Origin of the sequence: Streptomyces sp. TRM64462, from assembly GCF_013362995.1 — a bacterium.
Taxonomy (GTDB): domain Bacteria; phylum Actinomycetota; class Actinomycetes; order Streptomycetales; family Streptomycetaceae; genus Streptomyces.
Genome location: NZ_JABWDV010000445.1, coordinates 1 through 50,134 on the forward strand (window position 1 = coordinate 1; position 50,134 = coordinate 50,134).

The following is a 50,134-nucleotide window of genomic DNA, read 5'->3' on the forward strand; positions in this document are numbered from 1 at the left end:
GTCGATGATCGGGTCGGCTGAGATGAAGCGGCCGGTCGATGCGTCGTATTCGCGGGCGCCGATGTGGGTGAGGCCGGTGGCCGGGTCGTCGATGCCGGTGCCGAGGAACGTGCGGCGGTCGGCCCAGTTGGCCGGCTCCGTGCCGCGCGGGGTGCCGTACGGGTCGAACTTGCGGCGGATGATGGCCTGGCCGGCCGTCTGCTCGATCGCGTTCGTCGCCGTGTTGTGGTGGTCCGCCTGAAGGACCGTGATCTTGTGGTCCGTCGTCTTGCCGCCCGTCGAGCGCACCGTCGTCGGTGCGCCCGGGTGGGTGTAGTAGCGGCGGGCGTCCAGGGCCTGGCCCGACGTGTTGACGACGATCTCCGCCTCGCCCAGGTACAGCGTGCGCGTCGTGCCGTCGTCCTCCAACAGGCGGTTGCCGCCCGCGTCGTACAGGTACTTCACGTCCGGCGTGCCGTCGTTGTTCGCGTCGACCGACGTCAGCTTGTTGCGGCGGTCCCAGTTCAGCGCCTGGGTGTCGCCGTTCAGGACGCGCTGCGTCGTGTTGCCGGACCCGTCGTAGGTGTACTTGGACTGAGGAGTGACCGTTGTGGTCCCTTCCTTCACCACGGAGTCCACCTGGGTAAGGGTGTGCGGCTGGACCCCCGGGGCCTTGCCGTACGTGTAGGTGTGGACGTCGTCCAGCGCCGGGTCGGTCAGGTCGTGGACCGTCATCCGCGTCCGGTTGCCGATCTCGTCGAACTCGTACGACTGCCAGTAGCCGTAGCCGGCTCCGGTGATGCCCGTAGACAGGTCGCTGCGGAGCGGGCCCGCTCCCTGTGCGGCCGAGGACTTCGGGCACGTGGCGCTGTTCGCCGTCCAGGCGTGCGCCAGGCGGCCCATCGGGTCGTAGGAGAAGCACTGGTGATCGATCTTGGAAGATGACTGCGTGTCCGTGATGGACGTGATGTTGCCGACCGTGTCGTAGGCGTACGTCAGCGCCGAGATCCGTGTCGGGTTGGCCGTCTGGCGGTCAGTGACGGACAGGTTGATGCGACCCGTGTTCTCGTCGTAGATGTTCGTCGTCCACACCCGTCGCGGCGCCTCGCCCGACGCGGTGCGCAGGACCTCCCCGAACGGGCTGAGAACCACTTCGGCCGTGTACCAGAGCAGGCCGGACGTCGTGGTCGGGGAGCCCTCGCCGTCGTAGCGCGTGATGACCTTCTCCGCCGCCAAGCCACCAGGTGTGGCCGGGAGGCCGGTCGACTGGAGCCTGCCCGTCTGCGTGTACGCGTAGGTGTACGCGTACGTGCCGGCGAGGCCCGTTGTAGCCGGCGTGCTTGGAATCGTGACCTTGGCGCCAGTCGGGCGGTACTCGACGTCGTAGCCCGTGACCTCGTTCGTGTAGGCGGCACCATCGTTGTAGCGCGTCGACGCCACCGGCTGGCCCTTGGCACCGGGCAGCGTGTCATAGGTCCACTTCGCGACCAACGGACCGGTCGACGAGTCCTCGCGCAGTTCCGTCGATCGTCCCAGCACGTCGTAGGTCGTGTACTGGGCGCGGTCCTGGGCGTCACGGGACCAGACCTGCTGGTCGAGCTCGTTGTAGCCGAAGTAGGCCGCTCCCATGTCGGGGTCGGTGGAAGCTGTCAGACGCCCGCGTACGTCATAGGTGTACGTCCACCTGTTGTCCTTGGCGTCGGCGACCTGGGCCAGGTTTCCACGAGGGTCGTAGACGTACGTAGTGTCAATGCTCGTCGTCAAGTCAGTTGCCGTGAAGCGCTGGATACGGGACGTACGCCCCAGTGTGTCCGTCCAGATCTTCGTGGCTTGGCTGCCCGACAGCGGAGTCAGACCGTCGGTCGACATGCCCATGCGGGTCAGCGTCCAGTCGCCTTCATAGCGCCTCGTCGCCGAGTCCTGAGGCACGTCCTCATACAGTGTCGTCGTCTTGACCGGGCGGCCGAGGCCGTCGTAGGCGACTTCCGTCGAATTGGGCACCTGGAAAACGGACTCCGGAAAGAACAGCTCCGCCTCAGGCTCACCCTCGGCGAGGTAGCCGTTGTTGGACTGCCGCACGGTGCCGCTGGAGTTGTAGAGGGAGTCCGTCACGATGCGGCCACCGCCCAGGGCCTCAGCCTGCATCTGGCGCAGACGGAGCAGCCCGTCGTAGATGGCGACGGAGTCCTCGTAGGTGCCGTTGTCCCTCAAAGTGCGGGTCCGCACCGCGGGCACCTTCTGGTCCTCGATCTGGTACTCGAAGCGCACCGATGGTGTGTCGGTGCCCTGCGTACGGGATGGGGTCCAGACCGCGATGATGCGTCCCAGCTCGTCGTAGTCGGTGGTCGTCTTCCGGAGGTTCGCATCTGTTACCGACAGGACCGCGCTGCGTGCCGGATCCATCACGGAGGTGGAGGCGTGGCCTGCCGCGTTCGTTGCAGTGACCTGGAAAGCCGGCCCCGTGGTCGGGCTGTAGACCGTGGTGGTGGAGTTGTTCCGCGCATCGGTGATCTTCGTGGCCCGGCCGAGCGCGTCGTACGTCGTGCGCTGCGACGTGACCCACCCGGTCCCCTCGCCGTCGACGGTGTCCACTTGGAACGGCAGTCCCTTGACCGGAGCCGTGCCGAAAGCGGCGAGTGCGTCGTACGACGTGCGGGTGTCGGAGATGACCTGAGTGCCAGTCGCGGTTCCCGCTTGCGCGCACGTCCCAACGGTCGTGCGAACGCGCGCGGGCAGGCCGATCACATGCGTAGCGGTGTTGTGAACGTACGAGGTAGTGGTGCACTGCTGATCGCCGGTCGTGACACCGCCCGCGTCGTTCGGAGTGAGGCTGAGCGTGTGCGTCTGAACCGGGAGACCGTGGTTTTCCTCGTAGGTCGTAAGACCCCGGGCTGTCCGAGTTCTGCCGCCGCTGATGGTCTGGATGCTGTCCGTGCGCACGGTGCCGGTGCGGTAAGCCTCCAAAGCCGGAAGGCCCGTACGGGACCGCGAGGCGATGACCTTGCTGTAGGGCCATGCCAGCTCACGCGAGACGACGCTGCCGCCTGCCTTGCTGTACGTGATGCTCTCGGCGACCAACCCCTGGAAGGGAAGAACGTCCTCGCCCAGCGTCTCCGTGCCCGTCGAGTCCTTGACCGTGATCGTGGCGCGGCCGGCGTCACCCGACATGCCGCGGAAGTAGCGGGTGCGGGTCTGGGACTGTTCGGTGGCGTCCGTGGCGGTGGGGTCGGCGCTCGTGGTGCCCTTCTTGGTGAGCACGCTCGCGTAGCCGCGCCACTGGTCGTACGTGCGCAGGGCCGGCTTCGTGAACTCGTCCGTGTTTTTGGCCCAGGCGGCGCCGTCCTCGTACGTGTACGTGGTGATGACGTCGGGCTGGCGGGCGGCCGTGTCCTTCTCCGTCACGCGCTCGACGACGTACTTGTTGAACCACTCCACCGGCGGCGTGTAGCCGGTCTTGGCGAGGTTCTCGTCCGTGAACGCCTCCGGGTCCGCCGACCAGTGCACCGGGAAGCAGCGGGTCGTGTTCGACGCCGGGGCGGGGTGCGTGCCGCCCACAGGGCACGGGGCGGAGTAGTCGACGTGGATCTCGCCGCCCGTCTCCGTGCGGATCTTCTCCACGCGGAGGCGGTCGAAGTCCGGAGTCTGGTCCGTGCTGCTCGTCGCCACGCGGTTCGGCATGTCGACGGCGTTCGCCAGGAACGTGACCGGCGGGACGGCCTTGCTGGGCTGGCCGCCCGAGGCACCGGCCTGGCCGAAGCCGGTGCGGGTGATGGACTCCAGCCACAGCGGCGGGTGCGTGTCGGTGCGCTGCTTCGGGAACGACTGCTTCAGCGTCCAGCGGTCGACCCACGACATGCTGGTGGTGCCGGGGGTGCGCTGGCCGAGCGTCTCGATCGCCGTCAGACGGATCCGGCTCCAGAACGTCGGAGACGTGATGTAGCAGTTCTCCGCGCCCACCGTGCAGTGGAGCGTGGAGGGGGTGTCCCACCAGGGCTGCTTGTCCGCGTAGTTCTTGGACTCGAACTCGGTGTCCGAGCATGTGGTGGTGCTGTCGACGATGCAGCGCTGCGCGACCCTGAAGAGGACCTTGCCGGCCGGGACGCCCGTCAGGTTGTCGGAGCGCAGGCCGTAGAGGATCTGCGTGGGGTAGCCCGCACGGTCGTAGGTGACGGCCTGCTTGAACTTCTCGTTCTTGGCGTAGCGGTTCGTCTCCTTCTTCCAGTCGACGATCATCGCGTTGCCGTGGACGTCCTCGACGTAGTCGAGGTTCCAGCGCCAGGCCTGCGTGCAGAACGACGCCGCGTAGGTGGCGGCGTGGCAGGGCTCGCCGGTGTGGTTGCCGACGACCGGGACGGTCAGGGCCGAGTTCGTGGTGGCGGTGCGGCCGGGGAGGGCGTTGCGGCCGAACCAGTACTTCGTGCCGTCGCGGGTCGTGACGACCCAGTGCTCGCCGTCGTACGCGCCGGTCTGGGCGGCCTTCGTGCTGCCGTCCGCCGCCTTGTACTCGATCCGGGCGCCGGTGTCGTTCTGGGCGACCCACTTGCCGGTCGTGTCGTCGTGGACGAGTTCGGTGGAGGAGCCTCCCAGCGACATGACGATGCTGTCGGTGGCCCAGCACAGGTCGGACTTCTTCTTGTCCGTGCTGTTGTCGTTGTTGGGCGTGCCGTCGCGGTCGTCGTTGCAGGAGCGGTAGCGGCGTTCGACGAAGCCGGGGTGGTAGTCCCAGCCGTCGCCGATCCAGGAGGCCTGGCCGTTGGAGACGGCCGTGCGGCCGTCGACCGACTGGGAGGAGTAGGAGAGGGAGATCTTCGGCGCCGGGCCTGCTGCCGGCTCCGGCACGGTGAGGGGGTACGACCAGGAGAAGCCGCCGCCACTGCCGCCCGCTGTCCAGGTGCCCGTCGCGGAGAGCGGGGTCGCCTTGTACGTGCCGCCCGCGCCGGACGCCGAGTCCGTGGCGGCCAGGACGACGGGGCCGCCGCCCGCCTGCGTGGTGAGGCCCTGGGTCTGGCTCGCGGCCGGGTCGATGGTGGCGCGGACCTTGTCCGTGGACGGGTCGTTGGTGCTGGGCACGTCGACCGGGGTGGCGCACTCCTCCAGCTCGGGGGTGGTGAGGAAGCACTCGGGGAGCTGGGTCAGCTTGAGACGGGTCGACCACTCGTTGCCGAAGAGGTCCTCGAACTGGCCGTAGTCGAGCTCGATGTCGACGGGCGTGGAACCGGTCTCGGGCGGGGTGACCTTGATGACCGCGCCGTCGACGTCGACGGCCTCGGTGCTGGTGCGGGGTTCGACCGTGATGTCCCAGGTGCCGCTGGGGGCGGGCGGGTTGGGTTCGGCCTCGGTGGGGGACGCCTGGCCGATGGCGATGGGAAGACCGGTGACGGGGACGAGTTCCTCGCCCGCGCCGTCGAGGGTGACGGGGGCGGTGCCGCCGGCCGGGGGCGTGGTGTCGGTGGGGTTGTAGTCGATGGGGGGCTCGACGGGGCCGCTTGACCAGCTGCTCAGCTCGTCGATCTTCAGCTGGTCCGGGTCGGCCGGGTCCTCCTGCTGGAGGTCCAGGAGCGTCGGTCCTGTCCGGGGCGCCGGGGGCGCGATGGCCCATGCCTCGGCCGGGAGCAGCGTCGCCGCGAGCACGGCGGAGAGCGTCACGCCGAGGCTGCGGGCACGGCTGCGGGCGCGGCGCCGGGACGCCGCTCCGGAGCGTCGCGCCGACCCCGGACTCCGCGCCTCCATAAGCCAGTTGAGCTTTCCGGGCAGGCGGAAAGGGCGCCCAGAAACGGACGAGGACATGAGACCCCCCACTTCCACTGCGCACCGGAAGTACAGGGCGGCAGGGAAAACGATAAATAGCGCGCCGATTGTGCAGGTGGCGTGAACCCAATATCCACAAGGCTCACGAATGTGTGACATCAATCACGGGATGAGCTATGCGATTCCGGTGGGAAGGGGAATTGACGGCTGATCAGGGGGCAGCGGCTTCCGCATGACCGCCAAGAGGCAGGACATCGGCAATTACTGCGTGATTCACCCAAAGCGCTCGACAGGCTCTTCCGTTTCGCCTGGGGATGACACCTTTGCCACTAAGAGGCAGGGCCTGGAAGCGCATGAGTCGCAAGCTCGCCACCCGTGGGACGCGTTCGTCACCGCCGGCGGTTCCCTCACGCCCGAGACTGCGGTGGCGGGTGACGAAACCGTGAAAGTGGTTCATGCTCTGCTGGCACACATCTGCGTGCAGCAGAAATTCCGAGGGCCGCTCAGCATCCAGGCGCCCGCGGGGGGAAAGGAAGTCATGGACGCCTCGAAGGCTGCGGGGAACGCTGCGGACAAGACGGGTTCCGGATTGCTCGGCACTGAACAGTCCGTACCCGCAAGGGAATTGAAGCGATCGCGCAAGCGCCGTCGGTACACCGCCGTCGCCGCCCTCCTGGCGGTCGCCCTCGCCGTCCCCGTCGGTGTGCACCTCACGTCGGACCCCGCGCCCGCGCCCGCCCCGCATACGGAGGCGAAGGCCCCGGACGACGGGCCCCTAACCGCCGACAAGGCGATGCGCGAGGCGCGCCGTACCGGTAAGGACGTCGAGGTCACCGCGCGGCACACCGCCAACTCCACGACCTGGGCGCAGCCGGACGGGCTCCTGCGCACGCGCACGTACAGCGACACCATCCGCGCCATGGCCGGCGGCGAGTGGAAGCCCGTCGACACCACCCTCCAGCGAGTGGACGGCGGCTACGCCCCCAAGGCGGTCAACGGCACGCTGCTGTTCAGCGCCGGTACGCAGCCCACGTCGCCCACCCGCGCCTCGCGTGCCTCGCGCGCCGTCGTACGCGCCGCCCTCACCACCGGCCCATCCGACGACGCCGGCACCTGGAGCCGGCTGGTACGGCTCACCATCGCCGGTCACGACATCGACGTGAGCTGGCCCGGGCCGCTCCCGGCCCCCGTCGTCGACGGGCCGCGCGCGCTGTACGAGGAGGTGCGCCCCGGCATCGACCTGCTCATGACCGCTCGCGACGGCGGCTACTCGCACGTTCTGATCGTCAAGAACCGCGACGCCGCGCATGACCCGGTCCTCGCGCGGCTCCCGTACCGCATGACCTCCCCCAGCCTCACGTTCGTCCTCGACCCGAAGTCGAAGGCCCTGAGCGCCCGCGACAGCGCCGGCGAGGAGATCGCCGCCGCACCCACGCCGTACATGTGGGACTCCGCCGGGACCGTGCGGGCCACCGTCGGCGAGCCGGCCGCGAGCCCGGCGCCCGCGGTGCGCGACACGTCCCTCGCGCTCCCCGGGCTCGCCGGCCCGCAGCCGGGTACGCACGACGCGGTGCTCGACGCGTCGCTCTCCCAGGACAGCGGGACGCTCGACGTCGCCGTCGACCAGAAGCTGCTGACCGACGCCGACACCGTCTACCCGGTCTTCATCGACCCGTCCTTCAAGGGGCGCAAGCTGAACTGGACCGTCCTCTACAAGAAGCACTCGACGGCCAGCTTCTGGAACGGTCAGAACTTCAACGACGGCGCGGACGAGGCCCGCGTGGGCTACGAGTCGGACTCGGGCGGTCTCTCCCGCTCGGTGTTCACGTTCGAGTACGGCAGCGCGCTGCACGGCAAGAAGGTCAAGTCCGCGGTGTTCCGCGGCCTGCAGACGTACTCCTGGGGGTGCGAGTCCCGGCAGTACAACCTCTACCTGACCGGGCCGATCTCCAGCTCCAGCACGTGGAACAACCAGCCCGCCTGGATCAAATCGCTGGGCAGCCAGACGAACGGGCACGGCTACAACACCACCGACTGTCCCGACAAGTGGGTCGCCATGGACATCAGGTCCGCGGCCCAGGAGGCGTCCACCAACAAGTGGTCGACGATGACCCTCGGGCTACGCGCCGCCAACGAGAGCGACACCAACGCCTGGAAGAAGTTCCTCGCGAACGGTGAGAACGCGCCGTACATCGAGGTCGTCTACAACGCCCCGCCGAACGAGCCCGTCGCCCTCAACATGAAGACGTCGCCGGGCACCACCTGCGACACCACGTCGCCGTACCCGGGCATCGGGAAGCAGGACATCACCATCACCGTCACCGGGTCGGACCCGGACGGTGTCGCGAACCTGAAGTACATCAACGTGTACGCCTACCCCGCCGACAACCCCGCCGCCCCGGTCATCAACCAGAACCTCACGCCCGACACCAGCGGCAAGGCCACCTCGCAGCTCTACCCCTGGTCGATGTTCACCAGCGGCAAGACCTACATCTGGACCGCCCGCACCATCGACCACGACGGCGAGATGTCCGCCTGGGGCCCGGCCGGCACCACCGCCCAGTGCCGCTTCACCGTCGACCACTCCGCGCCCAGCAGCCCCACCGTCGAGTCCACGGCGTTCCCGCCCGCCGATCTCGACGGGGCGGTCTGGTCCGCGGAGGCGTTCGGCGCGACCGGTACGTTCTCGTTCTCCGTGCCCGGCGCGACCGACATCGCGCGGTACGAGTACAGCTTCAACACCGCGTTCAACATGAGCAAGGCGGCGGGGACGACGACGGGCGGCCAGGCCGTCACCGACGCGCTCAAGCCGCCGCACGCCGGCCCGAACGCGCTGTTCGTCCGTGCCGTCGACAAGACCGGCAACTACTCGCCGGTCAGCAAGTACCTCTTCAACGTCAAGCCGGCGCCCGTCATGGACAGCCCCATGGACGTCACCGGCGACGCCGTCCCGGACGTGTACACGATCACGCCGGACGGGGAACTGCGCTTCTACGCCAAGCCGCCGGGCATCGACCGTCTCCACCACTGGATCCCGGCCGCCTACACGACCGAGCAGGGCGAGCCCGCGGTGGTCGCGTCCGGCTACTGGTCCGGCGCGCTGATCACCCACAACGGCGACTGGCTGCCCGGAGACGGCATCCAGGACCTGGTGGCGCGGATGCCCGACGGGAAGCTGTACGTGTATCCCGGTGACGGCTACAGCGGCTTCGACGTCAGCAGGCGCGTCGAGGTGCTGCTGCCCTCCGGGGCGCCCGCGCCGGGCTCGCTGCGGCAGATCCTGGCGGTCGGCGACGTGACGGGCGACGGCCGCCCGGACCTGCTCGCCCTCGCGGGCGGCGACCTGTGGGCGTTCACCGGCTACACCGGGGTCAGCTTCGCCAAGGCGACCAAGCTCAGCGGCGAGGACTGGACGGACCGCGACCTGGTCCAGGTCGGCCACATCGCCGGCGACACGGCGCCCGACCTCGTCTACCGCGTCAACGCGAGCGGACAGCTCCACCTCCGCTACGGCAGGAACGCGGCGTCGGGCGGTCTCGACTTCGGCTCGCTCGCCACGAAGACCGCGTCCGCCGGCCAGCTCGACACGTACGGCGGCTCGACGGTCCGGACCCGCGCCGCGGCGCCCGTCGTCACGGGCACCCCGGACGTCACGGGCGACGGTCTGCCGGAGGTCTGGACGATGTACGCCAACGGCGACGTCTACGTCCACCCCGGCAACGCCACGGGCCTCGTGCACGCCGGCTCCTTCTGGGTGATCAAGGAAACCCTCGGCACCACCTGGGCCGGCCACACCGCCATCGGCTGACGCCACGGCACACGAACGCCTGTGCCCCCTGCCGCCGGACGGGCGACAGGGGGCACAGAGAGTGCTGCTGGTACCGGCTGAGCGTCAGACGGCCACCGGCGGTGGCGAGACCTTCTGCTCGGCCTCCGCCGCCTCCGCCGCCTCCAGGGCGTCCAGGGCGTCCGGTCCGTCGACCGGCGAGGCCGACGCCGTGTTGTACGCGTCGAGGTCGAGGATCTTCTCGCGCGCGGCGACGATCACGGGGACCAGCGCCTGCCCGGCCACGTTGGTGGCGGTGCGCATCATGTCGAGGACCGGGTCGATGGCCATGAGGAGTCCGACGCCCTCCAGGGGCAGGCCCAGCGTGGACAGGGTCAGGGTCAGCATGACCGTGGCGCCCGTCAGACCCGCCGTCGCCGCCGAGCCGATCACCGAGACGAAGGCGATCAGGACGTACTCCTTGATGCCAAGCTGCACATCGAAGATCTGCGCGATGAAGATCGCGGCGAGCGCCGGGTAGATCGCGGCGCATCCGTCCATCTTCGTCGTCGCGCCGAACGGCACCGCGAAGCTCGTGTACTCCTTCGGCACGCCGAGGCGCTCGGTGACCCGGACCGTCACCGGCATGGTGCCGACGGAGGAGCGGGAGACGAAGGCGAGCTGGATCGCCGGCCACGCGCCCTTGAAGAACTGCAGCGGGTTCACCTTGGCGACCGTCGCCAGGAGCAGCGGGTACACACCGAAGATCACGAGCGCGCAGCCGATGTAGACGTCGGCCGTGAACGTGGCGTACTTGCCGATGAGGTCCCAGCCGTACTCGGCGATGGCGTAGCCGATGAGGCCGACGGTGCCGATCGGGGCGAGGCGGATGACCCACCACAGGGCCTTCTGGAGCAGGTCGAGCACGGCCTGGCTCAGGGTCAGGATCGGCTGGGCCTTGTCGCCCAGCTTCAGCGCGGCGACACCGGCGACGGCGGCCATGAACACGATCTGCAGGACGTTCAGCTCGGTGAACGGCGTGATGACGTCCGTCGGGATGATGCCGGTCAGGAAGTCCAGCCAGGAGCCGGCGTTCTCGGGCTTCTTGCCGTCCTTCGGGGTGAGGCCGGTACCGGCGCCCGGGTTGGTGAGGAGGCCGATGACCAGGCCGATGCTCACCGCGATCAGCGACGTGATCATGAACCAGAGCAGGGTGCGGGTGGCCAGCCGTGCGGCGTTGTTGACCTTCCGCAGGTTGGTGATGGACACCAGGATCGCGAAGAAGACGAGCGGGGCCACGGCCAGCTTCAGGAGCTGGACGAAGATGTGGCCGACCTGGTCGAGCGTGGTGTGGAGCCACTGGACGTCGTTGCTGCGGGTGATCCAGCCGAGGATCACACCGAGGGCGAGACCGGCGGCTATCTGGACCCAGAAGGGGATCTTGGCCAGGGCGGCCAGGGGGCGCGCGGACACGGACACACTCCAGAAGTGCGCGAGGGGGCGGTACGGGGACGGGGTGCGGCGCCCGCGCGAGGGGCGGCGCCGCGGCAGGATGCCGGGTCGGGTCGGGGGTACGGGCCTCAGGCCCTCAGACCGCGCGGCAACAGACCGCGGACATGCATCGGCAGAGGTCGACGTGCAGGCGCGCGACGAGCGCGAGCGGGGTGCTCGCGGCTCCGTGACGGGGGCGCACTGCGGTCTTCATGCCGGGAACGTTAACACCTGAACTTTGAGGACCTCAAAGCCATTCTTTGAGGGGGTGGGCATGCCGTATCGCCTGGGAAACACAACACCCCAGGTCGGAACGAGCGTTCCAGGCCTGGGGTGCGTGAGGCGTCCGTACGGTGTGACGAACCTTATACGGCGTCCTCCTGGGAGCGGTTGGCCTCAAGGCGCGCCTTGGCGCTGCCGACCTTCGCCACGATCTGCTCCGACATCGCGTCGCGCTGCCTGCGCAGCAGCACGAAGCTGAGCGGCGCCGACACGACGATGGACAGCAGCAGCACCCACAGCACGTTGGAGTCGCCGAGGCCGCGCGGGATCACACCGAAGTACACCAGCGCGTACAGGACGACGAAACAGCCGGCGAAGACGCCGAAGCGCATGAGCGTGTACTTGAGAGCGGCGCTCGACCTGGTGGTGGCGGACACTGCGGGCCTTCTTCCTTCTCCGTACTGCGGTCGTTCCTGTCCGACTAGTGAAGCACGCGGCGAATGGATCACTTCAGGCGGCCGAGCAGAGCGGCAGCAGCATGAAAACGTCGTCCCGGTCGTCGCCCTCCGCGATCCGGATGCCGCCGGGGACGCGGCCGACTTCCTGGTAGCCGCATGACGCGTAGAACCGCTCCAGGCCCGCGCCGCCGCGGCAGGTCAGGCGTATCGCCTCGATGCCGGGCAGGCCCGTGACGGCCTTCTCGGTGGCGGCGAGCAGCTCGCGGCCGTACCCCTTGCCCTGGTGCCGCGGGTGCACCATGACGGTGTACAGCCACACCCAGTGGGTCATCAGGCGGTGGCTGTTGAAGGCGATGAAGGAGGTCGCGGCGACGGCGCCGTCCTCGTCGTACCCGGCCAGCAGCCGCATCCGGCCGTCGTTCAGCGCGGCGAGGTGCTGCACCCACTGGGGGCGGATGTCGTCGGGGGTCACGGGCGGGACGAAGCCGACGGCGCCGCCGGCGTTGGTGACGTCCGTCCACAGGCTGAGGACACCGTCCCGGAGGTGCCGGTCGACGGGCGGGTCGAGTACGAAGCTGAGCGGCATGCCCCCGACGATAGTGCGGCTCAGCCGAGCGCCCGCGCGGCGATCCGCAGGTCGGACACCAGGCCCGCGTAAACCTCCTCGCGGTCGGCGTCGCCGTCGGCGCGCAGGACGGCCGAGGGGTGGATGGTGGCCACGAGGCACTCGCCGCGCTCCTCGTACGGGAGGAGGATCCCGCGCTGCTTCGTGACCCGGAACGACGAGCCGAGCAGCGCCTTGCCGGCGGTGGCGCCGAGCGTGACGAGGATGTCCGGGTCGACGAGCCGCACCTCGGCGTCGAGCCAGGGCTTGCAGGCGGTCATCTCGCGCAGGCTCGGCGCCTTGTGGATGCGGCGCTTGCCGCGCTCGGGGACGTAGGTGAACTTGAAGTGCTTGACGGCGTTGGTGATGTACGTGTCGTCCGGGTCGATCCCGGCCTCCTCCAGCGCCCGGTTCAGGACGCGGCCGGCCGGGCCGACGAAGGGCTTGCCCTGCCGGTCCTCCTGGTCGCCGGGCTGTTCACCGATGAGGAGAACGCCGGCGTGCGGGTTTCCCTCGCCGAAGACGGTCTGCGTGGCGGCTTCGTGCAGCGGGCAGCCGCGGCAGCCGGCCGCGGCCTTCCGTACGGCGCTCAGGCCGCCGCGCTCCGGGACGAACGGCGTCGCCGAGTACGCCTCCTCCGGCGAGGCTGCCGCGCTCTTGGTGGCCATGCGCCCCGGGTACCCCGCCGGGGGCGGGCGTCACGCCGGGGCACGACGAACCCACGGCGTCACACGCGCATCGGCTGCGGCGACTCGCGGCGGTCGGCGTCCGGGCCCGGGTACTCGCGGATGATCTCGTAGCGGGTGTTGCGCTCCACCGGCCGGAAGCCCGCGTCGCGGATGAGTTCCAGCAGGTCGTCGCGGGTCAGCTTGTTCGGCGTGCCGTAGTTGTCCGCGTCGTGCGTGATCTTGTACTCGACGACCGAGCCGTCCATGTCGTCCGCGCCGTGCTGGAGGGCGAGCTGGGCGGTCTGGACGCCGTGCATCACCCAGAAGACCTTGACGTGCGGGACGTTGTCGAACAGCAGCCGCGACACCGCGAAGGTCTTCAGGGCCTCGGCGCCCGTCGCCATCGTCGTACGGGCCTGGAGGCGGTTGCGGACCTTGCCGTCCTGCATGTCCACGAAGTCGTGCTGGTAGCGCAGCGGGATGAAGACCTGGAAGCCGCCGGTCTCGTCCTGGAGCTCACGCAGCCGCAGCACGTGGTCCACGCGGTGGCGGGGCTCCTCGATGTGGCCGTACAGCATGGTGCACGGGGTCTTCAGACCCTTCTCGTGCGCCAGCCTGTGGATGCGCGACCAGTCCTCCCAGTGGGTGCGGTGGTCGACGATGTGCTGCCGCACCTCCCAGTCGAAGATCTCCGCGCCGCCGCCGGTCAGCGACTCCAGACCGGCGTCGATCAGCTCGTCGAGGATCTCCGACGCCGTCAGGCCGGAGATCGTCTCGAAGTGGTGGATCTCCGTCGCCGTGAACGCCTTCAGCGAGACGTCCGGCAGCGCCTTCTTCAGCTCGCGCAGGGACCGCGGGTAGTAGCGCCACGGCAGGTTGGGGTGGAGCCCGTTGACGATGTGCAGCTCGGTGAGGTTCTCGCGCTCCATCGTCTTGGCGAGGCGGACGGCCTCCTCGATGCGCATGGTGTACGCGTCCTTCTCGCCCGGCTTCCGCTGGAACGAGCAGTACGCGCACGACGCCGTGCACACGTTCGTCATGTTGAGGTGCCGGTTCACGTTGAAGTGGACCACGTCACCGTTCTTGCGGGTGCGCACCTCGTGGGCGAGGCCGCCGAGCCACGCGAGGTCGTCCGACGCGTACAGGGCGATGCCGTCCTCGCGGGTCAGCCGCTCCCCGGACCGGACCTTCTCCTCCAGCTCGCGCTTGAGCCCAGCGTCCACGTGGCCGCCTCCCATACGTCTACCAATCGGGCCCCACCACCGTACGCCTATGACTCGTCGGGCAGTTCCCCGACCCGGTTCTCCCACTTCGTGGAGAGAACGATGGTCGTACGGGTCCGCGAGACGCCCTTCGTGCCGGAGAGGCGGCGGATGATCTTCTCCAGGCCGTCCACGTCGCTGGCCCGGACCTTGAGCATGTACGAGTCGTCGCCCGCGATGAACCAGCAGTCCTCGATCTCCCGCAGGTCCTTGAGGCGGCGCGCCACGTCCTCGTGGTCGGCGGCGTCGGAGAGCGAGATGCCGATGAGCGCGGTCACGCCCAGGCCGAGGGACGCGGCGTCGACCGTCGCGCGGTAGCCGGTGATGACGCCGGCCGCCTCCAGGCGGTTGATGCGGTCGGTGACGGAGGGCCCGGAGAGCCCGACGAGCCGGCCGAGCTCGGCGTACGAGGCCCTGCCGTTCTCCCGCAGGGCCTGGATGAGCTGCCTATCCACGGCGTCCATATACCTGAGCCTTCCATTGTTCAGCGATCTAGCAGGTTCGGGTGTAGAATCTAAGGTATGCAGGGGCGAAATCCCTGCGATTCATTCAGTTGATCAACGACGATCCCTCAGGAGATGACACTCACCGTGTACACGATCGAGATGGCCCTCGCCCATATGCGTGCGATGCAGCAGGAGGCCAGCCGCTCGCGTGTTCGCAAGGCCGCCGTCGCAGCGCGGCACCAGGCCGGGGAGGGCGGCGGAGTCCTCCGTCTGCCGTTCCGCGGCAAGAAGCGCTGACCGGCGGGCCGTCAGTCCTTACGGGAGCCACCGAGCTCTCCCTCCCAGCGGCGGTACAGCCGGTGCGGCACCCCTGCCGCGTCCAGCACCCGCCCGGCGACGAAGTCCACCAGGTCCTGGATGTGCGTCGCCCCCGCGTAGAACGCCGGAGAGGCGGGCAGCACCACGGCGCCCGCCTCGTCCAGCGCCACCAGAGCCTTCAGCGTCTGCCCGTTCAGGGGCGTCTCGCGCACCGCGACCACCAGCGGACGCCGCTCCTTGAGCACCACGCTCGCCGCCCGCTGCAGCAGGTCCTTCGACAGGCCCAGCGCCACTCCGGCCACACAGGCCGTGGACGCGGGCACGATCAGCATCCCCTTCGCCGGGTACGAGCCCGACGACGGTCCCGCGGCCAGGTCGCCCGCCGCCCAGTGCCGTATGTCCGCGCCCGCGCCCGCCACGTCCACGTCGAACGTCCGCGGCTTGCCGTCCGCGCCGCGCGCCAGCCACTCCGCGAGGTCCTCGCGCCAGTGCGCGTCCCGGAAGGCGATGCCCGTCTCGTCGAGCAGCGTCAGCCGCGCGGCCCGCGACACCACCAGGTCGACGCTCTCGCCCGCTGCGAGCAGCCCCCGCAGCACGGCTGCCGCGTAGGGCGTCCCGGACGCCCCCGATACCCCGACGACCCACGGACGACGACGCTGCTGTTCTACCGGCTCCACGCCGCTGAGCCTATCCGGCCACCGGCGCGAGGGGCTCGGCCCGGTCCGCGGGCCGGAACTCCACGGGGTGCGCCGTACGTTTCCAGACACAGGCAGGAGACGCGCGACAGCACGGGGGGCGCGATGGCGTACGGCGGCACGGGACGTACCAGCGGTACGGGAAGAGAGTGGAGCGGGGCCGACCGGGTGAAGGCCGCCGCGGGCCTCATGGCGGGCTGGATCGCCCTGCTGTGGATCCTGGAGGCCGTCGACCTGGCGACGGGGCACGCCCTCGACCCGTACGGGATCTCGCCGCGCGAGGCCGCCGAGCTGCGCGACCTCGTCCCGGCCGCGTTCCTGCACTTCGGCTTCGGCCATGTCGCGGCCAACACGGTCCCGCTGCTGGTCTTCGGCTTCCTCGCCGCGCTGGGCGGCATACGCCGGTTCCTGGCGGTGGCGGCGCTGATCGTGGTCGTGGACGGGCTCGGCGTCTGGCTCGTCGCGCCCGCGTACAGCAACACGGCCGGCGCGTCCGGCCTGATCTTCGGCCTGTTCGGCTACCTGCTGGTGCGCGGCTTCGTGGACCGCGTACCGCTGGACATCGGCGTCGGCGTGGCCATCGGCGTGATCTGGGGCTCGACGATCCTGCTCGGCATATCCCCCACCCGGTCCGACGTGAGCTGGCAAGGCCACCTGTTCGGCCTGGCGGCGGGCGTGCTGGCGGCGTTCGTCTTCCGGCGCCGCCCCAGGCGCGGCGACGCGGCGGCACTCATACGGTGAGGCCGCGCACCACCAGGTCGAGCAGCGCGCACACGAAGAGCGCGATCCCGATGAAACCGTTGACGGTGAAGAACGCCCGGTTCAGGCGGGACAGGTCGCCGGGCTTCACGATGGTGTGCTCGTAGAGGAACGCCACGGCGACGATGACGAGGCCGGTCCAGAACCAGAGGCCGGCACCGGTCGCCAGGGCGTACCAGACGAGGAGCGCCGCCGTCACCGCGTGGCTTCCCCGCGCCCCGTACAGGGCGGCCGGGATGCCGAAGCGTGCCGGTACGGACAGGACGCCGTGCGCGCGGTCGGCGTCGACGTCCTGGCAGGCGAAGATCAGGTCGAAGCCGCCGATCCACACGCCGACGGCGAGGCCGAGGATCACGGCGTCCCACGACCACGCCCCGGTGACCGCGAGCCACGCCCCGACCGGCCCGATGGCCTGGGCCAGCCCGAGGATGGCGTGCGGGAAGTTCGTGAACCGCTTCCCGTACGGGTACACCACCATCGGTACGACGGCGACCGGGGCGAGGGCCAGGCACAGCGGGTTCAGCAGGGCCGCCGCGCCCAGGAAGACCACCAGGGCGATCAGCGCGCCGGTCCACGCGGACCGTACGGACACGGCGCCGGTGACCAGTTCACGGCCCGCCGTACGCGGGTTGCGGGCGTCGATCTCCCGGTCGATGATCCGGTTCGCGGCCATCGCGAAGGTGCGCAGCCCCACCATGGCCACGGTGACGAGGAGGAGCGTCCACCAGTCGACGCGGCCCGACACCTGGAACATCGCGGTGAGCGCCGCGATGTAGGCGAAGGGCAGCGCGAAGACCGAGTGCTCGATCATCACCAGCCGGAGGAACGCCCGCACCCTGCCGGGGCGGCGCGGGGCCGCGGCGGGTGCGACGGCCTCGTCGGCGGCGGTCACAGGCCGTACTCCTTCCAGCGCCGCGTCACCCGTTCGGCGACCGCCGGGTCGGACTCGACCATGTCGGGCCAGCCGCCGTCGCGGGTGTAGCCCTCCTCGGGCAGCTTCCTGGTGGCGTCGATACCGGCCTTGCCGCCCCAGAACTGCTGGTACGACGCGTGGTCCAGATGGTCCACGGGCCCCTCGACGACCGTGAGGTCACGGGAGTAGTCGGTGTTGCCCAGCGCCCGCCAGGAGACCTCGTGCAGGTCGTGGACGTCGCAGTCCTTGTCCACCACGACGATCAGCTTGGTCAGCGACATCATGTGCGCGCCCCAGATGGCGTGCATGACCTTCTGCGCGTGCTTGGGGTACTTCTTGTCGATCGAGACGATCGCGCAGTTGTGGAAGCCGCCGGACTCCGGCAGGTGGTAGTCCACGATGTCCGGGACGATGATCTTGAGCAGCGGCAGGAAGAAGCGTTCCGTCGCGCGGCCCAGCGGGCCGTCCTCGGTCGGCGGGCGGCCGACCACGATCGACTGGAGCAGCGGCCGCCGCCGCATCGTGACGCAGTCGATCCTGAGCGCGGGGAACGGCTCCTGCGGGGTGTAGAAGCCGGTGTGGTCGCCGAAGGGGCCCTCCGGGAGCATCTCGCCCGGCTCCAGCCACCCTTCGAGCACGACCTCCGCGTTCGCCGGGACCTGGAGCGGGACGGTCTTGCAGTCGACCATCTCGATCCGCTTGCCCGCCACGAAGCCGGCGAAGAGGTACTCGTCGATGTCCCCCGGCAGCGGCGCCGTCGAGGCGTACGTGACGGCGGGCGGGCAGCCGAAGGCGATCGCCACGGGCAGCCGCTCGCCGCGCGCGGCGGCGACCGCGTAGTGGTTGCGGCTGTCCTTGTGGATCTGCCAGTGCATGCCGATGGTGCGCTTGTCGTGGCGCTGGAGGCGGTAGAGGCCGAGGTTCCGTACGCCGGTCTCGGGGTGCTTGGTGTGCGTGAGGCCCAGGTTGAAGAAGGACCCGCCGTCCTTGGGCCAGGTGAACAGGGCAGGCAGCCGGTCCAGGTCCACGTCGTCGCCGGTCAGGACGGTCTCCTGGACGGGCGCGGAGTTCACCTTCCTCGGCGGGACGTGGACCATCGAGCCGAGCTTGCCAAAGGCCTCGCGGACGCCGACGAAGCCGTGCGGCAGCTCCGGCTTGAGCAGGCCGCCGATCTTCTCGCCGATCTCGCCGTACGACGTCAGACCCAGGGCCTTGAGCAGCCGGCGGTCGGTGCCGAAGACGTTCATGGCCAGCGGCATGGCCGAGCCCTTGACGTTCTCGAACAGCAGGGCGGGGCCGCCCGCCTTGTTGACTCTGTCGACGATCTCCCCGACTTCGAGGTACGGGTCCACTTCGGCCTTGATGCGCTTGAGGTCGCCCTCCCGCTCCAGGGCCCGGAGCAGCGAGCGGAGATCGTCGTAAGCCATGCGCCCCAGTATCCGCGATGCCCCGCGCGGGCCCGCGCGGGGCCCGTCCCGTGCCGCGCCCGCGCGGCGTGCGCACCGGTGCGCACAGCTGTCCACAGGCCGTGAGGCGTACGGAGGCCACCGGCTACCCTGGGCGTGTCACAGGGCCTCCAAGCACGGCCCGCCGTCGCATCCAGGGGGCTGTCCCGCATGCTCAGGGCATTGATGTACATCCTGCCGATCGCACTGACGATCTACGCGTTCATCGACTGCCTGAACACCCCCGAGGACGAGGCCAAGCACCTGCCCAAGGTGGCGTGGGTCTTCATCATCCTGCTGTTCTGGATCGTCGGCCCGATCGTGTGGCTCGCCGCCGGCAAGACGCGGCACGCCCCCGCGAAGGGCCGCACGCCCAGCGAGTGGCACCGCAACCACCGCACCGAGTGGGTCGCCCCCGACGACAACCCCGAGTTCCTCAAGTCCCTCCGCGAGGAGAACAAGAAGGACGAGTCCGTCCTCAAGGACTGGGAGGCGGACCTGCGCCGCCGCGAGGAGGAGCTGAAGCGCCGCGAGCAGGACGACAGCAACAACAAGGGCGACGACGAACCCAAGCAGTCATAACGCATCAGAAACTCTCCGCGACACGTCAACCACTCTTGGCTATCCTGCACCTGAAAGTGTGACAGGACGTGTCTTGTGGCGCTGGCGCTGCGCGGGGGGTGGCGGGTGGACAGAGAGCTGTACGGCCGTGAGGCGGTCCTGGACCCGACGGGCCTCGCCGCCCGGCTGACCGGCCTCGCCCCGTACGGTTTCGGCGGCGTCGGCTTCGAGCACGGCGACGACCCGCCGGTCACGGTCTTCGCCGGCGGCCGCGGCATGGGCAAGACGGCGCTGCTCAAGCAGATCCGCAACGCCTACCGCGGCGGCACCCCGCTGGCCCTGCTCGACTGCGCCCGCGTCGAGGAGCCCGCCGCGCACGGCCCCGGCTGGACCCCGCTCACCGGCGCGCTCGCCGAACTCGCCGTACAGCTCTCGCCGCGCGTCCTGTCGGCGAAGCCGGTGTCGTTCCCGCGCCTCTCGCTGGGCCTGGCTGCGGTGGCGAGCATCAGCTGGTCGCAGGAGGACGACGAGCGGGCCCGCCGCGACCTCCAGCGGCTCGGCCCGGTCCTGTCGACGGTCGACGAGGCGAAGGGCACCGCCACCACCTGGGTCACCAAGGTCCTCGCCAAGCTCGCCGCGACCGCAGCCGACGGCGCCGCCCCGCTGGCCGGGGTGCTGGCCGAGGCGACCGTGGAGACCGTCCTGGAGGAGGTGTTCGGCCGCTACCTGCGCCGCACCCAGGGCTGGTACGGCAGTTACCGCAACGCGGGCGGCAACGGCAAGCTGGGCCTGCACCAACTCGCCGTGGACTTCTCGCAGGGCGGCACGCGCCGCACCGACGCCGAGGGGTTCCTCGTCGCCGCCCTCGTCGAGGACCTGCGCCGCGCCTACGTGGGGCTGCGCCGCGGCACCCGGCGCGGCCGCCCGGTCGTGCTGCTCGACAACGCGCACCTGCCGCTGGGCCGCCGGCTCGTCGAGCCGATCCTGCGCGACCGCAGCGACGGCCGCCGCGACCAGCTCGTCGTCATCGCCGCGTCCCGCGACCTGGGCCACCAGGGCCTGCGGCACGCCACACGCGTGCGGCTGCCGGAGGTCGCCCACCGGGCGCCCTGCCCGCGCGGGCCCGACATCACGTCGGGCGTCCTCGCCGTGGAGCTCACGCCGCTGAGCGCCGCGCAGACCCGCAGCCTGTTCGACCGGTACGACCCGGCGGGCCGCACCCCCGCCGACCTCCCCGGCGCCGTGCAGCGGCTGACCGGCGGCCGCCCGCTGGGCGTCGCGTTCCTGGGCCGCGCCGCGGGCGAGGCACCCGCCGGAGTGCGCGGCGCGCTCACGCCCGGGGCGCTGCTGGACCTGACGGTCGAGCTGCGGGAGGACGCGGCCGCCGTGCCGGTCGCCGAGACGCTGCTGGACGAGCTGATACCGGACCTCAGGCCCGACGAGCCCGCCGTCCTCGCGGTGCTGGCCGCCGCGCACGACGAGGACTCGGCGCGGGTCCTGGCCCGCACCCGGCTGCGCGCCGCGTCCGCGGAGGGCGACGTGGCGCTGCGCATCCGCGACGCGCTGCGCGCGGACGGCTGGCCCGCGGGGCCCGCCCGCCCCGGCGAGCCCGCGCACTTCGTGGCCGACCCGCTGCTGCGCGCCCTGCTGCTGCACCGGCTGCGCTTCCACGACGACGACGCGCCCGCGTACGCCGCGTGGCGGGCCGTCCACGAGACGCTGCACCGCCACTACGGCCCGGACCCCACCCCGTACCGGCTGCGCCAGGAACTGGCCCTGGGCCGCACCGAGCCGACCGTGGACCTGCTCCGCGCGACGTTCCCCGACCCGGACGTGCACGGCTGGCTGGACCGGCTGCGGTTCGTCGCCTCCGCGCCGTACCCGCGCGACCGGCACCGCCCCGGGCCCGATCCGCGGCGGGCGCTGGCCCTGGGGCAGGACCCGGGCGGCCCGCCGCCCGACGGCCTGGACGCGGAGGGCGCCGCCCTCCACCTGTCCGTACGGCGCCTGCTGCACGCCGTGTGGCTGCTCACCGACCCGCTCACCCTGCCGGACGACGACGTCATCGACCGGATGGCGCACGAGCTGCGCCAGCTTTCCGGCCGGCACCTGACCGGCAGCAGCCCGCTCTGGGACGCGGCCACCCACTGGCCGAGGGACATCCGAGCCTGGCGGAGCCTGTCGTCGCCGCCCGGGCACGAGGACGGAGCCTGACGAACATGGGGCAGTTCATCGGAAACCTGCTGCGCTTCCTGCGCTACCGCGTCTTCTTCACACCGCGCCAGCGCATCATCACCAGTACGGTGGTGCTCGCCCTGCTGGCCTGGGGCACCGTCACCGTCGTGCAGCGCGTCACCACACCGGAGGACCGTTCCTGCGCGCCGGGCGTGGCACGCCCCGAGGACAGCGACGAATGCGTGGGCGTCGCCGTCGAGGGCCGGGGCTACGCGTTCGGGCAGGAGCACCTCGCGCAGGTGGCGGCGGCCATCGGCCGCGAGAACGCGGGCCTGAAGGACGGCCAGTACGCGACGGTCGCCGTGCTGCTGCCGCTCACCTCCACCAGCGCGGGCCTGCGCGAGAAGGTCCTGCACGAGCTGCAGGGCGCCTTCGCCCAGCAGTACCGCGCGAACCGGCAGAACAACGAGTCGCCGAAGATCCGGCTCGTCCTCGCCAACTCCGGCAAGGACAACGTCCACTGGAAGGCCGCCGTCGACCAGTTGAAGACCCTGACCGGCGCCCCGCACCATCTGCGCGCGGTCTCCGGCATCGCCACCAGCAGCACCGCCGTCCGCGAGGCCGTCGCGGAGCTGACGGGCGCGGGCATCGCCGTCGTCGGCACCACCATCACCGCCGACGACATCGCCAACGCGCCCAACCGCAACCGGTTTCCCGGCCTCGCCCGCGTCTCCCCCACGAACGGCGACGAGGCGCGCGCCCTCGCCCACTTCGGCGAGGTCGACGCGGCCAAGGCGCTCCTCGTCCACGACACGCGGACCGGCGACCACTACACGGACACGCTGAAGGACGCGTTCTCGGACCTGCTCGCCAAGTCGCCGTACGAGCCGCAGCTCTTCACGTCGGCCGACGACCCGAACGCCGAGGGGACGACGGCCAACACGTTCCGGCAGATCACGCACCTGGTGTGCGACACGCGCGCGGAGACCGTGTTCTTCGCCGGACGCCACACGCAACTGCGGCAGTTCATCAACGCGCTGGGGGCGCGCGGCTGCAAGGACCGCTCGTTCAGGGTGCTGACCGGCGACGAGGGCTCGTACCTGGGCGCGGACCCGCAGCTCGACCGGGACGCCCTGTCGGCGGGCCTCACGGTCCTGTACGCGGCCCTCGCCCACCCCGACGCGTGGCAGAAGACGGCGACGTACACGCCGCCCGCCACGGGCGGATCAACGGCCGCGTACGGGGAGTTCGTACGGGCCCTGGGCGAGGTGGCGAAGGCGCCGGCGGGTCCGGTCGGGCCGACCGCGCTCGCGGACGGGCAGACGATCGTCGCGTACGACGCGATGGCCGCGGCCGTACGGGCCGTACGGGAGGCGACACCGAGGGGCGAGCGCCTGCCGCCGCTCGCGGACGTGGCGCGGCAGTGGCCGCAGGTGAAGGGCTCCTTGAAGGTCGAGGGCGCGAGCGGCTGGATCTGCCTCGACAACTTCGGCAACCCGTACAACAAGGCGGTGCCGGTGGTGCAGCTCACCGCGGACGCGCCGCGGTTCGTCGAGATGGCGTGGCCGGAGGGCAAGCCGCCGGCGGACGACTGCCTGCCGCCGCGGCGGCCGTAGCGGCCGGCGACGTCAGCGACGCCGGCGACGCCGGTGACGCGCGCGACGTCAGCAGGCGGCGTACGGGCGCGGCTACAGCGCCCTGGCCAGGTGGTGGAAACGGGCGGGCCACACGGCGAGGCGGGCGCGGCGCAGGTGGTCGGGCCCCTCGAAGGTGTGCGTGAAGCGCAGCACGGTCGCCCCGCGGTCGCCGTGCTCGCCCGGCTCCAGGTGGAACCGCAGCCGGCCCGCGTCGCCCGCGAGCGAGTACTCGACGACCCGCTCCACGTCCCACGCGGTGACCGTCCCGGCGACCGCCGCGGCCCCCGGCTCGTCCAGCCAGCGCAGCGTGACGGCCCCGCCGAGGTGGCGCTCCAGCACATCGGCGGCGGCCAGCCAGGTCCCGAGGCCCTCGCGGGTCGAGACGGCCGGCCACACCTCCTCCTCGGGGCGCCCGAGCGGCACCACGAACCGCAGGACGTGCGTGTCGCCGTGGGTCTCGCTGTGCGTCTCGCTGTGCGCGGCCCCGGTGTCCATGACGGCGTCGGCGTCCGTGTCCATACCTCCAGCGTCACGCCGCCGCGCCGGACCCGCTACCCCGGCGGGCGGCGGCCCGGGCCGTGGGTCAGTCGACGCCCGCGTACGAGTGGAGCCCGTCGACCCAGATGTTCACGCCGTAGTAGTTGAACAGCCAGCACGCGAACGCGACCAGCGCCAGGTAGGCGGCCTTGCGGCCCTTCCAGCCGACCGTGGCCCTGGCGTGCAGGTAGCACGCGTACGCGACCCAGGTGATGAAGGACCAGACCTCCTTGGGGTCCCAGCCCCAGTAGCGGCCCCAGGCGTCGCCCGCCCAGATGGCGCCCGCGATGATCGTGAACGTCCACAGCGGGAACACGGCCGCGTTGACGCGGTACGCGAGCTTGTCGAAGGACGCCGCGGACGGCAGCCGCTCCATCACGGACCGCGCGAAGGCGCCCGGCTTCTCGCCGCGCTCGACCTTCACCTCGTACGCGTCGCGGAACAGGTACAGCAGCGTGGCCACGGCGCCGATGTAGAAGACGGCGCCGCAGAAGATCGCCGTGGAGACATGGATCCACAGCCAGTACGAGTCCAGGGCGGGGACGAGCTGGTCGCTCTCGGTGTACAGCCACTTCGTGGCGATGCCCAGGTCCAGCAGGACGGTCGTGACGAGGGGCAGGCCGAGCCAGCGGATGCTCTTCTTGGCGAGGAGGAAGCCGAGGTACGCGCCGGTCGCGACGGTCGAGAACGTCAGCGAGAACTCGTACATGTTGCCCCACGGCGCCCGCTGCACCGACAGGGCGCGGGCCACGACACCGGCGGCCTCCAGCAGGAACGCCAGTGTCGTGAGCGATACGGCGATCCGCCCGTACAGGTCGCCCTGCTCGTCGCCGCCGGCCGCGCCGGGCCCGTCCGGGACGTCCCGGGCTGCGGTGGCGGAGCGGGTGACGACCTCCGGCCTGTCGGCGACCTCCGGCTTGTCGAGCACGGCGGTACCGCCGCCCGCGGTGCGGACCTGCACGGCGGGCGCGGGCGCCGCGGCCTTCCGCGCCGCGGTGAGGGCGGCGGCGGTGCGGCCGACCTTGCTGCGGCTGCCGAGCACCCACTCGGCGATGTGCGCCAGGAACGCCAGCGTGTACACGGCCATCGCCGAGTAGACGAGGACGTTGCTGATCTGCGCCAGATTCTCGTTCGTCGCGGCGGCGATGGTCACTGTGTTGCCCCTTGGCTTGCTTCGTGCGACGTCTCTCCGTCGGACCTACTGCTGGGGGTCCGGGGGTCGTCCCCCGGAGAAGCACAGCACTTCTCAGCCCCTTCGGCAGGAACAGCGGGAACAGCCTGTTCAGTATCGGGATCCGGCTCCGGATCGTTCCTCGGCGGCGCGCTCGGCGCCACGGAATGGAGCGCGGCCGCGAGCCCGGCCAGCTCCTCGGGGAGCTTCGGGGACTCGCTCCGCCCCAGCCCCGCCATCTCGACGACGGTCACGCCGTCCGCACCCTCCACGGCCCGGACCCAGATCCGGCGCCGCTGCACGAACAGCGACCCGACCAGGCCGAGCAGCGCGGCCACGGCACCGCCCAGGGCCCAGCCGTTGCCGGGCTGCTGGGAGATCTGGAAGCTCGCCCACTCCTTGATCTCCTTCTCGAAGGTGATCGACCCGGCGCCGTCCGGCAGCGTCATGGTCTCGCCGGGCAGCAGCGTCTTCTTGAAGATCTCGCCGTTCGCGTCCTCGTACGGCTTCATCTTGCTGGTGTCGAGCTGGTAGACGTTCTGCGGCACACCGCTGTCGACGCGCAGGTCGCCGTGGTAGGCGGACAGGTTCAGCGCCGGGAAGACGAGCCCCGGGAACTGCGAGAACATCTCGCCCTGGCCCTTGCCCGCGAACGTCGGGACGAAGAACGCGGGGAAGCCGAGCTGCTCCTTCTCGCCCTTCGCGTTGCGGTAGCCGTCCATCACCTTGATGACGCCCTGCGAGCTGACGTTGGCGTCGGTGGGCAGCAGCGGTACGGCCTCTTTGAAGACGACCTTGCCGCGGGCGTCGCGAACGGTGACGACGGGGGCGTACCCGTGCTGGATCAGGTAGACCTTGGCGTCCCCGACCTTCAGCGGCTCGTTGACGCGGATGACGGCCTTCTTGTCGGGGCCGCCGGCCTCGGCGTACGTCACGTCGGCTTCGAAGGTGCGGGGTGTACCGCGCTGCGGGCCGCTCGTCTCGTACGTACCGGTGAACTGCTTCAGCTCGAAACTGAACGGCTCCAGGTCGTGCGTGCTGAACATCGTGCCGGAGCGGAAGTCGTCGTACTGGATGAGGGTGTTGGAGAACCCGTCGCCCTCGACGACCAGCTTGCCGCCCTCGGACCTGTAGAGCTGGCCCCAGGCGAACGCCACGAGCATCACGATCAGCGCGACGTGGAAGAGGAGGTTGCCTGCCTCGCGCAGATAGCCCTTCTCGGCGGCCACGGCGTCGCCCGCCGTGTGCGTGCGGAAGCGGTGCTTGCGCAGCAGCCGCAGGGCGGCCTCGCGCGCCTCGTCGGGCGACGCGGTGGTGCGCCAGGTCGTGTACGCGGGGAGGCGTGTGAGCCGCTTGGGCGCGCCCGGCGGGCGGCTGCGCAGCTGGCCGGTGAACTGCCAGGTGCGCGGCAGGATGCAGCCGATGAGCGAGACGAACAGCAGGATGTAGACGGCCGAGAACCACACCGAGCTGTAGACGTCGAAGAGCTGGAGCTTCTCGTAGATCGGCGCCAGCGTGGTGTGGGCCTTCTTGAAGGCCTCCACCTTGGTCGCGTCCACGCCGTTCTGCGGGATGAGCGAGCCGGGGACGGCGCCGAGGGAGAGCAGGAAGAGCAGGATCAGCGCGACGCGCATGGACGTCAGCTGCCGCCAGAACCAGCGGATCCAGCCGACGAACCCGAGGGAGGGGAGGGTGACGGTGCCGTCGTCGTCCTGACGGGGCGCGGTGGACAGCCGCTGCTCAGCCTGTTCAGCCTGCTCGGGCTGTTCGGCCCGCTCAGCCTGCTCGCGCTGTTCGGGCTGTTCGGTCTGTTCGGTCTGTTCGGTGTTGCTCATGGTGACCTCAGATCCCCACCTCGAAGCCGGCGGACCAGCTCTGCATCTCCTGCACCATGACGTCCCACGCTCCGGTGAGCAGGAGCAGCCCGGTGGCGATCATCATGCCGCCGCCGACGCGCATGACCCAGGCGTAGTGCCGCTTGACCCACCCGAACGCCCCGAGCGCCTTGCGGAACGCCACGGCGGCCAGGATGAACGGCAGGCCGAGCCCGAGGCAGTACACGAAGGTCAGCAGCGCGCCGCGCCCCGCGCTGGCCTCGTTGGCGGCCAGCGCGGTGACGGACGCCAGCGTGGGTCCGATGCACGGGGTCCAGCCGATGCCGAACAGGGCGCCGAGCACGGGCGCGCCGACGAGCCCGGTGGACGGCCGCTTGTGGAAGCGGAACTCGCGCTGCGTGAACCAGGGCATGAGCCCCATGAAGAACACACCCATGACGATCATCAGCACGCCGAGGACCGTGGTGAGGATCTCCCGGTGCTGCTGAAGCGTCCAGCCGAAGAACCCGAAGAGCGCGCCGCCCGAGACGAAGACGGCCGAGAAGCCGAGCACGAAGAGCGAGGCACCCGCGACCATCCGGCCCCGCCGCGCCTCGGCCAGGTCGGTGCCGGTGACCCCGGTGACGTACGAGAGGTAGCCGGGGACGAGGGGCAGCACGCACGGCGAGAAGAAGGAGATCAGGCCCGCGAGCAGGGCGATGGGGAGGGCCAGCAGGAGCGCGCCGCCGGCGACCGTCTCGTTCAGGGACATCGGCTACTGCCCCGAGGCCTTCTCGTCGAGTACCGGCTGGATCATTTCGCGGAGCTGCTTCTCGTCGACCGCCTTCAGGGAGCGGGCGGCGATCTTGCCGTCGCGGTCGAGGACGATGGTCGACGGGATGCCCTGGGGCAGGAGGGTGCCCTTGGGGAAGCCGTTGAGGACGAGCTTGCCGTACGGGTCGTACAGGCTGGGGTACGTGATCCCGAAGTCCTGCTCGAAGGCGAGGGCCTTGGTCTTCTGCGGGTCCCGGGTGTTGATGCCGACGAACTCCACGCCCTTGGGCTTCAGCTCCTCCGACACCTTCTTGAAGTGCGGCGCCTCGGCACGGCAGGGCGCGCACCACGAGCCCCACACGTTGAGGACGACGACCTTGCCCTTGAGGTCGGCGACGTCGAGCTTCTCGCCGTCCAGAGTCTCGCCCGAGAGGCCCTTCGGGCCGGTGCGCTCACCCTTGGCGACGGTGTCGATGCCGCCGGTGTTGGTGACGAAGTTGGTGTTCCCGCCACCGCCGGACTTGCCTGTGGAGTCGTCGCTGCACGCCGTGAGCGTGAGCGCGGCCGCCATGGCACCGGCGGTGAGCAGGAACCCTCGGGGGGCGCGGCTGAGGCTCATGTGAAAAGTTTCGCATGCGCCTTTGGGGGATCTTGGGCACCCCCCTGAGTGCCCGAAAGGCCCATGGAAGCCCGTTGTGAAGCGGACCTAAGTGCGGACCTGAGTAAGGCCGCCCGGCCTAAGCGAGGTACGCCTTCCAGCCACCCGCCGGGGATTCTCCCACGGGCAGGCCGCGCAGCTTCTCCAGGATCTTGGGGTCCTGCACGTCGAGCCAGTCGACGAACTGCCGGAACGACACGAGCCGTACGTCCTTCTTGCCGGCCATCCCCTTGAGCGCCTCTTCGACGGCGTCCATGTAAATGCCGCCGTTCCACTGCTCGAAGTGGTTTCCGATGAAGAACGGCGCGCGGTTCGTCTCGTACGCGCGGTTGAATCCGGCGAGATACGCCTCGGTGGCCTGCTTGCGCCAGCCGGGATAGCGCGAGGGAACACCCTGGGTGGTGTTCTTGGACTGGTTGGCGAGGATGTTGTAGTCCATCGAGAGGACCTCGAAGGAGTGGCCGGGGAACGGGATGGCCTGGAGGGGCAGGTCCCAGACGCCCTGGCGCCTGGCGGGCCACACCTGGCGGCCGCCCGGCGAGGACGCGTCGTAGCGCCAGCCGAGTTTCCTGGCCGTCGGCAGCAGATTGTCCTGGCCGAGCAGGCAGGGCGTGCGGCCGCCGACGAGTTCCTTGCGGTAGTCGAAAGGCAGCGGGTCGAGATCGGTCCAGCCGCTGTGCGTCTTCCATTCGGTGACGAACTTCACCGCCTGGTCTATCTCACTGCGCCACTGTTCGGGCGTCCAATTCCCGACGGATCCGGAGCCGCCGCAGAAATGACCGTTGAAGTGCGTGCCGATCTCGTGGCCTTCGAGCCAGGCGCGGCGGACGTTCTTGAGGGTGTCCTTGATGTGTTCGTCGGTGAGGTAACCGATGTCGGACGCGCCGGGGCGGTTGTTCGGCGGGCGGTAGAGCGTCTTCTTCGACTCGGGGAGCAGATAGATCCCGGAGAGGAAGAAGGTCATGGCCGCGCCGTGGTCCTTGGCGAGGTCGAGGAAGCGCGGGAAGAGGCCGTTCCCGACCTCGCCCGCCCCGTCCCAGGAGAAGATCACGAACTGCGGCGGAGTCTGTCCTGCCTCCAGGGGGACGGGGCGTTCGGGCTGGTGGGGCTGCTTTCCGGTGTCGGAGGTGGAGCCGTCGCCTATGAGGCGGCCCTGCGGCTTCCCGTTCGGTTCCTTGCCCCCGCCGCCGCTTCCGTTGTTCCCGCTGTTCCCGCCGTTCGCGCTGTTCCCGCCGTTCCCGTTGTTCCCGTTGTTTTCGCCGACGAGGCCGCAGCCCGTCACCCCGACCGCGGTCGCGGTCCCAACTCCCGCTCCCAGCAATGCCCTTCGACTGATCCCGCGCATATCGTTCCCCATCCGCGCTTGCGTTTGCCGGACAAAAGTCCGAGTCGGCATACGCAGAGATGGCGGAAAAGGAGCGGGGGTTCCCGCGGTGACACAACGGTTACGGGACGGGGATCCGGGGGCGGAACCAGCCCCCAGACCTCCCCAACTACGCGCCGAAAGCCTTCGACTTCCCCTTCACCGGCTTCGCACCGGCCAGCAGATGCGCCGGAACGAGATCGCGGGCCGGTTCGCTGTACCCCACAGAGACGATCTTGTCGCCGTGGTACGTGAACGTGGTCAGCGACGCGAGCGTGCACTGCCGCCGCCGCGGGTCGTGCCACAGCCTGCGCCGCTCGATGAAGCTCCGCACGATCCAGATCGGCAGCTGGTGGCTCACGCACACCGCCTCGTGCCCGCGCGCCGCGTCACGCGCCGCGTTCAGGGCGCCCATCATCCGTACGACCTGGTCGATGTACGGCTCGCCCCACGACGGCCGGAACGGGTTGGTCAGGTGCCGCCAGTTCCCGGGCTTGCGCAGCGCGCCGTCGCCGACGCCGAACGTCTTGCCCTCGAAGACGTTGGCGGCCTCGATCAGCCGCTCGTCCGTGGCCGGATCCAGACCGTGCGTCTTGGCGATCGGCGCCGCCGTCTCCTGGGCCCGCTCCAGCGGCGACGCCACGACGTACGTGACGTCCCGGCCCGCCAGGTGCTCCGCGACCCGGTCGGCCATCTGCCGGCCCAGCTCGGACAGGTGGTAGCCGGCCCGGCGCCCGTACAGGATCCCGTCCGGGTTGTGCACCTCGCCGTGCCGCATCAGATGGACGATGGTGACGTCCTCGCCCGTGCCGGTGTCGCCCGTGCCGCTCATGCCGCTCATGCCGCGGCCTCCGGTGTCGCCTCCGCCGCCGCGCGCGCCGCGACCGGCAGCGCGGCCGCGATCCGCTCGACCGCGCGCTCGTCGTGCGCCGTCGACACGAACCACGACTCGAACGCCGACGGCGGCAGGTAGACGCCCTCCGCCAGCATCGCGTGGAAGAACGCCGTGAACCGGAACGACTCCTGGCCCTTCGCGTCCTCGTAGTCCCGCACCTCACGGTCCGTGAAGAACACCGAGAACATGTTGGACGCCGTCTGCAGCCGGTGCGCGACACCCTCCTTGGCCAGCGCGTCCGTCACAAGGCCCTGGATCTCCGCCGACACCGCGTCGACCTTCTCGTACGCGCCGTCGTCCAGCAGCCGCAGCTGCGCGAGCCCCGCCGCCGTGGCGATCGGGTTACCGGACAGCGTGCCCGCCTGGTAGACCGGGCCGGCCGGCGCCAGGTGCGCCATGACGTCGGCGCGGCCGCCGAACGCCGCCGCCGGGAAGCCGCCGCCCATGACCTTGCCGAACGTCAGCAGATCGGGCGTCACCCCGTCGACCCCGTACCAGCCGGCCTTCGACGTGCGGAACCCCGTCATGACCTCGTCGGAGATGTACAGGGCGCCGTTCTTCGCGCAGGCGTCCTTCAGACCCTGGTTGAAGCCGGGCCGCGGCGGCACCACGCCCATGTTGCCGGGCGACGCCTCCGTGATCACACAGGCGATCTCGCCCGGGTGGCGGTGGAACGCCTCCTGGACCGCCTCCAGGTCGTTGTACGGCAGCACGATCGTGTCGCCCGCCTGCGCGCCCGTGACACCGGGCGTGTCGGGCAGCCCGAACGTCGCGACACCGGAGCCCGCCGCCGCCAGCAGCGCGTCGACGTGCCCGTGGTAGCAGCCCGCGAACTTGATCACCTTGGCGCGGCCGGTGAAACCCCTGGCCAGGCGGATCGCCGACATGGTCGCCTCGGTGCCGCTCGACACGAGCCGTACCTGCTCGACCGGCGCGACGCGCGCCACGATCTCCTCCGCGAGCGCCACCTCGCCCTCACCCGGCGTACCGAACGACGTACCGCGCGCCACGGCCTCCTGCACGGCGGCGATCACCTCGGGGTGGGCGTGCCCGAGGATCATCGGCCCCCACGAGCACACGAGGTCGACGTACTCGCGCCCGTCCGCGTCCGTGAGGTACGGCCCCGTACCGGACACCATGAACCGGGGCGTGCCGCCGACGGCGCGGAAGGCCCGGACGGGAGAGTTCACGCCGCCGGGCGTCACCTGGGACGCGCGGTCGAAGAGCGACTGTGAGACTGGGGCTTCGTATGAATACGACACTTGGGTCCTGACCTGCGAGAACGAGTGGACGATCGACTAACCGCGGGCACAGACGGCCCACGCCCTTGCTTTCGCATGACGCCGTGCTTCACGATCTGCTTCATGATCTTGCTTCAGCGGAGGTTTCCGGACCTTGTTTTCGGCAAGGCGCCAGTCCTCCGCGTCTGCGAAACTGGGGCGTCATAGGGAGAGCTCACGGAAACCATGGTGTCAGAGGCCCGGACGTTGTTGCGGAACAGGTGTTTCACCACACGCTCGCGGGGGAGGTCAACTGACACGATGATCGGGTTGCGCGGCGGGGGCCGTGATACCCAGCAAGCAGTCGGGTGGAGATATGCATCGCGGTGGCGGACGGGGCGAGGGGACCGGCGATCTGGGGCCCGAGCGTGCCCGGCGGGGAAGGCACCGGCGAGAACGGGACAACGGTCCCGTGGAGGGCGAGCCCATGGGAGCTGATCCCCTGGAGAACAGGGGCGGCGGCCGGGGCATGGGCGTCACGTACAAATACTTCGGCGCACCCAACGGCGCCACCGCCGCGCGCGTGCCGATCTCGATGCGCCCCGAGGAACTCGGGGGCGACGAGCTGGGCATGGGCGGCATGTTCACCAAGATCAAGCCGGAGACCATAGCCGCCATGGTCCTCACCGGCCTCCAGGGCATGCCCCTGCACAAGGTCCCCCCGCTGGAACTGGTCGTGCTCCACCCCGACTACGCCGTGGTCAAGCTCCCGATGACGGTCGTCGACCCGCTGCGCGGCGTCGGCGAGGAGTCGGTGGGCGCGGCCGCGTTCATCTGGTCCACGGTCCCCGACCGCGGGGGCCCGCGCGACGCGTTCAACGTGTACCAGCTCCTCCACGAGTGGCAGGACTTCTCCGTACGACTCCACGAGGCGGGCCACCAGCCGTACTGCCTGGTCTGGCCGTGACGCGGCAGGACACCGTCCCGGCGGGCCCCGCTGTGCGGCTCGACGCCTGGTCGCCCCTGGACTACGACCTGCTGCGGGCCGCCAACGTCCCCGCGATGACCGTGCACCTCGGCGGCCCCGAGACCCCCGCGCGGCTCGCCGACCGGCACCGGCGGTACACGGCGATGAGCGCCGGCCGCCCCGAGGCGGGCCGCATGTACCGGATCCTGCTGCCGCCGGGCGACGTACCGGTCGGCACGGTCGGCTTCTGGGAGCTGACCTGGGACGGCGAGCCGGTGTACGAGACCGGGTGGAGCGTCCTGCCCCCGTACCAGGGCCGCGGCGTGGCGACGGCGGCCACGCTCGCGCTGATCGACCGGATCCGCGCGGTACGCACCGAGCAGAGCCCCCGCCACCTGCACGCCTTCCCGTCCGTCGAGAACGCCGCGTCCAACGGCGTGTGCCGCAGGGCCGGCTTCACGCTGCGCGGCGTACGCCTCTTCGAGTACCCGCCCGGCCACCTGGCCCGCAGTCACGACTGGCGCTTCGACCTCACGCCCGCACCGAACGGCCAGGCCCGGGACGGCCAGGCCCCGGACGGCCAGGCCCCGGATGTCCGGGCCCCGGACGGCCGGGCCCAGGACGGGCAGGACCCCGACCGGCAGGACCCGGGGGACGACCGGGCCCCCGCCCCGCCGAAATGATCTGGCCCGGCTCACGCCCCGGTGGCATCCTGGCGGCGTGAACGGACCGGAGATCCACATACGCTTCGCGCCCGCCCTCGGCCTGTTCGTGCCCGCCGCGCGCCGCGCGGGCCGCACGCCGCTCACCACCGACGGCGCGTCCACGCTCGGCCATGTCGTCGAGTCGCTGGGCGTGCCGCTCACCGAGGTCGGCGCCCTCCTCGTGGGCGGCCACCCGGTCACGCCCGCGCACGTCCCCGCCGACGGCGAGGAGGTCGAGGTACGGGGCGTCGAACGCCCCCAGCGGGTGCCGGGCGCCCCGCTCCGATTCCTGCTGGACGTCCACCTGGGCACGCTGGCGCGGCGGCTGCGGCTGCTGGGCGTGGACGCGGCGTACGAGAGCGAGGACATCGGCGACGCCGCGCTGGCCGCCCAGTCGGCGCGGGAGCGGCGCGTGATGCTGTCGCGCGACCGGGGGCTGCTGCGCCGCCGCGAGCTGTGGGCGGGCGCGTACGTGTACAGCCACCGGCCGGACGACCAGCTCCGGGACGTGCTCGAGCGGTTCGCCCCGCGGCTCGCGCCGTGGACGCGCTGCACGGCCTGCAACGGGGAGCTGACACAGGCCCACAAGGACGAGGTGCGCGAGCACCTGGAACAGGGCACGCAGCGGACGTACGACGTGTTCGCGCGCTGCACGGCCTGCGGGCGCGTCTACTGGCGCGGCGCCCACCACGCCCGCCTGGAGACCATCGTCCAGAACGCCCTGCGCGACTTCGGCGGCGACGCGGCGGCGTGACCGCCCCGGCCGTCAGGCGCGGCCGTCAGGCGCGGCCGTCAGGCGCGGCCGTCAGGCGCGGCCGTCAGAACACGTACGGGTCACCGGTGGCCGGCACGAGAACGCGATGGTCGTTGTTCTGCGGGTTCTTGTCCGTCGCGCCGCCGTTCCAGGCGGTGTCGACGTGGAGGGTCACCTCGTGCGGCGTGCCCACGGTCCGCAGCTCCAGGGCCTTCTCGCGCCGGGTCCCGTCGGAGGGCAGGGCGCCCGTCGAGCACAGCACGACGCGGTCGCCGCCCCACACGCAGTCCGGGGGCAGCTTGCCGGGAACGACCGGCACCGAGAAGGCCAGCCGGACCGTCGCCTCCTCCAGCGACGACGGCCCGCTGTTCCGGCTCAGTACGAGAACGTCGAGCCGGCCTTCCGAGAGGGACGCGAACCCGTGATACGCCACATCCGCCTCAGGCGCGACAGGCGCGGGCGCGGCGCCCGCCACGCCACCACCGACGCCCGGGCCCACCACGGTCGCCGCCGCCAGGGAAACCGCCAGAGCGGCCTTGCGCAGAGCAAACATGTCCCGAAGATACCGATTTCATACCGCCCCCGACGCAGCCACGCGGCCGAGCGGCCCGGCGTTCCCCCATTCCGCCGCGTCACCGCCGCCGACCTATGCTGACAACGCCTCACCCGACCACTTGTACGAGGAGCCCCGCCATGACCGCCGCCGCCCTCCCCGTCGCCGTCGTCACCGGAGCCAGCAGCGGCATCGGCGCGGCCACCGCACGCCGCCTCGCGGAGGCCGGCCACCACGTGATCCTCACGGCCCGCCGCAAGGACCGCGTCGAGACCCTGGCCGCCGAGCTCACCGCGGCCGGCCACCAGGCCACGGCCCACCCCCTGGACGTCACCGACCGCGCGGCGGTCGACGCCTTCGCCGCGGGGCTCGCCCGCTGCGACGTCCTGGTCAACAACGCGGGCGGCGCACTCGGCGCCGACCCCGTCGCCACCGGCGACCCCGAGGAGTGGCGCCGCATGTACGAGGTCAACGTCCTCGGCACCCTCCACATGACCCAGGCCCTGCTCCCCGCCCTCACGGCGAGCGGCGCGGGCACGGTCGTCGTGATCTCCTCCACGGCGGCCCACTCCACCTACGAGGGCGGCGCCGGCTACGTCGCCGCCAAGCACGGCGCCCACGTCCTGGCCGAGACCCTCCGCCTGGAGATCGTCGGCACCCCGGTCCGCGTCATCGAGATCGCCCCCGGCATGGTCAGGACGGAGGAGTTCGCGACCACCCGCTTCCACGGCGACACGGAGAAGGCCGCGAAGGTCTACGAGGGCGTGGCCGACCCCCTGACGGCCGACGACGTCGCCGACACGGTCACCTGGGCGGTCACCCGCCCACCCCACGTCAACATCGACCTCCTGGTCGTCCGCCCCCGAGCCCAGGCCTCCAACACCAAGATCCACCGCGAACGCTGATCCAATCGGGTGAACACACCCCATCGTCCGTACGACACCCGAACCTTCGCCCTACGCTCGCGCACAACCACAAAGAAGCAGCCTGTGGCCGGGATAGCCGTCCCGACCACAGGCCTCACCACAGGAAGCAGAGACCTTCCCATGGCTGAACGCGAGCCTAACGGGCCCTTCATGGACCTCGAAAACCCCGACTACGCGTACATGTTCGGCTTCATACAGGCCGACGGGCACCTGGGCTAAGGGGCGGGCCGGAAGGGCCGCCTGACGGTTGAGATCAACGCGCGGGACCTCCACATACTGGAGGAGTTCCAGCGCCTCACGCCGTACTACACGTCCATCACAGAGCGCACGCGCCAGACCAACTTCAGCGGTTCCCACCACTCCGCCACATGGAGCCTGTGCTCCCTGGAGGCCCGAACGCGACTGAACAAGCTGGGCCTGCCCTACGGCAAGAAGTCAGTCAAGATCACGCCGCCCCGTGTGCCGTTCTCACGCCCGGACTACCTACGCGGCGTGATCGATGCGGATGGCTCGGTCGGCTACACCGAACAGGGCTTCCCATTTGTCTCCCTGACCACGGCGAGTACGGCGGTGGGAGCCTACCTCTGCCACTACGCGAAGAAGGTGACGGGTGCACAGCGCACCATCAAGCGCAACGCCCGCGACAGCATCTACAACATCCTCTACACAAAGGAAGCAGCGCAGGAGCTGAGTGCGCACCTCTACTACCCCGGCTGCCTGAGCCTGGAGCGCAAACGCACAGCGGCCGCGACGCTCTCCGACTGGGTGCGCCCTGCGGACATGAAGATCGCACCACCCCGGCGCCGATGGAAGGCGTGGGAGGACCGAGTCCTGCTCAAGCTCGACAGCCCCGCTGCCTCCGCTGAGGAACTCGGGCGTACAGAGCAGAGCTGCAGCCTTCGCCTGTGGCGCCTGAAGACCGGGCGGGTGCCCATGCCGCCCGAGGAGAACGCCGTCGGCTGACAGCCGGCACTGGGCCCCCGGAGCATCGGCTCCGGGGGCCCAGTGCTGTCTCAGCCCTTCACACAGATGAACTGCTTGAGCTTCGCGACGACCTCTACCAGGTCCCGCTGCTGAGCCATCACCTGATCGATCTGCTTGTAGGCGGCCGGAATCTCGTCGAGGACGCCAGAGTCCTTACGGCACTCCACACCACGCGTCTGCTCCTCCAGGTCCCGGACCGTGAAGCGCCGCTTCGCCGCGTTCCGGCTCATCCGCCGGCCCGCTCCGTGCGAGGCCGAGTTGAACGCCTTCTCGTTCCCGAGGCCCTTCACGATGTACGAGCTGGTGCCCATGGACCCCGGGATGATCCCGAAATCGCCGCTGCCCGCGCGGATCGCGCCCTTCCTGGTGACCAACAGATCCATGCCGTCGTAACGCTCCTCCGCCACGTAGTTGTGGTGGCAGGAGATCTCCTGGTCGAAGGTCACCTTGGCCTTCTTGAACTCCTTGCTGATCACGCCCTTGAGCAGCGCCATCATGATCGCGCGGTTGTGCTTCGCATACTCCTGCGCCCAGTACAGATCGTTCCTGTAGGCAGCCATCTCCGGAGTGTCCGCCACGAAGACCGCCAGGTCACGGTCGACCAGATCCTGGTTGTGGGGCAGCTTCTGAGCAACGCCGATGTGATGCTCGGCCAGTTCCTTGCCGATGTTGCGGGAGCCGGAGTGCAGCATCAACCAGACCGAATCCGACTGATCGAGACAAACCTCGATCATATGATTTCCCGATCCGAGCGTTCCCATCTGCTTCGTGGCCCGTTCCTGACGGAACTTGACCGCCTCCGCGACCCCGTCGAACCGTGCCCACAGGTCGTCGAAGCCCGTCAGCGAGAAGCCGTGGAAGCGGCTCGGGTCCACCGCCTCGTCGTGCATCCCGCGGCCGACCGGGATCGCCTGCTCGATCCTCGAGCGGAGCCCGGACAGGTCGCCCGGCAGGTCATTGGCCGTCAGGGACGTCTTGACGGCGGACATCCCGCAGCCGATGTCGACCCCGACCGCCGCCGGACAGACCGCGCCGCGCATGGCGATGACCGAACCGACCGTCGCGCCCTTGCCGTAATGGACGTCCGGCATGACCGCGAGGCCCTTGATCCACGGCAGTGTCGTGACGTTGCGGAGCTGCTGCATCGCGCCGTCCTCCACCGTCGTGGGGTCGGTCCACATCCGGATCGGGACCTTCGCCCCGGGTACTTCTACGTACGACATACTTCCTCGATCCCCCACCAAAAGACTGAAAGCGCAAAAACCGGTGCCAGCATCCGCAAAGGCCGCAGCGGAACGGCAGCGACGGCTGCGCGTGCGATACACATTGTGTTCACCGGCCGACGACGACCGGCAAGCTGTTTTCACCGTGACCGTCAGGGAAAGGAGCCCGGGACCGTGCAGCGAAGGGCGTACGCACCCGGCCTGGCCGCGCTTCTCGCGGCGCTCGCCGTCGTCACCGGGCTCGGCGGATGCAGTGCGGGTGCGGGAACGGACGGCGCGGACGCCGACGCCAAGTCCGGTACCACCACCGGCCCGGTCGCGGCCCCCGGCAGGTACCGCACCCTGTACGAGCCGTGCGGCTCCGTCAGCGCGTCGCTTCTCCAGGAGCTTCTGCCCGGCGTGGCCGATCTGCCGGCCGAGCAGCGCGAGCGCGTCCTGCGCGGCACCGCCGCCGTCTCGTACGACACCGACCGGCGTGCCGGGTGCAGTTGGAAGGCGGACGGGGTGGACGCCGTGCACCACCTCACGCTCGACTTCGAGCGGGTGGTGTCGTACGACCCGACGGTCAGCGACGACAGCAGGGCGCAGGAGGTGTTCGAGCGCAAGGAGACGGCTGCTGGGCTCCCCGCCCGTACGCCGGAGCCCGGCAGCGCGTCGCCTTCCGGCGCGTCCGCTCCCGGCGCGTCCGCTCCCGGTGCCTCCGCTTCCGGTGGCTCGCCCTCCGGTTCCTCCGCCGCGACGCCCCCGGCCGGCGGCCAGCAGGCGCAGACCGGCACGCCGAGCCCGGGCGCCTCGGGCTCCCCCGCCGCCCCTCCGGCCTCGCCCGACGCGTCCGTCTCCGCGACCCCCGACGGCCTCCAGCCCCGCGTCCTGGACGACCTCGCCGACGCGGCGTTCATCGACGACGTCCTCGCCCCGGCCGGCCCGGCCGCCCAGCAGCGCACCGTCAGCGTGGTGTTCCGCACATCGAACGTCATCGTGACCGTGCGGTACGCGGCCCAGCCCGCCCGTGTCGGTGAGGTTCCGGACAGTGAGGAACTGCAGGACAGGGCCCGCGCGCTGGCCCGCAGCCTGGCCGACCGGTTCGACGACTGACCGCCGCCGGGCTTCCCGTACGGGCTCCGCCGCCGGTCCGAGTCGGGCTAACGTGGCCGGGCCGGACCGCTGCCCGGACGTGTGACAACACGCGACAGAGCGACTGACTGAAGGAACCATGCACCGATCAGCCCCGCGCCTCACCCGCATACTCGCCTGCGCCGCCGTCCCGGCGCTGCTCGTCGTCACCGGCTGCTCGTCGGACGACTCCGGCGGCGGCTCCGCGGGCTCCGGCGGCGGCAAGGCCGCGGAGTCGTCCGCGGCCGCCTCGGCCGCGCCGTCGAAGCCCGCCGCGCCGAAGCCGACCGTCGCACCCGCGAAGTACGCGAAGCTGCCGGACGCCTGCAAGGCCGTCACGGTGAAGACGCTGGAGGAACTGATCCCGGAGCTGAAGCAGAAGGGCGGCGTGCCGGGCAAGACCTCCGACCTGGCCAGCCGTGGGAGCTGCTCCTGGAACGCCCTTGAGGACAAGGGCACGAAGGGCTCGAACTACCGCTGGCTCGACGTCTCGCTGCTGCGCTTCGACTCGGAGCAGACGCTCGGCAGCGGTGAGGAGCGGGCGCAGCAGAAGTACATGGAGAAGGTCGCCGAGGTGAAGGCGACCGAGGGCGCGACGGACATCCGTACGTCGCCCGCCGCGGGCGTCGGCAACGAGTCGACGGCCATCAGCTACGCCCTGAAGAAGACGGGCGAGACCTTCCGCTACGCGGTGATCGTGGCCCGTACGGAGAACGCGCTGATCACCGTCTCCTACAACGGCACCGGCTACGCGGGCGCCGAGCCGCCGGCCGCCGCCGACATGATGGAGGGCACGGTGAAGGCCGTGAAGGAGACCGTCAAGGCCGTCGCTGACGCCAACAAGTAGCCGCCGCAGCGGCCTTCGCCCGCGGCTCGGGGGTCTCGTGTGGAGCTTCCGGCCTCCCCCCGGGGGCCGGTATCCGTACGCGTGTGCCAGGCTGTGCCCCGCGAGAGGGATATCGCGTCAGAGATATCGACGTCGGGAGGGGACCGCGGGTGGCCGCGATGCAGCTGACACGGATGCACCGCGTTTTGATCGGTGTCGTCGTCGCCGGTGCTTTGGTCATCGCCGGGATCGGCTTCGCGGGGTCGTACGCCGCGGTGCGGGAGCTCGCCGAGAAGAAAGGATTCGGCGACTTCTCCCTGGTCTTCCCCATCGGCATCGACGCGGGCATCTGTGTGCTGCTCGCTCTGGACCTGCTGCTGACGTGGATGCGGATCCCGTTCCCGCTGCTGCGCCAGACGGCGTGGCTGCTGACGGCCGCGACCATCGCGTTCAACGGCGCTGCGGCGTGGCCGGATCCGCTCGGTGTGGGCATGCACGCGGTGATTCCCGTGCTGTTCGTCGTCGCCGTGGAGGCGGCCCGGCACGCGGTGGGCCGGATCGCGGACATCACGGCCGACAAGCACATGGAGGGCGTACGGCTGACGCGGTGGCTGCTGTCGCCGGTGCCGACGTTCCGGCTGTGGCGGCGGATGAAGCTGTGGGAGCTGCGCTCGTACGAGCAGGTGATCAAGCTGGAGCAGGACCGGCTGATCTACCAGGCGCGGCTCCAGGCCCGCTTCGGGCGCGCGTGGCGGCGCAAGGCGCCGGTGGAGGCGCTGATGCCGCTGCGTCTCGCGCGGTACGGGGTGCCGCTCGCCGAGACGGCACCGGCGGGGCTTGCGGCGGCGGGCATCGAGCCGGTGCTGCTGCCGCCGAACCCGACGGCGGTGCTGGTCAAGGAGGAGCCGGAGGCCCCGGCGGTGGCCGCTGTGGCCGTCCCGGCCGCGGCACAGGCACCGGAACTCCCGCAGACGGCGACCCCGGACCAGCCCCGGCAGCAGCCCGAGCACACGCCCCAGCCCCAGGCCCAGCCCCAGGCCCAGCAGCCGCAGCCGCAGCCGCAGCCGCAGCAGGCCGCACCCCCGGAAGCCGCCGTACCGCAGCAGGGCCCGGCGCAGCACGCGCAGGCCCCGCAGCCCCAGCAGCAGCCGGCGTACGAGCACCCCGCCCAGAACCAGCACCAGTCGGCCCCCGAGCCTGAGCCCGAGTACCCGGTGCCGCCCACGCACGTGAGCCCCTGGTTCGCCGCGCCCAAGCTGCCGAACGACGCCGCGTACGCGGGCACCTACGACCCGGCGGCGTACCCGCAGGACCCGGAGGCCCCGGAGACCCCGGAGCAGGCCGAGGCCCAGGCGCAGGCCCAGGCGCAGGCGCAGGCCGAGGCGGACGAGTTCGCCCGCATCGCGTACGACGTGTTCCGCACGTACGTCGGTGAGCACGGCGACTGGCCGAGCGCGGACGTCCTCGACATACACCTCGCCGACACGCACGGCATCCAGCACCCGCGCAGCGCCGCGCTTCTGCGCCGCCTCCTGCCCGACTTCAAGAACCGCTACCAGGCGGAGCTGGAGGCCGAACACATCGCGTAGCGCCCAGCCCGCATCTCTCCTCAAGCGCCGGAGGGGCTCGAATTGAGCCCCTCCGGCGCTTGAGGAGCGGGGGTTCGGGGGCGGAGCCCCCGATTCGGGAAGGGGCGGGGTAGGGGGCTCAGGCGCCGAGCAGCTTGCGCACCCGGTCCGCGCCGACGGCGAGAAGCAGCGTGGGCAGGCGCGGCCCCGTGTCGCGGCTGACGAGCAGCCGGTACAGCAGGGCGAAGAAGGTGCGCTGGGCGACCTTCAGCTCGGGCGTCGGCTTGGCCTCCGGGTCCAGTCCTGCCATCACCTTCGGGACGCCGTAGACGAGCGTGGTGAGCCCGTCCAGCGACCAGTGGCTGTCCAGGCCTTCCAGGAGGAGCCGCAGCGATTCGCGGCCCTCGTCGTCCAGCGAGGCGAGGAGCTCGGTGTCGGGCTCGTCGCGCACGATCGTGCGGGCCTCGGCCGGGACCTGGGTGGTGATCCAGTTCTCGGCGCGGTCCAGCCGGGGGCGGACCTCGTCGAGGGAGGTCAGCGGATTGGCCGGGTCGAGGTCGCTGAGGATCCGGAGCGTCTGCTCGTCGTGTCCGGCCGTGATGTCGGCGACCGAGGCGAGCGTGCGGTACGGCAGCGGGCGCGGCGTGCGGGGCAGCTCGCCGGCCGCGGTGCGGACGGCCCGGGAGTGGGCGGCGGCGTCGGCGGGCAGGGCCGTGCCGTCGGCGACCTTGGCCTCCAGCTTGTCCCACTCGTCGTACAGCCGCTGGATCTCCTGGTCGAAGGCGACCTTGAAGGACTGGTTCGGCCTGCGGCGGGCGTAGAGCCAGCGCAGCAGCGGCGCCTCCATGATCTTCAGGGCGTCGGCCGGGGTGGGCACGCCGCCCTTCGACGAGGACATCTTGGCCATGCCGGAGATGCCGACGAAGGCGTACATGGGGCCGATGGGCTGGACGCCGTCGAAGATCTCGCGGACGATCTGGCCGCCGACGACGAACGACGAGCCGGGCGAGGAGTGGTCGACGCCGCTGGGCTCGAAGATGACGCCCTCGTACGCCCAGCGCATCGGCCAGTCGACCTTCCACACGAGCTTGCCGCGGTTGAAGTCGCGCAGGTGGACGGTCTCGGAGTGGCCGCACACGCAGGTGTAGGTCAGCTCGGTGGTCTCGTCGTCGTACGCGGTGACCGTGGTGAGGTCGCGCTCGCAGCGGCCGCAGTAGGGCTTGTACGGGAAGTAGCCGGCGGCGCCGCCGGAGCCGTCGTCCTCGCTGGCGGCGCCGGAGCCCTCGGCGGCCTCCAGCTCGGCCTCGTCGACCGGCTTCTGCTGCTTCTGCTGCTGCGGCTTCTGGCCCTTGCCCTTGGGCTGGCCGGTGGCCTTGTCCTTGGTGCGGTAGCGGTCGAGGATCGCGTCGATGTCGTGCCGGTGCGTCATCGCGTGCAGGATCTGCTCGCGGTAGGCGCCCGACGTGTACATCTCGGTCTGGCTGATGCCGTCGAACTCGACGCCCAGCTCCGCGAGGGACGCGATCATGTCGGCCTTGAAGTGCTCCGCCCAGTTCGCGTGCGGGGAGCCCGCGGGGGCGGGCACGGAGGTGAGGGGCTTGCCGATGTGGTCGGCCCAGGAGCCGTCGACGCCCGGGACGCCGGCCGGGACCTTACGGTAGCGGTCGTAGTCGTCCCAGGAGATCAGGTGGCGGACCTCGTGCCCGCGGCGCCGGATCTCGTCGGCGACGAGGTGCGGGGTCATGACCTCGCGGAGGTTGCCCATGTGGATCGGGCCGGACGGCGACAGGCCGGAGGCGACGACGACCGGTTTGCCAGGCGCACGTCGCTCCGACTCGGCGATGACCTCGTCCGCGAAACGGGAGACCCAGTCGGTCTCGGTGCTGCTCTGAGCCACGATCGGCACGTCCTTGATGTCTCTGATACGGGTTTCGAAGGGTTGGTGCGGGGGGTTGCCCTCCGCCATTCTCCCAGACGGAACAGAGACCCCGGAGGTTGTCCACAGGTGTAGGCGGACGGTGTACGGCGGAGCGAAAAGGTGTTGCCGGGCCATGGGAGACTTGACAACCGAACCAGCTCACCCGAAAACACCCACTCCACAGGAACGGAAGCTCATGGCCTCGGTCCCTTCTCTCGCTTCGACCGTGCAGCAGCGCCTCGCGGACGCCCTTTCGGCAGCCCTGCCGGAGGCCGGCTCCGCCGACCCGCTGCTGCGACGCAGCGACCGGGCCGATTTCCAGGCCAACGGCATCCTGGCGCTCGCGAAGAAGCTCAAGGGCAACCCGCGCGAGCTGGCGACGAAGGTCGTGGAGGCGCTCCCGGCCGGTGACGACGCGCTGCTGAAGGACGTCGAGGTCTCGGGCCCCGGCTTCCTGAACATCACCGTCGGCGACCGGGCGATCACCGAGACGCTGGCGGCCCGCGCCGCCGACGAGCGGCTCGGCGTGCCGTACGCGGCGAAGCCGGGCACGACGGTGATCGACTACGCCCAGCCGAACGTGGCGAAGGAGATGCACGTCGGGCATCTCCGGTCGGCCGTGATCGGTGACGCGATGGTGCGGATCCTGGAGTTCGCCGGCGAGAAGGTGGTCCGGCGCCACCACATCGGCGACTGGGGCACGCAGTTCGGCATGCTGATCCAGTACCTGATCGAGCACCCGCACGAGCTGGACCACAAGGCGGACGCGGGCGACACGGAGGCCTCCGGCGAGGAGGCCATGTCGAACCTGAACCGCCTCTACAAGGCGTCGCGGGCGCTGTTCGACGCGGACGAGGAGTTCAAGGCCCGGTCCCGGGACCGGGTGGTGCTGCTCCAGTCGGGCGACGACGAGACGCTGAAGATGTGGCAGCGGTTCGTGGACGAGTCGAAGATCTACTTCTACTCGGTCTTCGACAAGCTCGACATGGAGATCAACGACCCGGACGTGGTCGGTGAGTCCGGCTACAACGACATGCTGGACGAGACGTGCCGCCTCCTGGAGGAGTCCGGCGTCGCCGTCCGCTCCGAGGGCGCGCTGTGCGTGTTCTTCGACGACGTGAAGGGCCCGGACGGCAAGCCGGTCCCGCTGATCGTACGGAAGTCGAACGGCGGCTACGGCTACGCGGCGACGGACCTGTCCGCGATCCGCGACCGGGTCCAGAACCTCGGCGCGAACACCCTGCTGTACGTGGTGGACGCGCGGCAGTCGCTGCACTTCAAGATGGTCTTCGAGACGGCGCGGCGGGCCGGCTGGCTGGGCGACGGCGTGAAGGCGGTCCAGCTCGCGTTCGGCACGGTCCTGGGCAAGGACGGCAAGCCGTTCAAGACCCGTGAGGGCGAGACGGTCCGGCTGGTGGACCTGCTGGACGAGGCGATCGAGCGGGCGTCGGACGTCGTCCGGGAGAAGAACGCGGGCCTGCCGGAGGCCGAGCGGCTCACGGAGGACGAGATCGCGGAGCGCGGCGCCCAGGTGGGCATCGGCGCGATCAAGTACGCCGACCTGTCGACGTCCGCGTCCCGGGACTACAAGTTCGACCTGGACCAGATGGTGTCGCTGAACGGCGACACGTCGGTGTACCTCCAGTACGCGTACGCGCGGAACAGGTCGATCCTCCGCAAGTCCGGCGACGCGCGGCCGGTCGCGCACCCGGAGGTGGAGCTGGCCCCGGCGGAGCGCGCGCTGGGCCTGCACCTGGACCAGTTCGGCGAGACGCTGGCCGAGGTGGCGGAGTCGTACGAGCCGCACAAGCTGGCGGCGTACCTGTACCAGCTCGCGTCGCTGTACACGACGTTCTTCGCGGAGTGCCCGGTACTCAAGGCGCCCACGCCGGAGCAGGTCGAGAACCGGCTGTTCCTGTGCGACCTGACCGCGCGGACGCTGAGCCAGGGCATGGCGCTGCTGGGCATCCGGACGCCCGAACGCCTCTGACGGCGGCCGAGCGCCTCTGACGGCGGACGGCGGACGGCGGACGGCGGACGGCGGACGGCGGACGGCGGGCACAGCAAAGCCCTTGGGGGCGGCGTAGTCGACGACAACGCCGCCCCCTTCGCCTGTCCCGCGTCGCTCCTCAGATCAGCGGATGCGAGGGCTTCCCCTTCGCGTCGTCGATCTCGACGTGGGCCTTCTGCAGCAGCTGCGTGGCGATGTCCATGAGCGCGCGGGCCCCCGCGATCTCCTCACCGACCCGCAGCTGTTCCGCGTCGGAGGGATGGCGCTGGGCCTGCCCGTGCCCGCGCACCTCGGCGCCGTCAGTGAGCCGCACCAGGGCGGCGGCCTTCGTACGGTTGCCCTCCTCCTGGAACTCCATGTCGACGTGCCATCCGACGAGTGTGTGCATGGCGTTCACCTCCGGTGGTTCCCTTCCAGGGTGCTCCGCCCGCCGCCGTTCCGCTCCTCGTCACGTACGGTGACGGCGGCCGGGGATCGCATCCTCGACCGGCCCTCCGCTGTTCACTCTCCGAAACCACCACCCCGGAGAGACACGGAGAACCGGATGTCCCCTCAGCGGACCCTCCCGAGGACGCTCACCACCACGGCGCTCGCCACCGCGCTCGCCTCCGCACTGGCCGTGTGCGGTGCGACGACCGCGGCCCACGCGGACGGCGACAAGGACGGCTGGCAGCAGGACGGCCTGCACCTGAACGCCGCCGACAACGAGAAGGTCGACGCCTTCCTCGCCGACGCCCGCGAGGCCGAGCGCTCGATCAGCCCCCAGGTGCGGGCGGCGGCCTGGCTCACGGACGCGGAGCTGATCGGCTTCGACAGCCGCCTGAAGTCGCCCGATTCGCTGAAGCGCAAGGTCGCCACGTCCATGAAGGAGACCCCGGGCCAGAGCGTGGAGGCCGCGCTCGCCACGATGAACGACGCCGTCCGCTACACCCTCCAGTGGCCGGACGCCCACTACACGACCGGTGTGGTCGACGCGTCCGCCCACCTCTCCTCCTGGGGCAACGACAGCATCCGCTGGAAGAACACCTGGGGCAGGGCGAGCGGCTACAAGGGCCTCAACACCGCCTGGAAGGCACCGCGTTCCGGAATGCGCTTCGAGATCCAGTTCCACACGCCGGCCAGCAAGTGGGCGCAGGAGGAGACGCACAAGCTGTACGAGGAGCAGCGCCTGCCCAGCACGCCGCCGGAGCGGAAGAAGGAGCTCCAGGCGCAGCAGGACGCCATCTTCGCGGCCGTCCCCGTCCCGGACGGCGCGGACCGCCTCACGGCACCGGGGACGCCCGCCCCTCAGCCCGTACGGGCGGGCGGTGTCCGCTCGGCGCGGTGACGCGGCCGAAAGGCGACCCCGCGGGGACGTGACCCCGGCCACGTTCCCCGCAAGGGCGGCTCCCGTCCGGGCAAGCCGCCCTACGATCCCCTCATGCGCTACGCAGACGGCCCGACCGCGACCGCCGAGATCACCGTCGGCGCACCGCCCGCCCGCGTCTGGGAGCTCGTGACCGACATCGGCCTCCCAGCCCGCCGCAGCCCCGAACTCCAGCGCGTGACCTGGCTCGACGGAGCCAAGGCCCCCGCGCTGGGCGCCCGCTTCGAGGGCCACAACGAGCACCCGCAGCTCGGCGCCTGGCGCACGCACTCGTACGTGGTCGAACTGGCCGAGCACCGCGCCTTCGCCTGGGCGGTGACGGACCCGGACGACCGCTACGGCGCCGTGGAGCCGACCCCCGAGAACCCCCTGGCGACCTGGCGCTTCGACCTGTCCCCGGCCCCGGAACCCGCCGGCGGCACGCTCCTCCGCCAGACCGTCCGCCTCGGCCCGGCCCCCTCGGGCGTGACCCTGGTCATCGACCAGGACCCGGCCAACGAGGAGGCCATCGTGGCGTTCCGCCTGGACCAGCTCCGCACTCACATGGAGGCGACGCTCCAGGACATCAAATCGCTGGCGGAAGACGGGACCCCGACCGCCTGACGAGACGCGCCGAACTCGCACCACACCACGTGCCCCGGCTTCCGCTCCCGTACGCCCCAGGAGTCGGCCAACTCCTCTACGAGCGCCAGCCCATGCCCGATCTCCCACTCGGGCTCCTCGGCGAGCGGCCACCACCCGCCGCTGTCGTGCACCTCAAGCCGCAGCACCTGGTGGTGCGCCTCCCACGCGAGCCGCACCTTGTAGCCGCGCCCCGGCGGTACGGCGTGCACGATCGCGTTCGTCGCCAACTCGCTCACACAGAGCTGGACGTCCTCCACGCGCGCGTAGAGCCCCCACTCGGACAGTACGTCCCGCGTCAGCCGCCGCGCGTCGGAGACGGTACGCCGCGCCCGCTCGTAGAACCGGTCGCGGACCAGCCCGCATTCAGTCACGTGATTCACGGGACGAGAGTCACCGACCGTGACTTGGCTGCTGCACTGCGCGCACCCGTACAGATTTTTTGTACGGGTTGAGAGGGCGTGACGTACGTGTACGGGTGGGGAGTTGACCGGCTATGCACCCCAGGAAGCGGCAGCGGAAGAACGCGTCGGCCATGAAGCTCGTCGGCGCGCTGGTCGGACAGTTCCGAGAGGCGGCGGGCCTCACGCAGAAGGCCCTTGGCGACGCGGTGGGCGCGGGCGAGGAGACGATCGCGTCGATCGAACAGGGCAGGCGCACCCTGAAGCCGGACCTCGCGAAGGCACTGGACCGGCTCTTGGAGACGAAGGGAGCACTGGAGACGGCGGTGGCGAACATGCCGGAGATCGACCGGATCCCGGTGTGGGCGGAGCAGTACATGGACCTGGAGCGCGAGGCGATCGTCCTTGAGTTCTTCGCGAACCAGGTATTGCCGGGCCTGCTCCAGCCCAAGAGTTACGCGGAGGCGGTGTTCCGCAGCAGGGTCCCCGCTCTCTGTGAGGACGACATCGCGGCCATGGTGCAGGTCCGTTTGGAGCGCCAAGAGATCCTGCACCGCAAGACGCCGCCCATGATGAGCTTCATCCTCGCTGAGGCCATCGTCAGAGCGCCCCTGGGAGGCACGGAGGCGCACCGCGAGACCCTGCGGCACCTTCTGAAGTGCGCTGATCTCCCAGGGGTATCGATCCAGGTCATGCCAACCGACCGCGCCACGCACGCCGCGCTGGACGGGCCGTTCGTGCTCCTGGAGACCCCCGATTATCAGCACCTCGCGTATACGGAAACCCAACGAGGTAGCCAGCTCATCACCGACCCCGATGAGACCAGCATCCTTGCCCAAAGGTATGCGATGCTGCGGACGCAGGCTCTCAACCCCGAGGACACCAAGGGCCTGTTGGAGCAGCTGCTAGGAGAGCAATGAGCACCCCACTTGAGTGGTTCAAGTCCAGCTACAGCGGCAGCGATGGTGGCGAGTGCCTGGAAGTCGCCTACGACTGGCGCAAGTCCACGTACAGCACCGAGCAGGGCGGCGCCTGCGTCGAGATCGCCGCCCACCCCTCCGCCGTCCACATCCGCGACTCCAAGATGAACCCCAGCGGCCCGATACTCACGGTCGCGCCGACCGCCTGGGCGGCGTTCACCCGCACGCTGGGCTGATTGTCAGTGGCGGCCCGTAGCGTGGTCGCATGGTGATCAACCCGAACGCGCTCGGCCTGGACCTTCCGCCCGGCACCGTCCGCGTACAGCCGTCCTACTGGTACGCGAACGAGCCCGCCACGCACGACACCTGGTCCCGTCTCCTGCCCGCGCGGGAGGCGGCCGGGTTGCAGCCGGTGCTGCTCACCGAGACGCAGCACCTGAGCGCGAGCCAGAGAGGCGACGCGGACGACCGCGACGTCTCGGCGACGCTCGCCGAACTGTGGGCGTACGTCCAGGAGGACGAGGAGCCCGAGTACGGCGACGAGCCGTGGCCGGGCCTCGCAGCGCCGGGCGAGCCGACCGCCGACCCGGACGCGCAGGCGGCCGAGCTGGCGGCGGAACTGGCCACGGACGACAAGCACTTCAAGGGCGCGCACGCCGCGCTCGTCCCCGCCCGCCGCAGCGCGGACATCGTGACGGCGCTGGGCTGGGGCGGGGCGAGCAACCACACGGATGCCGTCCAGTTGGCCACGGTGCTGCGCTCGTGGGAGGACCGGTTCGGCATACGGGTCGTGGGCCTGGGCCCGGACTTCATGTCCGTGTCGGTCGCGGCACCGCCCCGCACGCGGGAGCACGCGCTGGCGGTCGCGGCGGAACACCACGCGTTCTGCCCCGACAACGTATGGCAGGGCGCCGGCTCCCTGGAGGAGTACGCGGCTGAGGCGGTGCTCGGCCAGACGGAGTGGTGGTTCTGGTGGGACTGAAGTAACCGCCATCTCATGTCATCCGGCTTCGGGGCCAGCGGCGTTAGAAGGGGTGGAGAGGCGCCACTCCACCCGTCGAGCACCGCACGACCGAGGAGCACTGGATGAAGAAGTACGTGCTGGCCGCGTCCGTGGCCGCCGCGCTGATGGCGGTGGCGCCGACCGTGGCCCACGCCGCCCCGTCGCCCACGCAGCACGCCGCCGTGGCGTCCCACACCGCCAAGACGAGCCCGATCCGCGTCGTCCAGCCCGGCGAGCGCGTCCAGCCCTGGGACGGCTGGGAGCTGTGGCTGACCGAGGAGGGCAAGCACTGGACCGAGCCGGACGGCATCGAGAACTTCCGCAGCGTCGTCGACGGCAACATCGACATGTCCCGCCCCGGCGTCAGCCTCCAGATGACCTCCGGGCCGGAAGGCGCGTACCACACCGGCATCTACTACGGCACGACCAAGGCGGCACGCGTGGTCGTGACCGACCACGAGGGAACGACGGCCACGGCCTCCCTCCTGAAGCTGCCCGGCAAGCCCGGCTGGGGCGTCTACTACGCCTACACCCCGCCCACCCAGGACGGGAGCCATCCCGATGTGACCGTCTCCGTCTACGACCGTAAGGGCAGGCTGCTCACCGAGCTGGTCCCGTTCGGCCAGGGCGGCTGAGCCGCAGCCACCACCGACAGGGCGGCGGGGGCCCCGCGTGGGGGACGGGGCCCCCGGCCGCC

At 70.7% G+C, this 50,134-nt stretch carries 43 protein-coding genes and 1 pseudogene; 21 read left to right on the forward strand and 23 right to left on the reverse strand.

Going from position 1 to position 50,134, the window contains the following annotated elements; translation table 11 throughout:
- The coding region (locus HTZ82_RS28465; protein ID WP_309235742.1) for a hypothetical protein at window positions 1–5,625 on the reverse strand (5,625 nt) is incomplete at its 3' end.
- A 727-nt stretch (window positions 5,626–6,352) separates the two neighbouring features.
- On the opposite strand from HTZ82_RS28465, the gene HTZ82_RS28470 reads away from it, so the two are divergent.
- Window positions 6,353–9,535 carry a DNRLRE domain-containing protein gene (locus HTZ82_RS28470; RefSeq protein WP_175412257.1) on the forward strand — a complete coding sequence of 1,061 codons (3,183 nt, stop codon included), beginning with the start codon at window positions 6,353–6,355 and terminating at the stop codon, window positions 9,533–9,535.
- 84 nt (window positions 9,536–9,619) lie between these two features.
- On the opposite strand, the gene HTZ82_RS28475 is transcribed toward HTZ82_RS28470, so the two are convergent.
- The 6 genes from HTZ82_RS28475 to HTZ82_RS28500 all read right to left on the reverse strand — a co-directional run bounded on the left by HTZ82_RS28475 (window position 9,620) and on the right by HTZ82_RS28500 (window position 14,662).
- On the reverse strand, window positions 9,620–10,972 hold the full coding sequence (locus HTZ82_RS28475; RefSeq protein WP_175412258.1) for a dicarboxylate/amino acid:cation symporter: 1,353 nt from the start codon (window positions 10,970–10,972) through the stop codon (window positions 9,620–9,622).
- Window positions 10,973–11,349: 377 nt separating this feature from the next.
- The gene (locus HTZ82_RS28480) at window positions 11,350–11,643 is read right to left on the reverse strand and encodes a DUF4229 domain-containing protein (RefSeq protein ID WP_309235744.1); all 294 of its coding nucleotides are present in this window, start codon (window positions 11,641–11,643) and stop codon (window positions 11,350–11,352) included.
- Window positions 11,644–11,716: 73 nt separating this feature from the next.
- On the reverse strand, window positions 11,717–12,250 hold the full coding sequence (locus HTZ82_RS28485) for a GNAT family N-acetyltransferase (RefSeq protein ID WP_175412259.1): 534 nt from the start codon (window positions 12,248–12,250) through the stop codon (window positions 11,717–11,719).
- Window positions 12,251–12,270: 20 nt separating this feature from the next.
- Complete coding sequence (locus HTZ82_RS28490; protein ID WP_175412260.1) at window positions 12,271–12,936, reverse strand: UdgX family uracil-DNA binding protein; 666 nt, start codon at window positions 12,934–12,936, stop codon at window positions 12,271–12,273.
- A gap of 59 nt (window positions 12,937–12,995) precedes the next feature.
- On the reverse strand, window positions 12,996–14,159 hold the full coding sequence (gene mqnE / locus HTZ82_RS28495) for an aminofutalosine synthase MqnE (protein ID WP_175412261.1): 1,164 nt from the start codon (window positions 14,157–14,159) through the stop codon (window positions 12,996–12,998).
- A gap of 47 nt (window positions 14,160–14,206) precedes the next feature.
- Complete coding sequence (locus tag HTZ82_RS28500) at window positions 14,207–14,662, reverse strand: Lrp/AsnC family transcriptional regulator (RefSeq protein WP_175412262.1); 456 nt, start codon at window positions 14,660–14,662, stop codon at window positions 14,207–14,209.
- Window positions 14,663–14,776: 114 nt separating this feature from the next.
- Here HTZ82_RS28500 and HTZ82_RS28505 point away from each other — a divergent pair, with 114 nt between their 5' ends.
- Entirely contained in the window at window positions 14,777–14,941 is a 165-nt protein-coding gene (locus HTZ82_RS28505) for a hypothetical protein (RefSeq protein ID WP_175412255.1), read from the forward strand.
- An 11-nt stretch (window positions 14,942–14,952) separates the two neighbouring features.
- Here HTZ82_RS28505 and HTZ82_RS28510 read toward each other — a convergent pair whose 3' ends face one another.
- Window positions 14,953–15,639 carry a UbiX family flavin prenyltransferase gene (locus HTZ82_RS28510; protein WP_175412263.1) on the reverse strand — a complete coding sequence of 229 codons (687 nt, stop codon included), beginning with the start codon at window positions 15,637–15,639 and terminating at the stop codon, window positions 14,953–14,955.
- A 123-nt stretch (window positions 15,640–15,762) separates the two neighbouring features.
- Here HTZ82_RS28510 and HTZ82_RS28515 point away from each other — a divergent pair, with 123 nt between their 5' ends.
- Window positions 15,763–16,398 carry a rhomboid family intramembrane serine protease gene (locus HTZ82_RS28515; RefSeq protein ID WP_175412264.1) on the forward strand — a complete coding sequence of 212 codons (636 nt, stop codon included), beginning with the start codon at window positions 15,763–15,765 and terminating at the stop codon, window positions 16,396–16,398.
- Here HTZ82_RS28515 and mqnP read toward each other — a convergent pair.
- Together mqnP and HTZ82_RS28525 are read right to left on the reverse strand one after the other, a co-directional pair.
- Entirely contained in the window at window positions 16,388–17,308 is a 921-nt protein-coding gene (gene mqnP / locus HTZ82_RS28520; protein ID WP_175412265.1) for a menaquinone biosynthesis prenyltransferase MqnP, read from the reverse strand. The two genes, HTZ82_RS28515 and mqnP, sit on opposite strands and share 11 nt — an antisense overlap.
- On the reverse strand, window positions 17,305–18,756 hold the full coding sequence (locus HTZ82_RS28525; protein WP_175412266.1) for a menaquinone biosynthesis decarboxylase: 1,452 nt from the start codon (window positions 18,754–18,756) through the stop codon (window positions 17,305–17,307). Before HTZ82_RS28525 ends, mqnP begins: the two co-directional genes overlap by 4 nt.
- Window positions 18,757–18,945: 189 nt before the next feature.
- Here HTZ82_RS28525 and HTZ82_RS28530 point away from each other — a divergent pair, with 189 nt between their 5' ends.
- From HTZ82_RS28530 to HTZ82_RS28540, 3 genes are all read left to right on the forward strand, one after another.
- Window positions 18,946–19,356 (forward strand): PLD nuclease N-terminal domain-containing protein, encoded by a 411-nt coding sequence (locus HTZ82_RS28530; protein WP_175412267.1) that lies wholly within the window; start codon window positions 18,946–18,948, stop codon window positions 19,354–19,356.
- A 105-nt stretch (window positions 19,357–19,461) separates the two neighbouring features.
- Window positions 19,462–21,549, forward strand: coding sequence for a hypothetical protein (locus HTZ82_RS28535; RefSeq protein WP_175412268.1), 2,088 nt, complete (start codon window positions 19,462–19,464; stop codon window positions 21,547–21,549).
- Window positions 21,550–21,554: 5 nt separating this feature from the next.
- Complete coding sequence (locus tag HTZ82_RS28540) at window positions 21,555–23,126, forward strand: hypothetical protein (protein ID WP_254712182.1); 1,572 nt, start codon at window positions 21,555–21,557, stop codon at window positions 23,124–23,126.
- Between the two features lie 72 nt (window positions 23,127–23,198).
- On the opposite strand, the gene HTZ82_RS28545 is transcribed toward HTZ82_RS28540, so the two are convergent.
- The 8 genes from HTZ82_RS28545 to hemL all read right to left on the reverse strand — a co-directional run bounded on the left by HTZ82_RS28545 (window position 23,199) and on the right by hemL (window position 31,621).
- Window positions 23,199–23,666 (reverse strand): SRPBCC domain-containing protein, encoded by a 468-nt coding sequence (locus HTZ82_RS28545; RefSeq protein WP_175412269.1) that lies wholly within the window; start codon window positions 23,664–23,666, stop codon window positions 23,199–23,201.
- A gap of 64 nt (window positions 23,667–23,730) precedes the next feature.
- Window positions 23,731–24,837 (reverse strand): c-type cytochrome biogenesis protein CcsB, encoded by a 1,107-nt coding sequence (gene ccsB / locus HTZ82_RS28550; RefSeq protein ID WP_175412270.1) that lies wholly within the window; start codon window positions 24,835–24,837, stop codon window positions 23,731–23,733.
- Complete coding sequence (locus tag HTZ82_RS28555; RefSeq protein WP_175412271.1) at window positions 24,834–26,690, reverse strand: cytochrome c biogenesis protein ResB; 1,857 nt, start codon at window positions 26,688–26,690, stop codon at window positions 24,834–24,836. Before HTZ82_RS28555 ends, ccsB begins: the two co-directional genes overlap by 4 nt.
- A 7-nt stretch (window positions 26,691–26,697) precedes the next feature.
- Window positions 26,698–27,441 carry a cytochrome c biogenesis CcdA family protein gene (locus HTZ82_RS28560; RefSeq protein WP_175412272.1) on the reverse strand — a complete coding sequence of 248 codons (744 nt, stop codon included), beginning with the start codon at window positions 27,439–27,441 and terminating at the stop codon, window positions 26,698–26,700.
- Window positions 27,442–27,444: 3 nt separating this feature from the next.
- Window positions 27,445–28,062, reverse strand: a complete 618-nt coding sequence (locus HTZ82_RS28565; protein ID WP_175412273.1) for a TlpA disulfide reductase family protein — start codon at window positions 28,060–28,062, stop codon at window positions 27,445–27,447.
- 118 nt (window positions 28,063–28,180) lie between these two features.
- Window positions 28,181–29,446 (reverse strand): hypothetical protein, encoded by a 1,266-nt coding sequence (locus HTZ82_RS28570; protein WP_175412274.1) that lies wholly within the window; start codon window positions 29,444–29,446, stop codon window positions 28,181–28,183.
- 148 nt (window positions 29,447–29,594) lie between these two features.
- On the reverse strand, window positions 29,595–30,296 hold the full coding sequence (locus HTZ82_RS28575; protein ID WP_175412305.1) for a histidine phosphatase family protein: 702 nt from the start codon (window positions 30,294–30,296) through the stop codon (window positions 29,595–29,597).
- Between the two features lie 5 nt (window positions 30,297–30,301).
- Complete coding sequence (gene hemL, locus HTZ82_RS28580; RefSeq protein WP_175412275.1) at window positions 30,302–31,621, reverse strand: glutamate-1-semialdehyde 2,1-aminomutase; 1,320 nt, start codon at window positions 31,619–31,621, stop codon at window positions 30,302–30,304.
- Between the two features lie 334 nt (window positions 31,622–31,955).
- Between hemL and HTZ82_RS28585 the strand changes: the two genes are divergently transcribed.
- Genes HTZ82_RS28585 through HTZ82_RS28595 form a run of 3 tightly spaced genes read left to right on the forward strand, consistent with a single transcriptional unit; the run spans window position 31,956 to window position 34,004 of the window.
- Window positions 31,956–32,546 (forward strand): hypothetical protein, encoded by a 591-nt coding sequence (locus tag HTZ82_RS28585; protein ID WP_175412276.1) that lies wholly within the window; start codon window positions 31,956–31,958, stop codon window positions 32,544–32,546.
- Complete coding sequence (locus HTZ82_RS28590; RefSeq protein WP_309235746.1) at window positions 32,543–33,229, forward strand: GNAT family N-acetyltransferase; 687 nt, start codon at window positions 32,543–32,545, stop codon at window positions 33,227–33,229. Before HTZ82_RS28585 ends, HTZ82_RS28590 begins: the two co-directional genes overlap by 4 nt.
- Before the next feature lie 37 nt (window positions 33,230–33,266).
- The gene (locus tag HTZ82_RS28595; RefSeq protein WP_175412277.1) at window positions 33,267–34,004 is read left to right on the forward strand and encodes a Mut7-C RNAse domain-containing protein; all 738 of its coding nucleotides are present in this window, start codon (window positions 33,267–33,269) and stop codon (window positions 34,002–34,004) included.
- Between the two features lie 64 nt (window positions 34,005–34,068).
- Here the strand turns inward: HTZ82_RS28595 and HTZ82_RS28600 are convergent, their stop codons facing one another.
- On the reverse strand, window positions 34,069–34,557 hold the full coding sequence (locus HTZ82_RS28600; RefSeq protein ID WP_175412278.1) for a hypothetical protein: 489 nt from the start codon (window positions 34,555–34,557) through the stop codon (window positions 34,069–34,071).
- Between the two features lie 140 nt (window positions 34,558–34,697).
- Between HTZ82_RS28600 and HTZ82_RS28605 the strand changes: the two genes are divergently transcribed.
- Window positions 34,698–35,462, forward strand: a complete 765-nt coding sequence (locus tag HTZ82_RS28605) for an SDR family NAD(P)-dependent oxidoreductase (protein ID WP_175412279.1) — start codon at window positions 34,698–34,700, stop codon at window positions 35,460–35,462.
- Window positions 35,463–35,603: 141 nt separating this feature from the next.
- Window positions 35,604–36,446, forward strand: a pseudogene (locus tag HTZ82_RS28610) (hypothetical protein).
- Between the two features lie 50 nt (window positions 36,447–36,496).
- Here HTZ82_RS28610 and HTZ82_RS28615 read toward each other — a convergent pair.
- On the reverse strand, window positions 36,497–37,690 hold the full coding sequence (locus HTZ82_RS28615) for an RtcB family protein (protein WP_175412307.1): 1,194 nt from the start codon (window positions 37,688–37,690) through the stop codon (window positions 36,497–36,499).
- A 174-nt stretch (window positions 37,691–37,864) separates the two neighbouring features.
- Between HTZ82_RS28615 and HTZ82_RS28620 the strand changes: the two genes are divergently transcribed.
- The 3 genes from HTZ82_RS28620 (at window position 37,865) to HTZ82_RS28630 (ending at window position 41,218) form a co-directional block, all read left to right on the forward strand.
- Window positions 37,865–38,785, forward strand: a complete 921-nt coding sequence (locus HTZ82_RS28620) for a DUF3558 domain-containing protein (protein ID WP_175412280.1) — start codon at window positions 37,865–37,867, stop codon at window positions 38,783–38,785.
- Window positions 38,786–38,903: 118 nt separating this feature from the next.
- Complete coding sequence (locus HTZ82_RS28625; protein WP_175412281.1) at window positions 38,904–39,650, forward strand: DUF3558 family protein; 747 nt, start codon at window positions 38,904–38,906, stop codon at window positions 39,648–39,650.
- Between the two features lie 149 nt (window positions 39,651–39,799).
- Window positions 39,800–41,218 carry a DUF2637 domain-containing protein gene (locus HTZ82_RS28630; RefSeq protein WP_375540870.1) on the forward strand — a complete coding sequence of 473 codons (1,419 nt, stop codon included), beginning with the start codon at window positions 39,800–39,802 and terminating at the stop codon, window positions 41,216–41,218.
- A gap of 118 nt (window positions 41,219–41,336) precedes the next feature.
- Here the strand turns inward: HTZ82_RS28630 and lysS are convergent, their stop codons facing one another.
- Window positions 41,337–43,103: a lysine--tRNA ligase gene (gene lysS / locus HTZ82_RS28635; protein WP_175412283.1), complete on the reverse strand. Its 1,767-nt coding sequence runs from the start codon at window positions 43,101–43,103 to the stop codon at window positions 41,337–41,339.
- A gap of 208 nt (window positions 43,104–43,311) precedes the next feature.
- Here lysS and argS point away from each other — a divergent pair, with 208 nt between their 5' ends.
- The gene (argS, locus tag HTZ82_RS28640; protein WP_175412284.1) at window positions 43,312–45,105 is read left to right on the forward strand and encodes an arginine--tRNA ligase; all 1,794 of its coding nucleotides are present in this window, start codon (window positions 43,312–43,314) and stop codon (window positions 45,103–45,105) included.
- 139 nt (window positions 45,106–45,244) lie between these two features.
- On the opposite strand, the gene HTZ82_RS28645 is transcribed toward argS, so the two are convergent.
- A complete protein-coding gene (locus tag HTZ82_RS28645; RefSeq protein ID WP_175412285.1) occupies window positions 45,245–45,514 on the reverse strand; it encodes a DUF1876 domain-containing protein in 270 nt (89 codons plus the stop codon).
- A gap of 156 nt (window positions 45,515–45,670) precedes the next feature.
- Between HTZ82_RS28645 and HTZ82_RS28650 the strand changes: the two genes are divergently transcribed.
- On the forward strand, window positions 45,671–46,453 hold the full coding sequence (locus HTZ82_RS28650; protein ID WP_175412286.1) for an ATP nucleotide 3'-pyrophosphokinase: 783 nt from the start codon (window positions 45,671–45,673) through the stop codon (window positions 46,451–46,453).
- A gap of 93 nt (window positions 46,454–46,546) precedes the next feature.
- Window positions 46,547–47,095, forward strand: a complete 549-nt coding sequence (locus tag HTZ82_RS28655) for an SRPBCC family protein (RefSeq protein ID WP_175412287.1) — start codon at window positions 46,547–46,549, stop codon at window positions 47,093–47,095.
- Here the strand turns inward: HTZ82_RS28655 and HTZ82_RS28660 are convergent.
- Window positions 47,032–47,496: an ATP-binding protein gene (locus HTZ82_RS28660; protein WP_175412288.1), complete on the reverse strand. Its 465-nt coding sequence runs from the start codon at window positions 47,494–47,496 to the stop codon at window positions 47,032–47,034. The genes HTZ82_RS28655 and HTZ82_RS28660 overlap by 64 nt on opposite strands.
- Before the next feature lie 152 nt (window positions 47,497–47,648).
- Here HTZ82_RS28660 and HTZ82_RS28665 point away from each other — a divergent pair, with 152 nt between their 5' ends.
- The 4 genes from HTZ82_RS28665 to HTZ82_RS28680 all read left to right on the forward strand — a co-directional run bounded on the left by HTZ82_RS28665 (window position 47,649) and on the right by HTZ82_RS28680 (window position 50,072).
- Window positions 47,649–48,434 carry a helix-turn-helix transcriptional regulator gene (locus HTZ82_RS28665; protein ID WP_309235747.1) on the forward strand — a complete coding sequence of 262 codons (786 nt, stop codon included), beginning with the start codon at window positions 47,649–47,651 and terminating at the stop codon, window positions 48,432–48,434.
- Window positions 48,431–48,670, forward strand: coding sequence for a DUF397 domain-containing protein (locus HTZ82_RS28670; protein ID WP_175412290.1), 240 nt, complete (start codon window positions 48,431–48,433; stop codon window positions 48,668–48,670). Before HTZ82_RS28665 ends, HTZ82_RS28670 begins: the two co-directional genes overlap by 4 nt.
- A 29-nt stretch (window positions 48,671–48,699) precedes the next feature.
- Complete coding sequence (locus HTZ82_RS28675; protein WP_175412291.1) at window positions 48,700–49,416, forward strand: DUF4253 domain-containing protein; 717 nt, start codon at window positions 48,700–48,702, stop codon at window positions 49,414–49,416.
- 104 nt (window positions 49,417–49,520) lie between these two features.
- Complete coding sequence (locus HTZ82_RS28680) at window positions 49,521–50,072, forward strand: hypothetical protein (protein ID WP_175412292.1); 552 nt, start codon at window positions 49,521–49,523, stop codon at window positions 50,070–50,072.
- Window positions 50,073–50,134: the final 62 nt, after the last annotated feature.

Coding starts and splice junctions, on each gene's coding strand:
- HTZ82_RS28680 (WP_175412292.1), top strand. CDS start 49,521: ATGAAGAAGTACGTGCTGGCCGCGTCCGTGGCCGCCGCGCTGATGGCG.
- HTZ82_RS28615 (WP_175412307.1), bottom strand. CDS start 37,690: ATGTCGTACGTAGAAGTACCCGGGGCGAAGGTCCCGATCCGGATGTGG.
- HTZ82_RS28490 (WP_175412260.1), bottom strand. CDS start 12,936: ATGGCCACCAAGAGCGCGGCAGCCTCGCCGGAGGAGGCGTACTCGGCG.
- HTZ82_RS28645 (WP_175412285.1), bottom strand. CDS start 45,514: ATGCACACACTCGTCGGATGGCACGTCGACATGGAGTTCCAGGAGGAG.
- HTZ82_RS28565 (WP_175412273.1), bottom strand. CDS start 28,062: ATGAGCCTCAGCCGCGCCCCCCGAGGGTTCCTGCTCACCGCCGGTGCC.
- HTZ82_RS28575 (WP_175412305.1), bottom strand. CDS start 30,296: ATGAGCGGCACGGGCGACACCGGCACGGGCGAGGACGTCACCATCGTC.
- HTZ82_RS28650 (WP_175412286.1), top strand. CDS start 45,671: ATGTCCCCTCAGCGGACCCTCCCGAGGACGCTCACCACCACGGCGCTC.
- HTZ82_RS28560 (WP_175412272.1), bottom strand. CDS start 27,441: ATGTCCCTGAACGAGACGGTCGCCGGCGGCGCGCTCCTGCTGGCCCTC.
- HTZ82_RS28570 (WP_175412274.1), bottom strand. CDS start 29,446: ATGCGCGGGATCAGTCGAAGGGCATTGCTGGGAGCGGGAGTTGGGACC.
- HTZ82_RS28670 (WP_175412290.1), top strand. CDS start 48,431: ATGAGCACCCCACTTGAGTGGTTCAAGTCCAGCTACAGCGGCAGCGAT.
- HTZ82_RS28600 (WP_175412278.1), bottom strand. CDS start 34,557: ATGTTTGCTCTGCGCAAGGCCGCTCTGGCGGTTTCCCTGGCGGCGGCG.
- HTZ82_RS28655 (WP_175412287.1), top strand. CDS start 46,547: ATGCGCTACGCAGACGGCCCGACCGCGACCGCCGAGATCACCGTCGGC.
- HTZ82_RS28675 (WP_175412291.1), top strand. CDS start 48,700: ATGGTGATCAACCCGAACGCGCTCGGCCTGGACCTTCCGCCCGGCACC.
- HTZ82_RS28505 (WP_175412255.1), top strand. CDS start 14,777: ATGACACTCACCGTGTACACGATCGAGATGGCCCTCGCCCATATGCGT.
- HTZ82_RS28540 (WP_254712182.1), top strand. CDS start 21,555: ATGGGGCAGTTCATCGGAAACCTGCTGCGCTTCCTGCGCTACCGCGTC.
- HTZ82_RS28530 (WP_175412267.1), top strand. CDS start 18,946: ATGCTCAGGGCATTGATGTACATCCTGCCGATCGCACTGACGATCTAC.
- HTZ82_RS28605 (WP_175412279.1), top strand. CDS start 34,698: ATGACCGCCGCCGCCCTCCCCGTCGCCGTCGTCACCGGAGCCAGCAGC.
- HTZ82_RS28585 (WP_175412276.1), top strand. CDS start 31,956: ATGCATCGCGGTGGCGGACGGGGCGAGGGGACCGGCGATCTGGGGCCC.
- HTZ82_RS28545 (WP_175412269.1), bottom strand. CDS start 23,666: ATGGACACGGACGCCGACGCCGTCATGGACACCGGGGCCGCGCACAGC.
- HTZ82_RS28555 (WP_175412271.1), bottom strand. CDS start 26,690: ATGAGCAACACCGAACAGACCGAACAGACCGAACAGCCCGAACAGCGC.
- HTZ82_RS28485 (WP_175412259.1), bottom strand. CDS start 12,250: ATGCCGCTCAGCTTCGTACTCGACCCGCCCGTCGACCGGCACCTCCGG.
- argS (WP_175412284.1), top strand. CDS start 43,312: ATGGCCTCGGTCCCTTCTCTCGCTTCGACCGTGCAGCAGCGCCTCGCG.
- HTZ82_RS28665 (WP_309235747.1), top strand. CDS start 47,649: ATGAAGCTCGTCGGCGCGCTGGTCGGACAGTTCCGAGAGGCGGCGGGC.
- HTZ82_RS28500 (WP_175412262.1), bottom strand. CDS start 14,662: ATGGACGCCGTGGATAGGCAGCTCATCCAGGCCCTGCGGGAGAACGGC.
- HTZ82_RS28625 (WP_175412281.1), top strand. CDS start 38,904: ATGCACCGATCAGCCCCGCGCCTCACCCGCATACTCGCCTGCGCCGCC.
- HTZ82_RS28525 (WP_175412266.1), bottom strand. CDS start 18,756: ATGGCTTACGACGATCTCCGCTCGCTGCTCCGGGCCCTGGAGCGGGAG.
- HTZ82_RS28515 (WP_175412264.1), top strand. CDS start 15,763: ATGGCGTACGGCGGCACGGGACGTACCAGCGGTACGGGAAGAGAGTGG.